General features: G+C 60.8%; 56 protein-coding genes (1 of these 56 cut by a window edge). 29 read left to right on the forward strand and 27 right to left on the reverse strand.

What is annotated here, in order from left to right; all coding sequences use genetic code 11:
* Window positions 1-586: 586 nt before the first annotated feature.
* Both BLP82_RS11550 and BLP82_RS11555 read right to left on the reverse strand, forming a co-directional pair.
* Window positions 587-1,807: a CaiB/BaiF CoA transferase family protein gene (locus BLP82_RS11550; protein ID WP_092167619.1), complete on the reverse strand. Its 1,221-nt coding sequence runs from the start codon at window positions 1,805-1,807 to the stop codon at window positions 587-589.
* A gap of 13 nt (window positions 1,808-1,820) precedes the next feature.
* Window positions 1,821-3,002: an acyl-CoA dehydrogenase gene (locus BLP82_RS11555; protein WP_014335919.1), complete on the reverse strand. Its 1,182-nt coding sequence runs from the start codon at window positions 3,000-3,002 to the stop codon at window positions 1,821-1,823.
* A gap of 155 nt (window positions 3,003-3,157) precedes the next feature.
* Here BLP82_RS11555 and BLP82_RS11560 point away from each other — a divergent pair, with 155 nt between their 5' ends.
* The 10 genes from BLP82_RS11560 to BLP82_RS11605 all read left to right on the forward strand — a co-directional run bounded on the left by BLP82_RS11560 (window position 3,158) and on the right by BLP82_RS11605 (window position 12,974).
* The gene (locus BLP82_RS11560; protein ID WP_092167621.1) at window positions 3,158-4,054 is read left to right on the forward strand and encodes a LysR family transcriptional regulator; all 897 of its coding nucleotides are present in this window, start codon (window positions 3,158-3,160) and stop codon (window positions 4,052-4,054) included.
* A 434-nt stretch (window positions 4,055-4,488) separates the two neighbouring features.
* A complete protein-coding gene (locus BLP82_RS11565; protein ID WP_092167624.1) occupies window positions 4,489-5,610 on the forward strand; it encodes a Re/Si-specific NAD(P)(+) transhydrogenase subunit alpha in 1,122 nt (373 codons plus the stop codon).
* Window positions 5,611-5,625: 15 nt separating this feature from the next.
* Window positions 5,626-5,949: an NAD(P) transhydrogenase subunit alpha part 2 gene (locus BLP82_RS11570; RefSeq protein WP_003187010.1), complete on the forward strand. Its 324-nt coding sequence runs from the start codon at window positions 5,626-5,628 to the stop codon at window positions 5,947-5,949.
* A complete protein-coding gene (locus tag BLP82_RS11575; protein WP_092167627.1) occupies window positions 5,949-7,385 on the forward strand; it encodes an NAD(P)(+) transhydrogenase (Re/Si-specific) subunit beta in 1,437 nt (478 codons plus the stop codon). The genes BLP82_RS11570 and BLP82_RS11575 overlap by 1 nt, the downstream gene beginning before the upstream one ends.
* Window positions 7,386-7,584: 199 nt before the next feature.
* Window positions 7,585-9,078, forward strand: a complete 1,494-nt coding sequence (locus BLP82_RS11580; protein WP_092167630.1) for an acetyl-CoA hydrolase/transferase family protein — start codon at window positions 7,585-7,587, stop codon at window positions 9,076-9,078.
* A 319-nt stretch (window positions 9,079-9,397) separates the two neighbouring features.
* Window positions 9,398-9,613 (forward strand): DUF1127 domain-containing protein, encoded by a 216-nt coding sequence (locus BLP82_RS11585; protein ID WP_072398028.1) that lies wholly within the window; start codon window positions 9,398-9,400, stop codon window positions 9,611-9,613.
* Window positions 9,614-9,935: 322 nt separating this feature from the next.
* Window positions 9,936-10,253 (forward strand): DUF2388 domain-containing protein, encoded by a 318-nt coding sequence (locus BLP82_RS11590; RefSeq protein ID WP_003196441.1) that lies wholly within the window; start codon window positions 9,936-9,938, stop codon window positions 10,251-10,253.
* Between the two features lie 106 nt (window positions 10,254-10,359).
* Window positions 10,360-10,668 (forward strand): DUF2388 domain-containing protein, encoded by a 309-nt coding sequence (locus BLP82_RS11595; protein WP_092167633.1) that lies wholly within the window; start codon window positions 10,360-10,362, stop codon window positions 10,666-10,668.
* Window positions 10,669-10,695: 27 nt separating this feature from the next.
* Window positions 10,696-11,016 carry a DUF2388 domain-containing protein gene (locus tag BLP82_RS11600; protein ID WP_092167636.1) on the forward strand — a complete coding sequence of 107 codons (321 nt, stop codon included), beginning with the start codon at window positions 10,696-10,698 and terminating at the stop codon, window positions 11,014-11,016.
* On the forward strand, window positions 11,013-12,974 hold the full coding sequence (locus tag BLP82_RS11605) for a DUF7844 domain-containing protein (protein ID WP_092167639.1): 1,962 nt from the start codon (window positions 11,013-11,015) through the stop codon (window positions 12,972-12,974). Before BLP82_RS11600 ends, BLP82_RS11605 begins: the two co-directional genes overlap by 4 nt.
* A 100-nt stretch (window positions 12,975-13,074) precedes the next feature.
* Here BLP82_RS11605 and trpA read toward each other — a convergent pair whose 3' ends face one another.
* Together trpA and trpB are read right to left on the reverse strand one after the other, a co-directional pair.
* Window positions 13,075-13,887, reverse strand: coding sequence for a tryptophan synthase subunit alpha (trpA, locus tag BLP82_RS11610; protein WP_092167642.1), 813 nt, complete (start codon window positions 13,885-13,887; stop codon window positions 13,075-13,077).
* Complete coding sequence (gene trpB / locus BLP82_RS11615) at window positions 13,887-15,119, reverse strand: tryptophan synthase subunit beta (protein ID WP_053127073.1); 1,233 nt, start codon at window positions 15,117-15,119, stop codon at window positions 13,887-13,889. The genes trpA and trpB overlap by 1 nt, the downstream gene beginning before the upstream one ends.
* Window positions 15,120-15,231: 112 nt before the next feature.
* Here trpB and BLP82_RS11620 point away from each other — a divergent pair, with 112 nt between their 5' ends.
* Window positions 15,232-16,149 (forward strand): LysR family transcriptional regulator, encoded by a 918-nt coding sequence (locus BLP82_RS11620; protein ID WP_092167645.1) that lies wholly within the window; start codon window positions 15,232-15,234, stop codon window positions 16,147-16,149.
* Here BLP82_RS11620 and BLP82_RS11625 read toward each other — a convergent pair.
* Window positions 16,122-16,448, reverse strand: a complete 327-nt coding sequence (locus tag BLP82_RS11625) for an ElaB/YgaM/YqjD family protein (RefSeq protein ID WP_025211165.1) — start codon at window positions 16,446-16,448, stop codon at window positions 16,122-16,124. The genes BLP82_RS11620 and BLP82_RS11625 overlap by 28 nt on opposite strands.
* Window positions 16,449-16,604: 156 nt before the next feature.
* Here BLP82_RS11625 and BLP82_RS11630 point away from each other — a divergent pair, with 156 nt between their 5' ends.
* Window positions 16,605-16,820: a dodecin gene (locus tag BLP82_RS11630; RefSeq protein ID WP_003177209.1), complete on the forward strand. Its 216-nt coding sequence runs from the start codon at window positions 16,605-16,607 to the stop codon at window positions 16,818-16,820.
* A 117-nt stretch (window positions 16,821-16,937) separates the two neighbouring features.
* On the forward strand, window positions 16,938-17,159 hold the full coding sequence (locus tag BLP82_RS11635) for a DUF1161 domain-containing protein (protein WP_072411220.1): 222 nt from the start codon (window positions 16,938-16,940) through the stop codon (window positions 17,157-17,159).
* A 53-nt stretch (window positions 17,160-17,212) separates the two neighbouring features.
* On the opposite strand, the gene BLP82_RS11640 is transcribed toward BLP82_RS11635, so the two are convergent.
* Window positions 17,213-18,214, reverse strand: a complete 1,002-nt coding sequence (locus BLP82_RS11640) for an LLM class flavin-dependent oxidoreductase (RefSeq protein WP_092167650.1) — start codon at window positions 18,212-18,214, stop codon at window positions 17,213-17,215.
* Window positions 18,215-18,452: 238 nt separating this feature from the next.
* Here BLP82_RS11640 and BLP82_RS11645 point away from each other — a divergent pair, with 238 nt between their 5' ends.
* Complete coding sequence (locus tag BLP82_RS11645; RefSeq protein ID WP_072411216.1) at window positions 18,453-18,884, forward strand: OsmC family protein; 432 nt, start codon at window positions 18,453-18,455, stop codon at window positions 18,882-18,884.
* Window positions 18,885-19,034: 150 nt separating this feature from the next.
* Complete coding sequence (locus BLP82_RS11650; RefSeq protein ID WP_092167653.1) at window positions 19,035-19,268, forward strand: DUF1161 domain-containing protein; 234 nt, start codon at window positions 19,035-19,037, stop codon at window positions 19,266-19,268.
* 6 nt (window positions 19,269-19,274) lie between these two features.
* Here the strand turns inward: BLP82_RS11650 and BLP82_RS11655 are convergent, their stop codons facing one another.
* Window positions 19,275-19,700, reverse strand: coding sequence for a PA0061/PA0062 family lipoprotein (locus BLP82_RS11655; protein WP_060739799.1), 426 nt, complete (start codon window positions 19,698-19,700; stop codon window positions 19,275-19,277).
* Between the two features lie 40 nt (window positions 19,701-19,740).
* The gene (locus tag BLP82_RS11660) at window positions 19,741-20,154 is read right to left on the reverse strand and encodes a PA0061/PA0062 family lipoprotein (RefSeq protein ID WP_060739800.1); all 414 of its coding nucleotides are present in this window, start codon (window positions 20,152-20,154) and stop codon (window positions 19,741-19,743) included.
* A 58-nt stretch (window positions 20,155-20,212) separates the two neighbouring features.
* On the opposite strand from BLP82_RS11660, the gene BLP82_RS11665 reads away from it, so the two are divergent.
* A complete protein-coding gene (locus BLP82_RS11665; RefSeq protein ID WP_256576586.1) occupies window positions 20,213-21,370 on the forward strand; it encodes an aminopeptidase in 1,158 nt (385 codons plus the stop codon).
* A gap of 130 nt (window positions 21,371-21,500) precedes the next feature.
* On the opposite strand, the gene BLP82_RS11670 is transcribed toward BLP82_RS11665, so the two are convergent.
* From BLP82_RS11670 to BLP82_RS11680, 3 genes are all read right to left on the reverse strand, one after another.
* Window positions 21,501-21,776 carry an HU family DNA-binding protein gene (locus BLP82_RS11670; protein ID WP_060739802.1) on the reverse strand — a complete coding sequence of 92 codons (276 nt, stop codon included), beginning with the start codon at window positions 21,774-21,776 and terminating at the stop codon, window positions 21,501-21,503.
* Window positions 21,777-21,967: 191 nt separating this feature from the next.
* On the reverse strand, window positions 21,968-23,116 hold the full coding sequence (locus BLP82_RS11675; protein ID WP_092167655.1) for an NAD(P)/FAD-dependent oxidoreductase: 1,149 nt from the start codon (window positions 23,114-23,116) through the stop codon (window positions 21,968-21,970).
* 24 nt (window positions 23,117-23,140) lie between these two features.
* Window positions 23,141-23,308, reverse strand: a complete 168-nt coding sequence (locus tag BLP82_RS11680; RefSeq protein WP_003177199.1) for a rubredoxin — start codon at window positions 23,306-23,308, stop codon at window positions 23,141-23,143.
* A 176-nt stretch (window positions 23,309-23,484) separates the two neighbouring features.
* Between BLP82_RS11680 and BLP82_RS11685 the strand changes: the two genes are divergently transcribed.
* Both BLP82_RS11685 and ubiA read left to right on the forward strand, forming a co-directional pair.
* Window positions 23,485-24,048, forward strand: a complete 564-nt coding sequence (locus tag BLP82_RS11685; RefSeq protein ID WP_092167989.1) for a chorismate--pyruvate lyase family protein — start codon at window positions 23,485-23,487, stop codon at window positions 24,046-24,048.
* A complete protein-coding gene (gene ubiA, locus BLP82_RS11690) occupies window positions 24,048-24,938 on the forward strand; it encodes a 4-hydroxybenzoate octaprenyltransferase (RefSeq protein WP_014335898.1) in 891 nt (296 codons plus the stop codon). Before BLP82_RS11685 ends, ubiA begins: the two co-directional genes overlap by 1 nt.
* Window positions 24,939-25,114: 176 nt before the next feature.
* On the opposite strand, the gene BLP82_RS11695 is transcribed toward ubiA, so the two are convergent.
* A complete protein-coding gene (locus tag BLP82_RS11695) occupies window positions 25,115-25,501 on the reverse strand; it encodes a COG4315 family predicted lipoprotein (protein WP_092167657.1) in 387 nt (128 codons plus the stop codon).
* Window positions 25,502-25,653: 152 nt separating this feature from the next.
* Here BLP82_RS11695 and phoB point away from each other — a divergent pair, with 152 nt between their 5' ends.
* The 3 genes from phoB to BLP82_RS11710 all read left to right on the forward strand — a co-directional run bounded on the left by phoB (window position 25,654) and on the right by BLP82_RS11710 (window position 29,232).
* Window positions 25,654-26,343 (forward strand): phosphate regulon transcriptional regulator PhoB, encoded by a 690-nt coding sequence (gene phoB, locus BLP82_RS11700; protein WP_092167659.1) that lies wholly within the window; start codon window positions 25,654-25,656, stop codon window positions 26,341-26,343.
* Window positions 26,344-26,491: 148 nt separating this feature from the next.
* Window positions 26,492-27,778: a phosphate regulon sensor histidine kinase PhoR gene (phoR, locus tag BLP82_RS11705; RefSeq protein ID WP_256574209.1), complete on the forward strand. Its 1,287-nt coding sequence runs from the start codon at window positions 26,492-26,494 to the stop codon at window positions 27,776-27,778.
* A gap of 113 nt (window positions 27,779-27,891) precedes the next feature.
* The gene (locus tag BLP82_RS11710; protein ID WP_014335895.1) at window positions 27,892-29,232 is read left to right on the forward strand and encodes a hemolysin family protein; all 1,341 of its coding nucleotides are present in this window, start codon (window positions 27,892-27,894) and stop codon (window positions 29,230-29,232) included.
* Window positions 29,233-29,418: 186 nt separating this feature from the next.
* On the opposite strand, the gene BLP82_RS11715 is transcribed toward BLP82_RS11710, so the two are convergent.
* The 8 genes from BLP82_RS11715 to BLP82_RS11750 form a co-directional block, all read right to left on the reverse strand.
* Window positions 29,419-30,315, reverse strand: coding sequence for a peptidoglycan DD-metalloendopeptidase family protein (locus tag BLP82_RS11715; RefSeq protein WP_092167665.1), 897 nt, complete (start codon window positions 30,313-30,315; stop codon window positions 29,419-29,421).
* A 230-nt stretch (window positions 30,316-30,545) separates the two neighbouring features.
* Window positions 30,546-31,499 (reverse strand): response regulator, encoded by a 954-nt coding sequence (locus BLP82_RS11720; protein ID WP_092167668.1) that lies wholly within the window; start codon window positions 31,497-31,499, stop codon window positions 30,546-30,548.
* A 168-nt stretch (window positions 31,500-31,667) separates the two neighbouring features.
* Window positions 31,668-32,429 (reverse strand): phosphate signaling complex protein PhoU, encoded by a 762-nt coding sequence (phoU, locus tag BLP82_RS11725; RefSeq protein ID WP_092167670.1) that lies wholly within the window; start codon window positions 32,427-32,429, stop codon window positions 31,668-31,670.
* A gap of 97 nt (window positions 32,430-32,526) precedes the next feature.
* Window positions 32,527-33,360 (reverse strand): phosphate ABC transporter ATP-binding protein PstB, encoded by an 834-nt coding sequence (pstB, locus tag BLP82_RS11730; protein ID WP_072411200.1) that lies wholly within the window; start codon window positions 33,358-33,360, stop codon window positions 32,527-32,529.
* A gap of 93 nt (window positions 33,361-33,453) precedes the next feature.
* On the reverse strand, window positions 33,454-35,124 hold the full coding sequence (gene pstA / locus BLP82_RS11735; protein ID WP_060739810.1) for a phosphate ABC transporter permease PstA: 1,671 nt from the start codon (window positions 35,122-35,124) through the stop codon (window positions 33,454-33,456).
* 15 nt (window positions 35,125-35,139) lie between these two features.
* Entirely contained in the window at window positions 35,140-37,173 is a 2,034-nt protein-coding gene (locus BLP82_RS11740) for an ABC transporter permease subunit (RefSeq protein WP_170842300.1), read from the reverse strand.
* 473 nt (window positions 37,174-37,646) lie between these two features.
* A complete protein-coding gene (locus BLP82_RS11745; RefSeq protein WP_053127032.1) occupies window positions 37,647-38,645 on the reverse strand; it encodes a phosphate ABC transporter substrate-binding protein PstS in 999 nt (332 codons plus the stop codon).
* A gap of 269 nt (window positions 38,646-38,914) precedes the next feature.
* Window positions 38,915-40,213: an MFS transporter gene (locus tag BLP82_RS11750; protein ID WP_092167676.1), complete on the reverse strand. Its 1,299-nt coding sequence runs from the start codon at window positions 40,211-40,213 to the stop codon at window positions 38,915-38,917.
* 376 nt (window positions 40,214-40,589) lie between these two features.
* On the opposite strand from BLP82_RS11750, the gene BLP82_RS11755 reads away from it, so the two are divergent.
* Together BLP82_RS11755 and BLP82_RS11760 are read left to right on the forward strand one after the other, a co-directional pair.
* Window positions 40,590-40,994 (forward strand): acyl-CoA thioesterase, encoded by a 405-nt coding sequence (locus BLP82_RS11755; protein WP_003177184.1) that lies wholly within the window; start codon window positions 40,590-40,592, stop codon window positions 40,992-40,994.
* A 57-nt stretch (window positions 40,995-41,051) separates the two neighbouring features.
* Window positions 41,052-41,951: a D-hexose-6-phosphate mutarotase gene (locus tag BLP82_RS11760; protein ID WP_092167994.1), complete on the forward strand. Its 900-nt coding sequence runs from the start codon at window positions 41,052-41,054 to the stop codon at window positions 41,949-41,951.
* A gap of 77 nt (window positions 41,952-42,028) precedes the next feature.
* On the opposite strand, the gene BLP82_RS11765 is transcribed toward BLP82_RS11760, so the two are convergent.
* The 5 genes from BLP82_RS11765 to BLP82_RS11785 all read right to left on the reverse strand — a co-directional run bounded on the left by BLP82_RS11765 (window position 42,029) and on the right by BLP82_RS11785 (window position 45,782).
* Window positions 42,029-42,565 (reverse strand): DUF3299 domain-containing protein, encoded by a 537-nt coding sequence (locus BLP82_RS11765; RefSeq protein WP_013691991.1) that lies wholly within the window; start codon window positions 42,563-42,565, stop codon window positions 42,029-42,031.
* Window positions 42,566-42,654: 89 nt separating this feature from the next.
* Entirely contained in the window at window positions 42,655-42,900 is a 246-nt protein-coding gene (locus BLP82_RS11770; RefSeq protein ID WP_003187057.1) for a GlsB/YeaQ/YmgE family stress response membrane protein, read from the reverse strand.
* A gap of 102 nt (window positions 42,901-43,002) precedes the next feature.
* Complete coding sequence (locus tag BLP82_RS11775; protein WP_092167679.1) at window positions 43,003-44,088, reverse strand: 5-(carboxyamino)imidazole ribonucleotide synthase; 1,086 nt, start codon at window positions 44,086-44,088, stop codon at window positions 43,003-43,005.
* A 12-nt stretch (window positions 44,089-44,100) separates the two neighbouring features.
* A complete protein-coding gene (purE, locus tag BLP82_RS11780) occupies window positions 44,101-44,592 on the reverse strand; it encodes a 5-(carboxyamino)imidazole ribonucleotide mutase (protein ID WP_003196369.1) in 492 nt (163 codons plus the stop codon).
* Between the two features lie 272 nt (window positions 44,593-44,864).
* Window positions 44,865-45,782 carry a LysR substrate-binding domain-containing protein gene (locus BLP82_RS11785; RefSeq protein ID WP_092167681.1) on the reverse strand — a complete coding sequence of 306 codons (918 nt, stop codon included), beginning with the start codon at window positions 45,780-45,782 and terminating at the stop codon, window positions 44,865-44,867.
* Window positions 45,783-45,962: 180 nt separating this feature from the next.
* Here BLP82_RS11785 and aspA point away from each other — a divergent pair, with 180 nt between their 5' ends.
* The 5 genes from aspA to BLP82_RS11810 all read left to right on the forward strand — a co-directional run bounded on the left by aspA (window position 45,963) and on the right by BLP82_RS11810 (window position 53,217).
* Entirely contained in the window at window positions 45,963-47,387 is a 1,425-nt protein-coding gene (aspA, locus tag BLP82_RS11790; protein WP_003196363.1) for an aspartate ammonia-lyase, read from the forward strand.
* Window positions 47,388-47,875: 488 nt separating this feature from the next.
* A complete protein-coding gene (locus tag BLP82_RS11795) occupies window positions 47,876-49,327 on the forward strand; it encodes an alanine/glycine:cation symporter family protein (RefSeq protein ID WP_092167684.1) in 1,452 nt (483 codons plus the stop codon).
* Window positions 49,328-49,459: 132 nt separating this feature from the next.
* Entirely contained in the window at window positions 49,460-50,464 is a 1,005-nt protein-coding gene (locus BLP82_RS11800) for an asparaginase (RefSeq protein WP_092167687.1), read from the forward strand.
* Between the two features lie 527 nt (window positions 50,465-50,991).
* The gene (locus BLP82_RS11805; protein ID WP_256576587.1) at window positions 50,992-52,101 is read left to right on the forward strand and encodes a hypothetical protein; all 1,110 of its coding nucleotides are present in this window, start codon (window positions 50,992-50,994) and stop codon (window positions 52,099-52,101) included.
* A gap of 123 nt (window positions 52,102-52,224) precedes the next feature.
* Window positions 52,225-53,217, forward strand: coding sequence for an AraC family transcriptional regulator (locus BLP82_RS11810; protein ID WP_092167690.1), 993 nt, complete (start codon window positions 52,225-52,227; stop codon window positions 53,215-53,217).
* 75 nt (window positions 53,218-53,292) lie between these two features.
* On the opposite strand, the gene BLP82_RS11815 is transcribed toward BLP82_RS11810, so the two are convergent.
* On the reverse strand, window positions 53,293-53,943 hold the full coding sequence (locus BLP82_RS11815) for an HAD family hydrolase (RefSeq protein WP_092167693.1): 651 nt from the start codon (window positions 53,941-53,943) through the stop codon (window positions 53,293-53,295).
* A 177-nt stretch (window positions 53,944-54,120) separates the two neighbouring features.
* Window positions 54,121-54,672, reverse strand: a complete 552-nt coding sequence (locus BLP82_RS11820; RefSeq protein ID WP_092167695.1) for a gamma carbonic anhydrase family protein — start codon at window positions 54,670-54,672, stop codon at window positions 54,121-54,123.
* Between the two features lie 72 nt (window positions 54,673-54,744).
* Between BLP82_RS11820 and prlC the strand changes: the two genes are divergently transcribed.
* Window positions 54,745-56,185, forward strand: partial view of an oligopeptidase A gene (gene prlC, locus BLP82_RS11825; protein WP_162491244.1) — the 5' portion only. The gene runs 638 nt beyond the window's last position; 1,441 of the gene's 2,079 nt are visible here — the first part of the coding sequence; its start codon is at window positions 54,745-54,747; the stop codon falls past the right edge of the window.

Raw genomic sequence — 56,185 nt, forward strand, 5'->3', positions numbered from 1 at the left:
CATCTTTGATTTCTCGCGGAGCAACTTGTGATGCTGATAATCTGTTGACTAGCAGTCTGACTCCACAAGCACCCACACGAATTGCTTGATTCAGTTGTTAAAGAGCGGTTGGCTGAGCCTTTCATCTCAACCGAGGCGCGCATTCTACAGCGCCCCGTGTATCTGTCAAGCGGTTATTTTAAGAAGTTTTCAAAGTTTCGCTTCGGAAACCTCAACAACTTCAACCACTTGCGCTTCCGATCTCTCGTTAGCGGGAGGCGAATTCTACAGCGTTACTCGCTGCTGTCAACACCTCTTTTTCACCGCTTTCGACCGAGAAGATCGAACCGCACATAGAGCCAAACAACACCACCCTATCTGCTTCTTCCGGACCTCGATGAACTGAAGCCCCGCACCTTCGAAACCTACTTAACTCATTGAATCTCAAGGAGTTTTCCGTTTCGGCTGCGCCGGAAGTGGGGCGAATTATAGACTTCCAGAATCTGCCGTCAACCCTTAATTTCGCATTTCTATCAATAAGTTGCGCAGCACCGGTAAACCTGTCGCTTTTGCCCTTTAACACGCTCCTCTATATAGAAGAGAAGACTCACAGCACCCCAGCCTCTCTAAACGCCATCACCGCAGCCTCGTCCAACCCCAACACTCGCTGCAGCACCTCCAACGTATGCTCTCCTAGTAAAGGAGGCGCATTGCGATACTCCACTGGCGTCTCGGACAGTCGAATCGGACTGGCCACCTGCGGCACTTTACCGGCCAGCAGGTGGGGCAATTCCATCGCCAACCCGCGAGCCTGCACCTGAGGATCGGCAAACACCTGGGCCAGGTCGTTGATAGGCCCACACGGCACACCCGCCTGCTCCAACTGAGTCACCCATTCAGCGGTGGTCTTGAACACCGTCGCCTGGCGAATCAACGGAATCAACACCGCCCGGTTCGCCACCCGCACCTTGTTAGTGGCAAAACGCGGATCATCAGCCCACTGCGGTTGACCGGCAACCTCAGCGAACTTTCGGAACTGGCCGTCATTACCCACCGTCAGGATGAAATCGCCATCCGCCGTCGGAAAATCCTGATAAGGCACGATATTCGGATGAGCATTACCCAAACGCTTCGGCGCATTGCCCGTGGTCAGGTAGTTCATCGCCTGGTTGGCCAGGCAAGCCACTTGAACATCCAGTAGGGCCATATCGATGTGCTGCCCGCCGCCGGCATGATCACGATGAGCCAACGCCGCCAGAATGGCAGCGGTCGAATACAGCCCCGTGAGGATATCCGTCAACGCGACCCCTACCTTCACCGGCCCCGCACCCTCATCGCCTTCGGGGCGACCGGTCAGGCTCATCAAGCCCCCCAGCCCCTGGATCATGAAGTCATACCCGGCGCGCTTGGCGTAAGGGCCGGTCTGGCCAAACCCGGTTATCGAGCAATAGATCAATTGCGGATTGATCGCCTTTAGCGAGTCATAGTCCAAGCCATACGCCGCCAGGCCGCCCACCTTGAAGTTCTCGATCAGGATGTCGGACTTGGCTGCCAGCTCTCGCACCAGCCGCTGCCCCTCTGGCCGCGTGAAGTCGATGGTTACCGACTGTTTGTTGCGATTGGCTGAAAGATAATAAGCGGCTTCGGTCGTGTTCTCGCCTCGGGCATCCTTCAGGAAGGGCGGCCCCCAGGCGCGCGTATCGTCACCATTGCCGGGACGCTCGACCTTGATGACATCAGCCCCCAGGTCCGCCAGGATCTGTCCGGCCCACGGCCCGGCCAATACCCTCGATAAATCCAATACCCGCAGATGCGAAAGCGCGCCCATGACCGTTCTCCTATTAGTAGAACGCCTGGATACCGGTTTGCGCACGCCCCAAAATCAGCGCATGCACATCGTGCGTGCCTTCATAGGTGTTCACGACTTCCAGGTTCACCAGATGACGCGCGATGCCGAACTCATCGGAAATACCGTTGCCGCCCAACATGTCCCGCGCCATGCGGGCAATATCCAGGGACTTGCCGCAGGAGTTGCGCTTCATGATCGAGGTAATCTCGACCGCCGCCGTGCCCTCGTCTTTCATACGCCCCAGACGCAGGCATCCCTGCAGGGCCAGCGTGATTTCAGTCTGCATATCGGCCAGTTTCTTCTGGATCAACTGATTCGCAGCGAGCGGGCGACCAAACTGCTGACGGTCCAGCGTGTACTGGCGAGCAGTGTGCCAGCAGAATTCAGCCGCCCCCAAGGCGCCCCAGGAGATGCCGTAGCGCGCCGAGTTCAGACAAGTAAACGGGCCCTTCAGGCCACGGACATCCGGGAAGATGTTCTCTTCCGGAACGAATACGTTGTCCATGACGATTTCGCCAGTGATGGAGGCGCGCAGCCCGACCTTGCCATGAATGGCCGGCGCACTCAGCCCCTTCCAGCCTTTTTCCAGAACGAAGCCGCGGATATCACCGGCGTCGTCCTTGCCCCAGACGACAAATACATCAGCGATCGGGCTGTTGGTGATCCACATCTTGCTGCCCGTCAGGCTGTAGCCGCCTTCCACTTTACGCGCACGAGTGATCATCGCACCGGGGTCGGAACCGTGGTTCGGCTCAGTCAGACCAAAACAGCCGATCCATTCACCAGACGCCAGCTTCGGCAAGTATTTCTGTTTCTGCGCCTCAGTCCCGAATTCGTTGATCGGCACCATGACCAGCGAGGATTGCACGCTCATCATCGAGCGATAACCGGAATCCACACGCTCTACTTCACGAGCGATCAGGCCATAGCTGACGTAGTTCAACCCGCTGCCGCCGTACTGTTCAGGAATGGTAGCCCCCAGCAGGCCGACTTCACCCATCTCGCGGAAGATCGCCGGGTCGGTTTTCTCATGACGGAACGCTTCCAGCACCCGCGGTGCGAGTTTCTGTTGGGCGAACTGCTCGGCAGTGTCGCGGATCATGCGTTCTTCTTCGGTGAGCTGCTGATCCAGCAACAACGGATCGATCCAGTTGAAGCTCGCTTTACCGGCCATGAAAGAGTCCTCGCCAATTAAATGAAGTCGTGGATTGATCCTAGGCGCGGTTTCCTACAAGGGCAAACGAGGATTACGCACTAACCTGTGCTAATTTCTCACTTCGTAAACACTATAAACCCTGGTTGCACGGCTAATGAGTGAGGCTTAGGTACATGCGCCGTAAAATCCCCAGCACCGCCGCCCTGGTCAGTTTCGAGGCTGCCGCGCGCCATGAAAGCTTCACCAAGGCGGCGCAGGAGCTTTCTCTCACGCAAAGCGCTATCTGCCGACAGATCGCCAGCCTGGAGGACTTCCTCAGCGTGGAGCTTTTCCGACGCTCGCGCCGCGGCGTCAAACTGACCGAAGCAGGTCTTTCCTACAGCCGACGCGTTGCCACCCAACTGGATGCAGTCGAGCGCGACACACTTTCAGTGATGGGGCACACCGGTGCGAACGTGATCGAACTGGCCGTGGTTCCAACCTTCGGCACCCAATGGCTGCTGCCACGCCTCAAGGATTTCCAGCAGCAGCATCCGGAAGTCACCGTCAACCTGACCAACCGCACGCGCCCCTTTCTCTTTGCCGATACGGAGTTTGACGCCGCCATCTATTTTGGCGATGCGGACTGGTCCGGTACCGAATCCCACAAGCTGATGGGCGAAAATCCGATGCCGGTATGCAGCCCCGCCTTGCTAGACGGTCGCAAGGGCCTGACACCAGAGGAGGTCGCCGAACTGCCCTTGCTCCAGCAGACCACTCGTCCGTACGCATGGCGCCAGTGGTTCAACGCCCAGAGCCTGAATATTGCGCGAGACCTGACAGGGCCGCGTTATGAACTATTCTCCATGCTCGCCCAAGCGGCTATGCACGACATGGGTATCGCGCTGATTCCGCCCTTTTTGATTCAACGCGAACTGGCAGAGAAACGACTGGTCGTGGCCAACCGTAACGCGCTGTCGAGCATCAAGGCCTACTACCTGATGATTCCAGAGCGAAAGGCCGAATCCGCCTCCCTTCGAGCCTTTCGTGATTGGCTCGTGAAAAAAGCCAACAACTATCTACTTGATTAATAAGGGAAAAGTATAAACAGACTTAGGTAGTAAACTAACAGAAGTCGCTACAGATATAAGTTTATGTCGCATTCAGTCAATCTGTTATCAATCCCGTGCAGTAGTCTCCAAAGCGTCTAAATACATGGCCTGGAGCCATATCGCGCAACGCATCAGCGCTTATTCATCTGGCCGATGGGAAAAATTGTCAATTTGAACCTGAATCCTTGGAAAGCACGGCCTACACGGGCTGCCGATCGATAATTGCGACATTCGGTCACAGGGTGACTTGTAGTTAATTTTCCGTCACCCGTCATAATCTCTTGAAGGGCTGAATTTTCGCCTGCAAAATGCCGCGCCCCGTCTGGTTTGGCGGGGCCGTGCTGATCGGCCGCCCCAGCCGCACCATCCGAAGTGCCTGGGTTTACTCAATAAGATCACGCAGGAGATTTGACGTGCACATTGGTGTTCCCCTCGAAACCCAAACGGGTGAAACACGGGTTGCTGCTACCCCGGAAACCATCAAGAAGTTGGTCGGCCAAGGCCATAAAGTCACTGTTCAAAGCGGCGCCGGTATCAAGGCCAGCGTTATCGACAGTGCCTATGAGGCAGCGGGCGCAACCATTGGCAGCGCCAGTGATGCATTCGGGGCCGAGCTGATCCTCAAGGTGGTGGCTCCCAGCGACAGCGAACTGACGCTGATCAAGAGCGGCACCGTTCTGGTGGGCATGCTCAATCCGTTCAACAACGAAACCATCGTCAAGCTGGCCGAGCGCGGCATTACCGCTTTCGCCCTTGAGGCCGCGCCACGCACTTCCCGAGCCCAGAGCCTGGATGTGCTGTCGTCTCAAGCGAACATCGCCGGTTACAAAGCCGTATTGCTGGCCGCCCATTACTATCCGCGCTTCATGCCGATGCTGATGACTGCCGCAGGCACCGTGAAAGCGGCGCGCGTGCTGATTCTCGGTGCGGGCGTCGCCGGGTTGCAGGCGATTGCCACGGCCAAGCGCCTGGGCGCGGTGATCGAGGCTTCGGATGTGCGCCCGGCGGTCAAGGAGCAAATCGAGTCCCTCGGCGCGAAGTTCGTCGATGTGCCTTACGAGACCGACGAAGAGCGTGAGTGCGCCGTCGGCGTCGGCGGCTACGCCCGGCCGATGCCGGCCAGCTGGATGCAGCGCCAGGCCCAAGCCGTGCACGAGCGCGCCAAACAGGCTGACATCGTCATTACCACCGCACTGATTCCGGGCCGCAAGGCACCGACGTTGCTGAGCGCCGAAACTGTCGCGCAGATGAAACCCGGCTCGGTGGTCATCGACCTCGCGGCAGCCCAAGGCGGTAACTGCCCGCTGACCGTGGCTGATCAGGTCGTGATCGAGAACGGCGTGACCATTTGCGGCCCGACCAACCTGGCCGGTGAAGTCGCGGCCGACGCTTCGGCGCTGTACGCCCGTAACCTGCTGGACTTCCTGAAGCTGGTCTTCACCAAGGAAGGTCAGTTCGACGTGAACCTGGAAGACGACATCGTCGCCGCGTGCCTGATGTGCCGCGACGGCCAAGTCATCCGTAAAAACGCCTAAGCAGGGATTCAGACAATGGAAGAGCTTATCTCCCCCGGTATCTACAACCTGATCATCTTCGTGCTGGCGATTTATGTCGGTTACCACGTGGTCTGGAACGTAACGCCCGCGCTGCACACGCCGTTGATGGCGGTGACCAACGCCATTTCGGCGATCGTGATCGTCGGCGCCATGCTCGCCGCCGCGCTGACCGTGACCCCTTTGGGCAAGACCATGGGCACCCTCGCCGTGGCCCTGGCCGCGGTGAACGTCTTCGGTGGCTTCCTCGTGACGCGCCGCATGCTTGAGATGTTCAAGAAAAAAGCCCCGAAAGCCGTAAAAGAAGAGGCGCCCAAGTAATGAGCATGAACCTGGTAACGACGCTCTACCTGATTGCGTCGATCTGCTTCATCCAAGCCCTCAAAGGCCTGTCGCACCCCACCACCTCCCGCCGAGGCAACCTGTTCGGCATGCTCGGCATGGCGCTGGCGGTGCTGACCACTGTGGGCCTCATCTACAAACTGGGGGCCGAACTGGCGACCGCCGGCATCGGCTACGTGATCGTCGGCCTGCTGGTCGGCGGTACCGCCGGCTCGATCATGGCCAAGCGCGTCGAAATGACCAAGATGCCGGAACTGGTGGCGTTCATGCACAGCATGATCGGCCTGGCGGCGGTATTCATTGCCATCGCGGCCGTCGTCGAGCCGCAGTCCCTGGGTATCGTCAAGCAATTGGGTGATTCGATTCCAGCCGGTAACCGTCTGGAACTGTTCCTCGGCGCAGCCATTGGTGCAATCACCTTCTCCGGTTCGGTGATCGCATTCGGCAAGCTCTCGGGCAAGTACAAGTTCCGTCTGTTCCAGGGCGCACCAGTACAGTTTGGTGGCCAGCACAAGCTCAACCTGATCCTGGGTCTGGCGACGCTGGGCCTGGGCCTGACCTTCATGTTCACCGGCAACCTCGGCGCGTTCGCCTTGATGCTGGCCCTGGCCTTTGTACTGGGTGTGCTGATCATCATCCCGATCGGCGGCGCGGACATGCCGGTGGTGGTGTCGATGCTCAACAGCTATTCCGGCTGGGCCGCAGCGGGTATCGGCTTCTCGCTGAACAACTCGATGCTGATCATTGCCGGTTCTCTGGTGGGCTCGAGCGGTGCGATCCTCTCGTACATCATGTGCAAGGCGATGAACCGTTCGTTCTTCAACGTGCTGCTCGGCGGCTTCGGCAATACCGCAGATGCTGCTGGCCCGGCAGGCTCCAAAGAAGCCCGTCCGGTGAAATCCGGCTCGGCTGACGACGCGACCTTCCTGCTGACCAACGCCGATACCGTGATCATCGTGCCAGGCTATGGCCTGGCGGTGGCCCGGGCCCAGCACGCGCTTAAAGAGCTGACCGAGAAGTTGACCCACCACGGGGTGACCGTCAAATACGCGATCCACCCGGTGGCCGGTCGCATGCCCGGGCACATGAACGTCCTGCTGGCCGAGGCCGAAGTGCCTTACGATCAGGTGTTCGAGATGGAAGATATCAACTCCGAGTTCGGCCAGGCCGACGTGGTGCTGGTGCTCGGCGCCAACGACGTGGTGAACCCGGCGGCGAAGAACGATCCGAAGTCGCCGATTGCCGGCATGCCGATCCTCGAAGCGTTCAAGGCCAAGACCATCATCGTCAACAAACGCTCGATGGCCAGCGGCTATGCGGGCCTGGACAACGAGCTGTTCTATCTCGACAAGACCATGATGGTGTTCGGTGACGCCAAGAAGGTCATCGAAGACATGGTCAAAGCGGTGGATTAACCCTCGCCGCTTTACCCGAAAACGCCCCGACCTGTCGGGGCGTTTTGATTTGTATCAAGGCAAAATATTACCGATCCGGTAATGATGTTTTGCCTGAGACGCTTGTAATAGACGCCTAAAATGCGACCTTTGTAGCGGGTCGGGCACAGCGCTAATTCACTAGACTGCGCATCTTGCTTCCAGCCCGAGATAACCACCTATGTACCGTGATCGCATTCGCCTGCCTTCGTTATTGAATAAAGTGATGAGCGCTGCCGAAGCAGCCTTGTTGATTCAGGACGGCATGACCGTCGGCATGAGCGGCTTTACCCGCGCCGGAGAAGCGAAAGCAGTGCCCCACGCCCTGGCTGAACGCGCCAAGATCACCCCGTTGAAAATCAGCCTGATGACCGGTGCAAGCCTGGGCAATGACCTCGACAAGGAGCTCACCGAAGCCGGCGTACTGGCACGACGCATGCCGTTCCAGGTCGACAGCACGCTGCGCAAGGCGATCAACGCAGGCGAGGTGATGTTCATCGATCAGCATCTTTCGGAAACTGTCGAGCAACTGCGCAACGGCCAGCTCAAGCTGCCCGATATTGCCGTGATCGAAGCCGTGGCCATTACCGAGCAAGGACATATCGTACCCACTACATCGGTGGGTAACTCAGCCAGCTTCGCCATTTTCGCCCGACAAGTGATCGTCGAGATCAACCTGGCTCACAACCCGAATCTGGAAGGGCTGCACGACATCTATATCCCGACCTATCGCCCCACCCGTACACCCATCCCCCTGGTGAAAGTCGACGACCGTATTGGCAGCCCCGCCATTGCGATCCCGCCGGAAAAAATCGCCGCCATTGTCATTACCAACCAAGGCGACTCGCCTTCGACCGTCGCGCTACCGGACAGCGACACCCAGGCCATTGCCGATCACCTGATCGATTTCTTCAAGCAGGAGGTTTCGGCCGGCCGCATGACCAACAAGCTCGGGCCGTTGCAGGCAGGGATCGGCAACATCGCCAATGCCGTGATGTGCGGGCTGATCGATTCCCCGTTCGAAGACCTGACCATGTATTCCGAGGTTTTGCAGGACTCGACATTTGACCTGATCGACGCAGGCAAGCTGAGTTTCGCCTCCGGCAGCTCGATCACGCTGTCGGGTCGACGCAATGCCGATGTGTTTGGCAACCTGGAAAGGTACAAGGACAAGCTGGTCCTGCGCCCACAAGAGATCTCCAACCATCCCGAGGTCGTGCGTCGCCTGGGCATCATTGCCATCAACACCGCGCTGGAGTTCGACTTGTACGGCAACGTCAATTCCACCCATGTCTGCGGCACGCGGATGATGAATGGCATCGGCGGCTCAGGGGATTTCGCCCGCAATGCCCACCTGGCGATTTTCGTCACCAAGTCGATTGCCAAGGGTGGGGCCATTTCCAGCGTCGTGCCGATGGTCAGCCATGTGGACCATACCGAACATGACGTCGACATCCTGGTGACCGAGATCGGCTTGGCCGACCTGCGGGGCCTGGCACCAAGGGAACGCGCGCGAGTGATCATCGACAATTGCGTGCACCCCACCTACCGCCAGGCCTTGAATGAATATTTCAACGCCGCGTGCGCCCTGGGCGGACATACTCCGCACATCCTGCGCGATGCACTGAGTTGGCACCTGAACCTCGAAGAAACCGGATGCATGTTGGCCGTCTGATACAGCTGGATCACCGTTATCGCAAATACAGTTTTGGTTGAAGGCCGTCACACGCCCCTAACGAAGCAAAAACTGTACTGCTGTACCGGTGTTTTCTTACGGTCTTCTCCCACAAACTCAACGTCAGCTAGCAAAAATGCACCAATATTGCGCAGACAGGTACAGTTGCCTCAATATCGACCAGTACACCGCTCTTTAACAGTTAACTGGTCTCTCACAATACAGGTGAACTGTATCTAGAGAGACTGGCCAAACGAGAGGATCATGGGCACCAGTCAAACCACTACCTAATCCCGCCACAAGCGGAAGGATGTCAACCATGGAACGTACACTCAGTTCCGAGCTGTTTTTCGAAGACAAAGCTGCAAAAAACCAGGCTTCCCTGCCTCTTCGCGTTATCGCCAACCTGATGTTGTGGCAGCGCCGCATCGCCAGCCGTCACCAACTGGCTCGTCTGGATTCGCGCCTGCTGGCTGACGCCGGTATCAGCGAAGCACAACGCTACGAAGAGCTGAGCAAGCCGTTCTGGCGCTAACTCAGCGTCGCTGGCCCTGACCCACCGGGTCCACCGCCAGCACCGAATTGAACACACAAGACCCGTCGCGGGTAACCGCGACGGGTCTTGTCGTTTCCGGGGACCGATTTTGACGAAAGCCTTGGAGACATAACAGTTTAAACAATATATAAAAAACACCAGTACAGTAGCTCGCCCCATGCAGCCAATGGCTGTCGCAAGGGCTGTCAGCCAACGCGTTCCTGTCCTAATATCGAGGCGAACGTGGCGAAGCGAGTCGAGCATGCGTCTCCTCTTCCTGCTACACGCACCGGCATCACCCCATCATTCAAGGAGTTTCATCATGATCCGTCTTCGCCTGCTCAGCGCAGTTGCCCTGCTGGCCGTAGCCGCCCACTCCAACGCCAGCAGCTTCATTGTTACCACCGACTCCATCGTCGGAGCACTCAAGGCCACCTCCGACGTAACCTCCGATGCAACCTCATCCCTGCGTGACAACAAGATCGTTCAAGCCGCCCGTGATGACGCCGCCAGCTTCGTCGCCAGCGAAGGCGCCATCCGTGGCGTGAAACTGGAAAGCGCCCTGGATTACATCCGCCAGCAGGCACCGCAGCTCAACGCCACCGATGCGCAACTGGCCCAAGCCATCCTGGTGATCTGATGCAACATGAAACATCGGGCGCCAAATGGTGTTCCGATGTTTCAGCGCTGGCTCTGGCCCGCCGGTTTGCGCTAGCCTTCAAACTCGCCATCAACCGTCGAGTCCCATGCGTTTCTACTCAGATCTGTTCATCGCGTCTTTCTTCATCGTTTCTTGCTGGTCTGTTCCGGCCCATGCCTTCGATGTGTCCACCCAACAAGTGGTGGTCAGCGGCTATGCCACGAGCATGGTGACCTCCGCGCCCTTCGACCATAAACTGATCGTCGCCGCTCACGATGACGCTGCGGCATTCATCGCCAGCGACGGGCAACTGCGAGGTGCACAACTGGAGTCGGCCCTGGATTACCTGCGCCGGACCCAGCCAAAACTTCACGTCAGCGACCTTGAACTGGCACAAGCAATTCTCGTCCAATAGTTATCCTTATTTTTCCGGAGTCGTTCCATGCGTAGCCCGCTGATTGCTGCCGCCTTAGGCCTGCTGGTGTTGGCCGATGTGGCCCAGGCACATACCCTGGTAGCCACCAGTAACATCATCGTTCGCGCTTCCCAGCGCACGATCGATTTCACTTCCGACACCACCACGTCCATCCGTGATTCGAAAGTCGTCCGCGAAGCCCATGACGATGCGGCCAGTTTTGTCGCCAGCAATGGTGAAATTCGTGGTGCTCATCTCGAGGCCGCCTTCGACACCTTGCGCACCCGCGTGCCGGAAGCCCGCGACGCCAGTGACCAGGTTCTCGCCGAAGCCATTCTCGCATTGTGAGGCGGTTCGCCGCCTGGCTGGCGGCCGGGGTCTTGCTGCTCATGAGCAGCATGGCCCAGGCCGGCCTGCAATTGCACCTCAACGTCGAAGGCCTGAGCCCGGCGCAACAGCAGGCCAGCCAGGCACTGCTCGATGAAGCAATGCGGGCCCTGCCGCCGCACTTCATCGAGCGGCTGGACCGACGCATCGATGTCGGCTGGACCGACCAGATGCCCGCCAATGCCTACGGCCAGGCCTCGCTGGTGTCGCAACTGGACCTCAATAGCAACCTGCTCGACAGCCTTGTGGACGGCAGCGCCGCGACGCAAAAGACCCACCGCCCCCACGGCACCGTGCGCCGGGAAATGCTCGCCACGGTCCTGCACGAACTGACCCACATCTATGATCGCTCGCGTCTATGGCCAGAGGCCGAACGCGCACTGATCCAGCGTTGCACTCGACGCAACAGCAGCGCCGGGTTGATCGGTCTTCCCGATGAATGCCGGGGCCAGAACGACCGCCGTTTCACCCTTAGCGATGATCCTCGCTTGTTGGACCTGGCCGGCTGGCCACAATACGTCGGCCGTCGCGGTGAACGGGAACAGCACAACCGCCAGGTCGCCCGCAGCCCGGATCTCTATGAAACGAGCAGCCCCAAGGAGTTCGTCGCGGTCAACATGGAGTACTTTCTCCTGGACTCCAGCTATGCCTGCCGACGCCCCGCCCTGTATCGCTATTACCAGGAACACTTCGGTTGGGCCCCCGCCGCCAAGGACACCTGCACCCAATCGTTCGCCTTCCTCAACGCCGGGAACGACTTCGCCAAGACACCGCTGGGCAAGGTTGATCCAGAACGGGTCTATGCCATCGATTACCTGCTGGCCGAGGCCAACCAGAACTGGGTGAGCCGCTGGGGCCACAGCATGCTCCGACTGGTGATCTGCGCACCGGGCCGCCCACGTGGCCCGGACTGCCGACTGGATCTGGACCAACACCTGGTGCTGTCATACCGCGCCTTCGTGGGCGATGTGCAGTTGTCGAGCTGGGACGGGCTGGTCGGCAAATACCCGTCGCGCCTGTTCGTATTGCCGTTGGCCCAGGTGATCGATGAATACACCAAGACCGAACTGCGCAGCCTGGCATCGGTGCCGCTGAACCTGTCACGTACCGAGATCGAGGAAACGGTCGAGCACGCCGCCGAAATGCACTGGAGCTACGACGGCAACTATTACTTCCTGTCCAATAACTGCGCCGTGGAGAGCTTGAAACTGTTGCGCAGCGGCAGCAATAACGAGCAACTCAAGGGCCTGGACAGCATCATGCCCAACGGCCTGCTGGAGGTACTCAAGGGCCGGGGCCTGGCGGATACCAGCGTGCTGGATGATCCCAAGGAAGCCTTGCGGCTGGGCTACCGCTTCGACTCATTCCGCGAGCGGTACCAGGCGATGTTCGAGGTGCTGAAGAAGTATCTGCCGATCAAGCAACAAACGGTGGAAGACTGGCTGGCCCTGGACGCCGCCGAACGCCGCGTCTGGTTCGAACAGGCCGACCTGCGCACCAGCGCGGCGTTGTTGCTGCTGGAACAGGCCAGTTATCGCCGGCAATTGTTGTTGGCGCAGGATGAAGTCAAACAGCGCTACCTGGGTGCCCGTGAATTGCAGAACGGCGGGATGGAAAGGGCCAATGCGACGCTGCAGCAGATCCTCGCCAACAGCGGTTTCCTGAGCCGTCCGGCCGAACTGCTGGGCAGCAGCGGCTACGGCTTGCCGCAACCCAGCGAGTGGCAACGCTTGGAATCGGAAAGCAGCTTACGGCAGAAACAACTGCAAACGCTGACAGGCGATCTGGACAAGGAAGTCCGGGCGCTGCTCGAGCCGAGCCGCGCGGCTGAAATTGCGGCGAGCGAAGCCAATGTGAAAGAGATTGGCGAGCATTTGCGCAAGCTGCACAAGGCCGGGGGCGGGCTGGAGTTGCCTTGACCCTACAAAGAGCAGCGCCAAGACTGTTCCTGGTGTAATAAAAAAAGGGTTCAGAACCGAGTTCTGAACCCTTTTTTTCGTGGCTGTCAGCTGAATCAAATCAGCCGAGACGCGCCTTGCGCACACCGTCGGCCAGGGCGGCACACAAGCTCAACACCCCATCAATTGCCTGTTCCGATGTTTCGGCGCTGGCGATATGGTCGATCAGCGCCGAGCCCACCACCACCCCATCAGCCAATCGTGCGATGGCGGCAGCCTGCTCCGGCGTACGAATACCGAAACCAATGCTGATGGGCAGATCGGTATGGCGACGCAGACGCGCCACGGCTTCTTCTACATGCTCCAGGGTCGCGGCACCGGCACCGGTCACGCCCGCCACCGACACGTAGTACACAAAACCCGAACTGCCGTTAAGCACCGTCGGCAAACGCACATCGTCGGTGGTCGGCGTCGTCAGGCGGATGAAGTCCAAGCCAGCCGCCTGGGCCGGTTCGCACAGTTCGCTGTTGTGCTCGGGCGGCATGTCCACAACGATCAGGCCATCCACACCGCAATCCAGCGCTTCGCCAATGAAACGTTGCACGCCATAACGGTGGATCGGGTTGAAGTAGCCCATCAGCACCAGCGGCGTCTCAGTATTGTCCTTACGGAACTCGCGAACCATCTGCAGGGTTTTCGCCAGGTTCTGCTGGGCGCCCAAGGCACGAATATTCGCCAACTGGATCGCCGGGCCGTCGGCCATCGGATCAGTGAACGGCATACCCAGCTCGATCACGTCGGCACCGGCCGCCGGCAGCCCCTTGAGAATCGCCAGCGAGGTGTCGTAGTTCGGGTCGCCGGCCGTGACGAAAGTGACCAGGGCGGCGCGGTTCTGTTCCTTGAGTTCGGCAAAACGGGTTTGCAGGCGGCTCATCAGTGTTTCTCCTGCTGGGACTGTTCCATGTGGTGCATCACGGTTTGCATGTCTTTGTCGCCACGGCCGGACAGGTTGACCACCATCAGGTGATCTTTCGGCAGGTTGGGTGCGCGTTTGAACACTTCCGCCAGGGCATGGGCGCTTTCCAGTGCAGGAATGATCCCTTCCAGGCGACAGCATTTGTGAAAGGCTTCCAGGGCTTCGGCGTCGGTCACCGAGGTGTACTGGACGCGACCAATGTCGTGCAACCAGGCATGTTCCGGGCCGATACCGGGGTAGTCGAGACCTGCGGAAATCGAATGGGCATCGATGATCTGGCCGTCGTCGTCCTGCAACAGGAAGGTGCGGTTGCCGTGCAGTACACCCGGAACGCCACCGTTCAGGCTCGCCGCGTGCTTGCCGGTCTCGATGCCATAACCGGCGGCTTCGACGCCGATGATCTCGACACTCTTGTCGTCCAGGAACGGGTGGAACAGGCCCATGGCGTTGGAGCCACCGCCGATGCACGCCACCAGGCTATCCGGCAGGCGACCTTCCTGGGCTTGCAGTTGATCGCGGGTTTCCTTGCCGATCACGGCCTGGAAGTCGCGCACCATGGCCGGATACGGATGCGGGCCTGCCACAGTGCCGATCAGGTAGAACGTGCTGTCGACATTGGTGACCCAGTCGCGCAGGGCCTCGTTCATTGCGTCCTTCAGGGTACCGGTACCGGCGACCACCGGGATCACTTCGGCCCCCAGCAGCTTCATGCGGAACACGTTGGCCTGCTGGCGTTCGATGTCGGTGGTGCCCATGTAGATCACGCAATCCAGCCCGAAACGCGCGGCCACGGTGGCGGTGGCCACGCCGTGCATGCCGGCGCCGGTCTCGGCGATGATGCGTTTTTTGCCCATGCGCCGTGCCAGCAGGATCTGGCCGATGCAATTGTTGATCTTGTGCGCGCCGGTGTGGTTCAGCTCTTCACGCTTGAGATAGATCTTGGCACCGCCGCAGTACTCGGTCAGGCGCTCGGCGAAGTAGAGCGGGCTTGGGCGACCGACGTAGTCGCGCTGGAAGTAGGCCAATTCTTCTATGAAGGCCGGATCTTCCTTCGCCACTTCGTATTCACGGGCCAGATCAAGGATCAGCGGCATCAGGGTCTCGGCCACATAGCGGCCGCCGAATGCACCGAACAGGCCGTTGGCATCGGGGCCGCTGCGCAGGTTGAAAGGGGTCGTAGGCTGGGTCATCGGGCGCTCCAGGCAAATGCGTTGAAAGACTATGAGGTCCACTCTACCCCTGACATCCCCCAGTGAAAACCGATAAGATCGCCACAACCTGTCAGGAAAACTCACAGATAAAATGAGCCACGATCTTCCTCCGCTCAACGCCTTGCGCGCCTTCGAAGCTACCGCCCGTCTGAACAGCGTAAGCCAGGCGGCCGAACAGCTGCATGTCACCCATGGAGCCGTGAGTCGACAGCTGAAGGTGCTGGAAGAGCATTTGGGCGTCAGCTTGTTCATCAAGGACGGGCGCGGCCTGAAACTCACAGATGCAGGCATGCGCCTGCGGGACGTCAGCGCCGATGCGTTCGAGCGGTTGCGCGGTGTTTGCGCGGAGCTGATGCAAAGTACGGCAAATGCCCCGTTTGTCCTGGGCTGCTCGGGAAGCCTGCTGGCGCGCTGGTTCATTCCCCGCCTGGGCAGGCTCAACGCCGACTTGCCGGATTTGCGCCTGCACCTTTCCGCCGGCGAAGGCGACCTGGACCCCAGGCGACCGGGGCTGGATGCCCTGCTGGTCTTCGCCGAGCCGCCGTGGCCGGCCGATATGCAGGTGTACGAACTGGTGAGCGAGCGGATCGGCCCCGTGGTGAGCCCCCACTACGCCGGATTCGCCCGCTTGCAAGCCGCACCGGCCAGCGCGCTGCTGGACGAGCCGTTGCTGCACACCACATCCCGCCCCCAGGCCTGGCCGACCTGGGCACGACAAAACGCCCTGGAACCCCAGGCACTGAAGTTCGGGCAAGGTTTCGAGCATTTGTATTATTTGCTGGAGGCCGCCGTAGCGGGATTAGGCGTGGCGATCGCGCCCGAGCCGCTGGTGGCCGAGGACGTACGCGCCGGTCGCCTGGTCGCGCCGTGGGGCTTCGATGAAACCGCGGCGCGACTGGCGTTGTGGCTGCCCAAGCGCGCCGCAGATGGGCGCGCTCGGCAATTGGCCCAGTGGCTCAGGCATGAGCTGAGCCAACCGACTCAGTCACCGCGCTTGCACAGCAGGTAAGCGGCCAGCAGACCCAGCGCACCGACTGCGACACCGGCCGTGGTCCACGGGTGTTCCTGCGCATAGTCGCGAGTGGCGATCCCGGTTTCACGGGTTTTCACCTTGACCTCTTCATAGGCATCGCTGAGCAGATGACGAGAATGTTTCAGCGCGCTCTCGGCATTGGCCTTGAGCGACTTGAGGGTCTTGCGCGACTCGTCCGAAGCGTCGTCCTTCAGGCTTTCCAATGACTTGAGCAGACTCTCGATCTCCGCTTCCATGCTTTGCAACGAGGCTTTGCGTAACGAATTGCTGGCCATGGTGGCTCTCTCCTGCAGTGGTTGAGTGGCGTGTGTGAATTGGGACTCCGGTCGTTTCTGAAAGTGCAGTAAATCTGAACTTCAGCGCGCGAACGACGACACACGTAAGGCGAAAAATCGCTGCTAGGCTGTTAAACACAACCAAGGAGAATCCCCATGAGTGATCATCACACTTACAAAAAAGTCGAGCTGGTCGGCTCGTCTCCCACCAGCATTGAAGACGCCATCAACAACGCCTTGGCCGAGGCCAGCAAAAGCCTCAAGCATCTGGAATGGTTCGAAGTCACGGAAACCCGCGGCCACATCGAGAATGGCCGGGCCGCGCACTTTCAGGTGACCATCAAAGTCGGGTTCCGGATAGCCAATAGCTGAGGTTCTTTTGAACTTGCACGCTGGCGGAGTGCCATAGGGAGTGGCGATGCGCTATGGTCTGCGCGTTACGTTTTTTCCAATACCTGCCCTATTTGATCCGACCAAGGAGTGCGAGCGATGAAAAAGTTGATGGTGGCCCTGGGTTTGCTGAGCCTTGCCGGTGGTGCGTTTGCGGCCGGTATGCCCTGCGAAGAGCTGAAAAGCGAAATCGCAGCGAAGCTGGACGCCAAGGGCGTGTCAGGTTATTCGCTGGAAATCGTCGATAAAGGCGCAGCGACTGGCGGAAAAGTCGTCGGCACCTGTGAGGGCGGTACGAAAGAAATCATCTATAAAAAGTGATTCTTTCGAACATCAAAGCCGACGCATTGCGTCGGCTTTTTCATGGGCGTCATTCAGCCTTTCATGACCTGCGCCAGCAACTCGTAGGAGTGTAAACGATCGGCGTGTTCGTACAGGTCACTGGTGAAAATCAGCTCATCGGCCTGGGTTTGCTCGATCAATACTTGCAGCTTGGCGCGAATCTTCTGCGGGCCGCCGACCATGGCCAGGCCCAGGAAATCGCCAACCGCCTCTTTCTCATGGGGCAACCACAGACCGTTCATGGTTTCCACCGGCGGACGCTGCACCAGGCTCTGGCCCCGCATCAGCGCCAGGATTCGCTGGTACACCGATGTCGCCAGGTAATCGGCCTGTTCATCGGTATCCGCCGCGACCAGCGGCACACCGAGCATCACATAAGGCTTGTCGAGCACCGCCGACGGTTTGAAGTGGTTACGGTAGATGCGAATCGCCTCGTGCATGAAGCGTGGTGCGAAATGGGAGGCGAATGCGTAGGGCAAACCGCGCTCACCGGCCAATTGCGCACTGAACAGGCTCGAACCCAGCAGCCATACCGGCACGTTGGTCCCGGTGCCTGGCATGGCGATGATGCGTTGATCCGGGGTACGCGGGCCGAGATAGCGCATCAGTTCGGCCACGTCCTCGGGGAAATCGTCCGCACTGCCGGAACGCTCGCGACGCAACGCCCGCGCGGTCATCTGGTCGGAGCCTGGCGCACGTCCCAGGCCCAAATCGATTCGACCCGGGTAGAGGCTTTCCAGCGTGCCGAACTGTTCGGCAATGATCAACGGCGCATGATTGGGCAGCATGACGCCGCCGGAGCCGACGCGGATGGTCGAAGTGCCCCCCGCCAGATAACCCAGCAGCACCGCCGTCGCCGAACTGGCGATACCGTCCATGTTGTGGTGCTCGGCTACCCAGAAGCGGGTGTAGCCGTATTTTTCCACGTGCTGCGCCAGGTCCAGCGAGTTGCGCAAGGACTGGGCGGCATTGCCATCGGCACGCACGGGCACCAAGTCGAGGGTTGAGAATTTCACGTCGGACAGCTGTTTCATGGGCCGGGATCTCCAACGGCGTTCCGGGCTTTTCCTACGGGCAAAAGCCTGCCGTTTCTATAGGTGTGTTCCATGCAATGTGGGCATATACCCGAGTTTCAATAGCAGCGACGAAATTTCCTACTAAATTCGTCGGCTAATCGACAGGGTGAACTTTTACAGGCGGTCTATCCTCACAACCCAGACAGCTAAAAAACACACAGGCGCGGCTTTCGCGCCGAATCTTCAGGAGGCAGACATGGCTATCATCAAGAAAGCATCGGCTCATTGGGAAGGTGACCTGAAAACCGGTATCGGCTCCATCTCCACGGAAACCGGTGTGTTGCGCGAAGCGCCCTATGGCTTCAAGGCACGATTCGAAGGCGGCAAGGGTACCAACCCCGAGGAGTTGATCGGCGCGGCCCATGCCGGCTGCTTTTCCATGGCCTTTTCGATGATCCTTGGAGATGCCGGGCTCAAGGCCGACAGCATCGACACCAACGCCGAAGTGACCCTGGACCAGGTCGAGGGCGGTTTTGCGATCACGGCGGTCAAGCTGGTGCTCAAGGCGAAAATCCCCGGTGCCAGCCAGGCGCAATTCGATGAGCTGAGCAAGAAGGCCAAGGAAGGGTGTCCGGTTTCCAAGGTGCTGAACGCTCAGATCACCCTGGATGCAACGCTGGTGAGCTGACGCATGAAAGGATCGCAGCCTTTACCAACGCTGGCGAAGGCTGCGATTTTATTGAATGCGGTCGAGCTGTTTACCCCGGCGCAATTATGGTCGAATGAAGCCCGCAGTTTCAGCGCACAGGCAGTGCGCGCTGCCATGAGGAATTCGAACATGAAACGATCAGCCCTGGTGGTCATCGGCTGCGCATTCGCTGCATCAGCCCTTGCCGCACCCAAATCCTGTGAAGAGCTGAAAGCGGAAATCGAAGCGAAGATCCAGGCCAATAGCGTGTCGTCCTACACGCTGGAAATCGTCACGAATGATGAAGTCCACGACCAGAACATGGTGGTGGGCACTTGCGAAAACGGCACGAAGAAAATCATTTACCAGAAGAACGACCGCTAGGGCGTCCTATGGAACGCAGTTGACTTGTCGCTCTTCGGCCACGATTTGACGCTTGGCGTCATAGAGCCGGGCGCTGGGTGTGAATGCCAGGTTGCGAGCCTCCAGCCGATAGCGTTGGCCGGCCTCGAAATGGTCGTAACGCACGAGCATGTAGCACAGCCGTTCTTGCGGTTCGGCTTGCATGCCCAGGCCACCGCCACTGAACACTTCGAAGTCGAAGCGCACTTTCAATTCGTGGCTGCCCGGCGAAACCTGAAAGATCCGTCCGTCTCGCAATCGCTGGCCGTCCAGGCTTTCAGCCATCAGCATTTTGCCGCCCGGCATAGGGGTCGCGAAATCAACCCACGCCATGTTCGGGTCGACCTGGGGCAGCGGGCTCGTTGCACAACCGCTCATGGAGACCAGGGCCAGTAACAGCAGGGATAAGCGCATCGTGAGTTTCCTTAAAACCGGACACTGAGCATAGCGCCAATCACGTTTGTTGGCAGCCCGCCGGCGTACCTTGCCCCACCACTTTGCGCTGCTGATCGTACAGCTTGGCCCAAGGTCGGAAACCTATGCTACCGGCCTGTAGCTGGTAACGCTGGCCGGCGTTGAAGTCCTTGAATTTCAGGTTCAACCGGCAATCGCGCCACAGCGGCTCGGCATCCGGGCCGATGTTGCCGGGCTCGACGGCAAATTGATAACGCACCGTCAGCTCATGGCTGCCGGGTTGCACTTCGAAATAACGCCGGTCAATGGACATCTTGTCATCGACTTCCAGCGCTTGTAGCGCGGTGTCCTGCTGGTTTCCCAGGTCGATCCACGCTTGGGATGGATCCGGGTCAGGCAAGCCGGCACAACCGGTCAGCAGCAACAGGCCACTCGTCAGCATCAACACGCGCATAGCGAAGCTCCAGGCAAGCGAGATAGTCTTGTGGGCAGACTTCCCAGGGTGATTCCAATTGATCAGGCCGCGTTCAAGCCGTCGGTTACTCGACCGTGTTTTCCAGATTTTGTTTCCAGGCCTCCTGCTTTTGTTACTGAACGGTTGCAGTAGCGTCGGTTACTACAGCCAGCTAGTCGGAGGGCAGCTGCGGTTGTTGCAGGCCCGAGAGCCTATCGACCAAGTCATCGCCGACCCTGCTCGCGATCCCCAGCTCAAGGCACACCTGGCCCAAGCGCGCGAGGCACGGGCGTTTGCCAGCGATCACCTGCATTTACCGGACAATCGAAGCTATCGCCTGTATGCGGATATAGGCCGGCCATTCGTCGTCTGGAATGTCTTTGCCACGCCAGAATTTTCCCTGGCGCCGCAGAATCATTGTTTCCCCATTGCCGGTTGCGTGGCTTATCGCGGTTATTACAGCCAGGGCGCCGCCCGTGGCGAGGCCGCGTTGCAGCGCTTGCAGGGCATGGACGTGGCGATTGGCGGTGTAGAGGCCTATTCGACGCTGGGCTGGTTCAACGATCCGATCCTGAGCTCGATGATGCACTGGGGCGACGAACGCCTGGCGACGCTGATCTTTCATGAACTGGCGCACCAGCGGTTTTATGTAAAGGACGACACCGAATTCAATGAGTCCTTCGCCACCTTCGTTGAACAGGAAGGCACCCGGCAATGGCGTGCCAGTCGTGGGTTGGCGCCGGATAACGGCAAGCAGGTGCGCCAGCGCGACCAGTTCATCCAACTGATCCTCGACACCCGCCAGCGCCTGGAAACCCTCTACGCCCAGCCCCTGACAGCCGAACAGATGCGCCACCGCAAAGCGGCGGAATTCGAGCGCCTGCGTGCCGACTATGTGCAAATGCGCGACACCCAGTGGGCAGGCGACAAACGCTACGACGCCTGGGTCTACGCGCCACTGAACAATGCGCGACTATTGCCGTTCGGGCTGTACGACCAGTGGGTGCCGGCATTTGCGGCGCTGTTCAGGCGCGAGGGCGGTGATTGGGTTGCATTTTATGCGGCGGTGGAGAAGCTGGGCGAATTGCCGATCGAAGCGCGCAAGGCGGCTTTGAAGGCCTTGGCGCAGCCGAAAACTTCCGCTGACCAGGCGGACGTCATCGCGTGTAGGAGCTGCCGAGCGAAGCGAGGCTGCGATCTTTTTCCTGATACTTGAGTCTCAAGCGAAAGATCGCAGCCTTCGGCAGCTCCTACACAACGCACCAACACAAAAAAGGGCATACCAACTCATCGATATGCCCTTTTGATTGCCGCTTTCTTTCCCCCGGCCGAGGTACTCGTAGCAATTATGGGTTGACGCTTTCTTTCAAGGACTTGCCTGGTTTGAAGGCAACAGTGTTGCTGGCCTTGATCTTCACCGGCTCACCGGTCTGTGGGTTCTTGCCAGTGCGGGCGCCACGGTGGCGTTGCAGGAAAGTGCCGAAGCCCACCAGGGTAACGCTGTCCTTGCGGTGCAGGGCGCCGGTGATTTCTTCCAGGACGGCGTTGAGGACGCGGTTGGCTTGTTCTTTGGTGAGGTCTGCTTTTTCCGCGATAGCGGCGGCGAGTTCTGGTTTACGCATGAATGAAGCCCCTTTGACGGTTTTTTTGTTGTTATGTCCGTGCTGCTCTCTTTGGAACAGCCCCTAAGGCGCCGCAGGCTCTACTCTGCGGCAGACGGAAGTGAGGATGGCACGGTGCCGAAAACGGCGCCAGTGTCCGGGCGACCTTTGTGGGACCAAAAGTAGGGTTTTTGCGACAGAACGACCAGTATTTACGCCAGCAGGGCTGGAAGCTCCTTGTTCAGCGCCAGCTTCTCCATCACCGCCGTGCCTGTCAGGGCATAACCCAACAGGTTGCCTTGAGCGTCGCGGCAAAGCGCCTTGATGTCCGCCCCCTGCCCTTCGACGCTCCACACGCCCTCGCTGCCTCGCGGTGGCGGCGACACCACCAAGGGGCACACCGGGGTTTTTACGGTAATCGGCATGGGGCCGTAGCTGACGGCAGTCGGGTTGCCGGCCAGGGTCTGGGCCAGGGCCCGGGCGCAGCTCATCAGCGGCATGACATACAGCAGGTTCAAGCCGTCGACCTCGGCGCAGTCGCCCAGGGCGTAGATATTGGCGTGAGAGGTTTTCAGGTGACGGTCGACCACAACGCCGCGGTTGACCACCAGGCCGGCCGCGGCTGCCTGGTCGATACGGGGGCGCAGGCCGATGGCCGAGACCACCAGGTCGCAGGCGATCACCTGGCCGTCGGACAGGTGTGCCTCCAGCCCGTCGGCGACCTTCTGCAAGCGGTTGAGCACAGGGCCCAAGTGGAAGCGCGCACCGAGGCTTTCCAGCCCGGCCTGGACCGCTGCCGCGGCGGCCGGGTGCAGCAGCGTCGGCATGACTTGCTCGCACGGCGCCACCAGTTGTACTTCGTAGCCACCCAGGCTCAGGTCGTTGGCGAACTCGCAGCCAATCAGGCCGGCACCGAGCAACAACACCCGACGCTTGCCGGTCGCCGCGGCCCTGAAACGTGCGTAGTCTTCCAGGTCGTTGATGGGAAAGATCAAGTCCGCCCCATCGCCCTGTACCGGCACGCGCACGGTTTCGGCGCCCCAGGCCAGGACCAGGTCGCGGTAGTTCACCGCCTCTTCGCCGATCCACAACCGTTTGTGGCCCGGATCGATGCCGCTGATGCGGGTATGGGTGCGCACTTCGGCCTTGAGTTGCTCGGCCATGGCCCCCGGCTCGGCCATGCTCAGGCCGTCGGCGTCTTTGTTCTTGCCAAAGCCGGTGGAGAGCATCGGCTTGGAATACGAGCGACCGTCGTCCGCAGTGATCAGCAGCAACGGGGTTTCACTGTCGAGCTTGCGAAACTCCCGGGCCAGGTTATAACCGGCCAGGCCTGTACCGACGATGACGACAGGTGCGCTCATATTGCTCTCCATTTGATGAAACGATCAGTTGATTTCGATCATTTCGAAATCCATTTTGCCGACGCCGCAGTCCGGGCACAGCCAGTCTGCCGGTACATCCTCCCAGCGGGTGCCGGGGGCGATGCCATCGTCAGGCCAGCCGTCAGCTTCGTTGTAGATCAGGCCGCAGACAATACATTGCCACTTCTTCATTCCAATACTTCCTCAAGATGTCAGGCCTTGGCCGGTATTTTCCGGCTCAGGGCCGTTTTGTACTGATCGGTTGCGACAGATGCAAGCATGATCAGCTGTGCAGCCGGCCGGGCCCGTCAAAACCCGCGACCGACATGGTAAGCTCGCGGCCTCATTTGCTGCCATTCAAGACCTCTGTGCCGCATACAAATTCGATATTTCCTACACTCCAATGGCTGCCCCAGCACCTGCTGTCGCCCCGCCCCGATGCGGGTGTACTCGATTGGCTGTTCGACGAAGGCTCCCTGACCCGGCGCCTCACGCGCCTGTCGGACGGCCATTTCAGCGTGACGCCATTGTTCGAAGGCTGGCAGCCGTTGCGCGCCGACGAATGTGCCGCCCTGGACCTGGCCGAGGGTAGCGAGGGCTGGGTACGCGAAGTGTATCTGCGCGGCCGCGACCAGCCTTGGGTGTTCGCCCGCAGTGTGGCGGCGCGCAGTGCCTTGCAGGGTGACGGGTTGCAGATGGACGAACTGGGCAGCCGCTCCCTGGGCGAATTGCTGTTTTGCGACCAGGCGTTCCAGCGCCGGGCCATCGAGGTTTGCCATTACCCCGAGGCCGGGTTGCCACAAGACGTCCGCGCCAGCGGGTTGTGGGGTCGCCGTTCACGTTTCGATCGCGGTGCGTTGAGCGTGCTGGTGGCGGAAATCTTCCTGCCACGCTTGTGGACTGTCGCCCGCGCCTATTCGGAGAATTTCTGATGTACGTGCAACTGCTCAAATCCTTGAATCGCCTGAATCCACGGGCGTGGGACTTCGTGCAACTGACCCGTATGGACAAGCCCATCGGCATCTACCTGCTGCTGTGGCCGACACTGTGGGCGTTGTGGATTGCCGGTGAAGGCTCGCCGTCCATCGCCAACGTGGTGATTTTCGTCCTCGGCGTGGTGCTGACCCGCGCCGGCGGCTGTGTGATCAATGACTGGGCCGACCGCAAGGTCGACGGCCACGTCAAACGCACCGAGCAGCGCCCGCTGGTGAGCGGCAAGATCAGTTCGAAAGAAGCGCTGGTGTTCTTCGCCGTGCTGATGAGCGTGAGCTTCCTGCTGGTGCTGTGCACCAATGCACCGACCATCCTGTTGTCCCTCGGGGGTCTGGCGCTGGCGTTCAGCTACCCGTTCATGAAGCGCTATACCTACTACCCGCAAGTGGTGCTGGGCGCGGCGTTCTCATGGGGCATGCCGATGGCGTTCACTGCCGAAACCGGGCATCTGCCGGCGGCCGCGTGGTTGCTGTACATCGCCAACCTGCTGTGGACGGTGGGCTACGACACCTATTACGCGATGACCGACCGGGACGATGACTTGCGCATCGGCGTGAAATCCACGGCGATCCTGTTTGGCGACGCCGACCGGGTGATCATCCTGACGCTGCAAGGCCTGGCCTTGGGCTGCCTGCTGCTGGCCGGGTCGAAATTCCAGCTGGGTGGCTGGTTCCACCTGGGGCTGGTGGCCGCTGCCGCGTGCTTTGCCTGGGAATTCTGGTACACCCGTGGCCGGGACCGGATGCGTTGCTTCCAGGCGTTCCTGCACAACCATTGGGCCGGGTTGGCGATTTTCGTGGGGATCGTGCTGGATTACGCGCTGCGCTGAAGCCCACCGTTACCTTGTGGCGAGGGGATTTATCCCCGCTGGGTTGCGCAGCAACCCCCATACAGCCAATGAGTTTGGCCTGATACACCAAGGCGACAGATCTGGGGCCGCTTCGCGCCCCAACGGGGATAAATCCCCTCGCCACAATGATCTGCCGCTACTTTGGCGAAAAACTATCAGTCGGGCTTGGCGACCTTCCAGGCGCCGTCCATTTTGCCGTCACCGGTCATGTCCCCGGCCTTTTTGTCCATGACAAAGGTGTACAGCGGCTTGCCATTGTAGGCCCACTGCTTCTTGCCGTCGTCGCGGGTAATCACGGTCCATTTACCCATGGGCTTGTCGCTTTCTTCGGCCATGAGCGGTGGCCAGTTGGCGGCGCATTTGTCGTTGCACATCGACTTGCCGCCCGAGTCTTTGGCAAACGTATACAGCGTCATCTCCTTGTGGTCAGTCAGCACCCCCTTGTCTGAGACCATCGCCGGCTCAGCCGCGAACGCCCAGGTCGGCAGCGCCAGTGCAGCTGTGACCGCCAGTGCCTTGATGGATTGGGTGAAGTAAGTCATGGAAACCTTCTTTTGTGGTTGTCAGGATTCGGACTGAAAAGCGTAGCCCAGGATCCCCCTCGCTGCCGGGTCATGAAATAACTGTCACACGACTGCAATAATTCCGTTATCTAATGCGGCGCAAGACAGTTAAATGACAAGAGGATTACCCCATGGTTGGCAGGAACATTCTGATCGTCGACGACGAGGCACCCATCCGCGAGATGATCGCCGTTGCGTTGGAGATGGCCGGCTATGACTGCATGGAAGCAGAAAACTCTCAACAGGCCCATGCCATCATCGTCGACCGCAAGCCCGACCTGATCCTGCTGGACTGGATGCTTCCCGGCACGTCAGGTATCGAACTGGCGCGACGCCTCAAGCGCGACGAGCTGACCGGTGATATCCCGATCATCATGCTCACCGCCAAGGGCGAAGAGGACAACAAGATCCAGGGCCTGGAAGTCGGTGCCGACGACTACATCACCAAGCCGTTCTCCCCACGGGAACTGGTGGCGCGCCTGAAAGCCGTGCTGCGCCGCGCCGGGCCGACCGATGGCGAAGCGCCGATTGAAGTCGGTGGCCTGCTGCTCGACCCGATCAGCCACCGCGTGACCATCGACGGCAAACCCGCCGAGATGGGCCCGACCGAATACCGCCTGCTGCAATTCTTCATGACTCACCAGGAACGTGCCTACACCCGCGGCCAATTGTTGGACCAGGTCTGGGGCGGCAACGTCTACGTCGAGGAACGCACCGTGGACGTGCACATCCGGCGCCTGCGCAAGGCCCTCGGCGATGCTTATGAAAATCTGGTACAAACCGTGCGCGGCACCGGTTATCGTTTTTCGACCAAGGCATGAGAAAAGCAGCTGCGAGTTTCAAGCTACAAGCTGCAAGCAAAAGCCACTACCGACCCGCTTCAAACTTGCAGCTTGAAGCTTGCAGCTTTTAGCTGCTTCCAAAGGAAGCCCCGTGAATCAAAACTGGCATGGCACCCTGATTCGCCACATGTTGTTGCTGGTGACCGGTTGTTTGCTGATCGGCCTGATCAGCGGTTTTTACGGCTGGAGCCTGGCCGCCGGGCTGGGGCTTTACCTGGCCTGGACCCTCAAGCAATTGCTGCGGCTGCATGAATGGCTGCGCCTGCACCAACCCGACGAAGCCCCGCCCGACGGCTATGGCCTGTGGGGTGAGGTGTTCGACAGCATCTACCACCTGCAACGGCGCGACCAGCGCGTTCGCGGACGCCTGCAGGCGGTGATCGACCGGGTCCAGGAGTCCACCGCCGCGCTGAAAGACGCGGTGATCATGCTCGACAGCGACGGCAACCTGGAGTGGTGGAACCGCGCTGCCGAGACCCTGTTGGGCCTCAAGACACCCCAGGACAGCGGCCAGCCGGTGACCAACCTGGTGCGTCATCCGCGCTTCAAGGAATATTTCGAGCAAGCCAACTACGCCGAGCCGCTGGAAATCCCTTCGCCCACCAACGATCGGTTGCGCATCCAGTTGTACATCACCCGCTACGGCAACAACGAGCACCTGATGCTGGTGCGCGATGTCACGCGGATCCATCAGCTGGAACAGATGCGCAAGGATTTCATCGCCAACGTTTCCCATGAACTGCGCACGCCATTGACGGTGATCTGCGGTTACCTGGAAACCCTGCTCGACAACGTCGAGGAGGTGAACCCGCGCTGGACCCGGGCCTTGCAGCAGATGCACCAACAAAGCGGGCGCATGCAGACCCTGCTCAACGACTTGTTGCTGCTGGCGAAGCTGGAAGCCACCGATTACCCGTCGGACAACCAGCCAGTGCCCATCGACGACCTGCTGCAAACCATTGCCGAAGATGCGCAGGAACTGTCCGGCTCCAAGCAGCAGACCATTACCCTGGAAGCCGACCCGGCCGTTCAGCTCAAAGGCAGCGAGGCGGAACTGCGCAGTGCGTTTTCCAACCTGGTGTTCAACGCGGTCAAGTACACACCGGAGCAAGGTCGGATCCATGTGCGCTGGTGGGGCGATGAGCAAGGCGCGCACCTGAGCGTGCGCGATTCGGGCATCGGTATCGACAGCAAGCACTTGCCGCGCCTGACCGAACGCTTCTACCGCGTCGACTCCAGCCGCAACTCCAACACGGGGGGCACCGGGCTGGGCCTGGCCATCGTCAAACACGTCCTGCTGCGCCATCGCGCCCGCATGGAAATCAGCAGCGTACCCGGCCATGGCAGCACCTTTACCTGCCATTTCGCCCCGGCCCAGGTGGTTCGCGCACGCCTCGCCCGCCCCGCTGATTGAGCACGCCCCCTAGGCAATCGCCGAGTCAGCCGCTACATTGACTGGCTTGCGCCTGCCTTTTCAGGCGCCCATTTCCAATTCCTACGACTATTCGGAACCCGCAAAACCCCATCATGGACCCTTCCCCTGGCTTGTCCCTCGTCACACTCTTCGCCGAATTCGGCATGATTCTTTTCGCTCTGATCCTGGTTTTGCTCAACGGCTTTTTCGTTGCGGCCGAATTCGCCATGGTCAAGCTGCGCTCGACCCGGGTCGAAGCCATTGCCGAGCAGAACGGCTGGCGCGGGCACATCCTGCGCACCGTCCACAGCCAGCTCGACGCTTACCTGTCGGCATGCCAACTGGGTATCACCCTGGCGTCCCTGGGACTGGGCTGGGTCGGCGAGCCGGCGTTCGCCCATATCCTCGAGCCGTTGCTGGGCGCGGTCGGCGTACAGTCGCCAGAAGTGATCAAGGGCGTGTCGTTCTTCACCGCATTCTTCATCATTTCGTACCTGCACATCGTGGTCGGTGAACTGGCGCCCAAATCCTGGGCCATCCGCAAACCCGAGCTGCTGTCGCTGTGGACCGCCGTGCCGCTGTACCTGTTCTACTGGGCCATGTACCCGGCAATCTACCTGCTCAACGCCAGCGCCAACGCCATCTTGCGCATCGCCGGCCAGGGTGAGCCCGGCCCGCACCATGAACACCATTACAGCCGCGAAGAACTGAAACTGATCCTGCACTCCAGCCGCGGCCAGGACCCGAGCGACCAGGGCATGCGCGTGCTGGCCTCGGCCGTGGAGATGGGCGAGCTGGAAGTGGTGGACTGGGCCAACTCCCGGGAAGACCTGGTGACGCTGGAGTTCAACGCGCCGCTCAAGGAAATCCTGGCGATGTTCCGTCGCCACAAGTTCAGCCGTTATCCTGTGTACGACAGCGAGCGCCAGGAGTTCGTCGGCCTGCTGCACATCAAGGACCTGCTGCTGGAACTGGCGGCCCTGGATCACATTCCCGAGTCGTTCAACCTGGCCGAACTGACCCGGCCGCTGGAGCGGGTGTCGCGGCACATGCCGCTGTCGCAGTTACTGGAGCAGTTCCGCAAGGGCGGCTCGCACTTCGCCCTGGTCGAGGAAGCCGACGGCAACATCATCGGCTACCTGACCATGGAAGACGTGTTGGAAGTGCTGGTGGGCGACATCCAGGACGAACACCGCAAGGCCGAACGCGGCATCCTGGCCTACCAGCCGGGCAAGCTGCTGGTACGGGGTGATACGCCGCTGTTCAAGGTCGAGCGCCTGCTGGGGATCGACCTGGACCACATCGAAGCGGAAACCCTGGCCGGCCTGGTCTATGAAACCCTCAAGCGCGTGCCGGAAGAGGAAGAAGTGCTGGAAGTCGAAGGCCTGCGGATCATCATCAAGAAAATGAAAGGGCCGAAGATCATCCTGGCGAAGGTGTTGATGCTCGATTGAGTGTCGACCGCTTTCCGGCGACTACCCTCCTGTGGCGAGGGGATTTATCCCCGCTGGGCTGCGAAGCAGCCCTAAAACCTGAAATTCCAGTTTGCCTGGTGAATTGAGCCGGCAGTGTTGGGGTCGCTTCGCGACCCAGCGGGGATAAATCCCCTCGCCACAAAAGCGCCTTGGCTTGTGCAGAGGCTACTGCTTGCCCAACGCAAAGTTGGGCAGGTCGCCCACCGGCTGATTGAACTGGTAGGGAATCGACACCAGTCCCAACCCGGTATTGCGCTGCACCACGAAATGCAGGTGCGGGCCTGAGCTGTTGCCGGTATTGCCCGACAACGCCAGCGGCGTGCCCACCCCGACCCGCTGCCCTTCCCGTACGCTCACCGAGCCCTTCTGCAGGTGCAGGTAGACACCCATGGTGCCGTCATCGTGCAGCACCCGCACGAAGTTGCCCGCGGGGTCGTCCCCGCGGCCGGTCTGCTCGTTTTCGGTCTTGATGACCACGCCACCCCGCGCGGCGATGATCGGCGTGCCAACGGGCATGGCGATGTCCATGGCGTAGCGATTCTTCGGGCCGTAATGGCTGTATTGGCCGTTGGCCCCTTGGCTCAGCCGGAACGGCCCTCCGCGCCAAGGCAGCGGGTACCGATAGGCCTCGGCGGCGCCTGCTGGGTCGCCCAGGGAATATTCGAACCTTGGGGTGTACACCAGCGGCCTGCCGGGCCGGGTGGCCGTGAGCAGCGCCAGGCGCAGGTTGCTGCGCGCCGGCAGCACCCGCCGAATCGGCCGGCTCGGCGCCCCGCTGACGTTACGCAGCCCGGCGAAACTCAATTCGATCTCCACCGGCGCGTACAGATCGTTGCGCACGAATACCGCGTCCGCGCCGTTCTGTTTCTTGATATCCAGAAACACCTGCCGCTCCAGGCGCTCGACCATGCGGTCGCGGAACACGAACACCTGGGCGCCCTTGCTGGGGCGGTCGCTATAGGACACCACACCATTGGCATCAGTGGATTTGTAGATCGTCATGGCCACGGCCGAGGTGGAGGCCAGGACAAGACCACAGGCAAACAGCAGGGGCACGAACATGGGCAAAGGTTCTGTCGAAAATGAAGGCCTGCACAGCAGCCTAGCAGCTGGGATGGACCAGCGTAGTCGACGGATGTTTCAAAATTGGATCAGCGATCGGTGTTGGTGATCGTTCCTACGCTCTGCGTGGGAATGCAGCCAGGGACGCTCCGCGTCCCCTCAAGCGCCGAACGCAGAGCGTCCGTAGAGGCATTCCCACGCAGAGCATGGGAACGATCTGCATGGCCGGATCAGGCGCCCGGCACGAAGTGTTTCTGCGCCGTACCGCGGGCGATCAGGCGGGAGATGTAGTCGAGTTTCTGCGGGTCTTTGTCGACGAAGCGGAACGTCAGCTGCAGCCATTCGCTGTCGGGGGTCTGCTCATGGGCGACGATGGCGTGCAGGTAGCCGTTGAGACGGGCCGTTTCGGCGTTGTCGCCCTGCTCCATGTCCAGCACTGCGCTTTCGAGCACTTGTGGCAGGGTGTCGGTACGCTTGACCACCAGCAGCGCTTCCTTGAGGCTCAAGGCCTTGATCACGCATTGCTGGGTGCCGCTGGACAAGCGCAACTGGCCTTGGCCACGGTTGGTTGTCGAAGCGGCGGCTACCGGCGCCTTGACCGGCGGGCTATTGAGCAGTCCACGGGCCGGGGCAGCAGCGACTGCGGGAGCGGGAGCGGCCGCCGGCTTGGCAAACGGATTCGCCGCCGGTGCCGAAGCAACAGCCGCAACCGGCGCCTTATTGCCCGTCAGGGCGCTGAGGGAATCATTACCGAACGCCGAGTTCATCTTGGTCGGAGCACTGTTCATCAGCGTGTCGAGCTTGCCGACCTTGTGCAGGGCCTGCTTGACCTTGGTCAGCAACTGTTCGTTGGTGAACGGCTTGCTGACGTAGCCGGAAACGCCGGCCTGGATCGCCTGGACCACGTTTTCCTTGTCGCCGCGGCTGGTGACCATCACGAAGGGCATGCCCTTGAGGGTGTCCTGCTGGCGGCACCAGGTCAGCAGTTCGAGACCGGACATCTCCGGCATTTCCCAATCGCACAGCACCAGGTCGAATGCCTCGCGCGCCAGCAGGGCCTGGGCTTTCTTGCCGTTCACCGCGTCTTCGATACGCACGCCCGGGAAGTAGTTGCGCAGGCACTTCTTCACCAGGTCACGAATGAACGAAGCATCGTCCACGACCAACACACTGACCTTACTCATCCAGATACACCTCTAAAAAATCCCGGCAAGCATACCGCTTTACTGATGGCATATTGCCAAAAAAACCGTCAGTCACGCCGGGACTTTTCGTTCGCGGGGTGCTGCTTTGGATTAAAAAAAGCCAAAAAAAAAGCCCGACCAGAAGGCCGGGCGCTTTTCTTGGCAATCTTACTTATCGTCAGTTTTGCCTGGAACATTAGCGGTTTCGGACGGGGTGCCCTCAACTTCTTCCTTCATCCGCTTGAGCCCCATGTGGCGCACATCGGTACCGCGCACCAGGTAGATGACAAGTTCCGAGATGTTGCGCGCATGATCGCCGATACGCTCGAGAGAACGCAGCACCCAGATAATGCTCAACACCCGGGAAATGGAGCGCGGGTCTTCCATCATGTAGGTGGCCAGCTCGCGCAGGGCGGTCTTGTATTCGCGGTCGATGATCTTGTCGTACTGGGCCACCGATAACGCGAGGTCGGCGTCGAAACGGGCGAAGGCATCCAGTGCGTCACGGACCATGTTGCGCACCTGGTCGCCGATGTGGCGAACCTCGACGTAGCCGCGCGGCGCCTCGCCTTCTTCGCACAACTGAATGGCACGACGGGCGATCTTGGTGGCTTCGTCGCCGATCCGCTCAAGGTCGATCACCGACTTGGAGATGCTGATGATCAGGCGCAGGTCGGAGGCAGCCGGCTGACGACGGGCCAGGATACGCAGGCACTCCTCGTCGATGTTGCGCTCCATCTGGTTGATCTGGTCATCGATTTCACGCACCTGCTGGGCCAGGCCGGAGTCGGCCTCGATCAGTGCGGTCACCGCGTCGTTGACCTGCTTTTCCACCAGCCCGCCCATGGCCAGCAAGTGACTGCGCACTTCCTCCAGCTCGGCGTTGAACTGGGCGGAAATGTGGTGAGTAAGGCCTTCCTTCGAAATCATCTTGTTCGCTCCGCGAAAGTTGCAAGCTTCAAGCTGCAAGCTTCAAGCAGTTAAATGTTGATCCTGATAGCGCAGTGCGGCTATGCAGCTGCCTCGACTAGCCGTAGCGACCGGTGATGTAGTCTTCGGTCTGTTTCTTCGCCGGATTGGTGAACAACGTATCGGTATCGCCGAATTCCACCAGTTTGCCCATGTACATGAACGCGGTGTAGTCGGAAACCCGCGCCGCCTGTTGCATGTTGTGGGTCACGATGACGATGGTGAACTTGGACTTGAGCTCGTAGATCAGCTCTTCGACTTTCAGCGTCGAGATCGGGTCGAGGGCCGAGCAGGGTTCGTCGAGCAGCAGCACTTCCGGTTCCACGGCGATGGTGCGGGCGATCACCAGACGTTGCTGCTGGCCGCCGGACAGACCGAGGGCCGATTCATGCAGACGGTCCTTGACCTCGTCCCACAGCGCGGCGCCCTTGAGGGCCCATTCCACGGCTTCGTCGAGGATGCGCTTCTTGTTGATGCCCTGGATGCGCAAGCCGTAGACCACGTTCTCGTAGATGGTTTTCGGGAACGGGTTCGGCTTCTGGAACACCATGCCGACGCGACGACGCAGCTCGGCCACATCTTCGCCCTTGCGGTAGATGTTGTTGCCGTAGAGATTGATTTCACCTTCGACGCGGCAGCCGTCCACCAGGTCGTTCATGCGGTTGAAGGTGCGCAGCAAGGTTGACTTGCCGCAGCCCGACGGACCGATGAACGCGGTGACGCGCTGTTTCGGGATGTTCAGGCTGACGTCATAGAGCGCCTGCTTCTCGCCGTAGAACAGGTTCAGGCCAGGTACTTCGATGGCGACGGTTTCTTGCGCCAGATCCAGGCTCTGCTTGTCGCGGCCCAGGGCCGACATGTTGATGCCGTGTGTGTGTGCTTCGTGTTGCATGGTCTCACTCCGTTCGTAGCTGCAAGCTTCTAGCTGCAAGCTGCAAGTTTGAGCAAAAGCGGCGGGTCGCTTGCCGCTTGTGGCTAATGACTTTTAGCTATCCAACGCTTTGTACTTCTCGCGCAGGTGGTTACGGATCCACACCGCCGACAGGTTGAGCGTGGCGATCACCAGCACCAGCAACAGCGCCGTGGCATAGACCAGCGGTCGCGCCGCTTCGACGTTCGGGCTCTGGAAACCGACGTCATAGATATGGAAGCCCAGGTGCATGATCTTCTGGTCCAGGTGCAGGTACGGGTAGTTGCCGTCCAGCGGCAGCGACGGGGCCAGTTTCACCACGCCCACCAGCATCAACGGCGCCACTTCACCCGCGGCACGGGCCACGGCGAGGATCATCCCGGTCATCATCGCCGGGCTGGCCATGGGCAGGACGATTTTCCACAGGGTCTCGGCCTTGGTCGCGCCGAGGGCCAGGGAGCCTTCGCGCACGGTACGCGGGATCCGCGCCAGGCCTTCTTCGGTGGCCACGATCACCACCGGCACCGCCAGCAGCGCCAGGGTCAGCGACGCCCAGAGCAGGCCCGGGGTGCCGAAGGTCGGCGCCGGCAAGGCCTCGGGGAAGAACAAGCGGTCGACCGAACCACCCAGCACGTAGACGAAGAAGCCCAGGCCGAACACGCCGTAAACAATGGCTGGAACGCCCGCGAGGTTGTTCACCGCGATGCGAATCAGACGGGTCATCGGGCCCTGGCGGGCGTATTCACGCAGGTAGACCGCCGCCAGCACGCCGAACGGCGTCACGATCATTGCCATGATCAGGGTCATCATCACGGTGCCGAAAATCGCCGGGAAGATGCCGCCTTCGGTGTTGGCTTCACGGGGGTCGTCGCTGAGGAACTCCCAGACCTTGCTGAAGTAGAAACCCAGCTTGGTGAACGTGCCCATGCCGTTTGGCTGGTAGGCGTGCACCACTTTGCCGATTTCGATCTCCACTTCCTTGCCGTTGGCATCGCGGGCCGTCAGGCTGTCGCGGTTGAACTGCGCATGCAGGTCGGCCAGGCGCGCTTCGATGTCCTTGTAGCGGGCGTTGAGTTCGGCGCGTTCGCTTTCCAGATCGGCCTGGGCCGAAGCATCGAGCTTGCCGTCCAGCTCCAGCTTGCGACCGTGCAGGCGGATACGCTCCAGACCGGCGTTGATAGCGCCGATGTCGACTTTTTCCAGGGTCTTGAGTTCTGCGGCCAACTGATTGACCCGCTGTACGCGAGCCTGCAGTTGCGGCCAGGCCGCTTCGCCCTCGGCGATGACCTTGCCGCCTTCCTTGACGTTGACCAGGTAACCGTAGAAGTTGCCCCACTCACGACGCTCGATGGCCATCAGTTCCGGCGGCGTGGTCTGGTTGGTCAGCCAATCGCCGACGATCCAGGTGAAGTCAGTACCGTTCAGGTCTCGGTTGCCGACCTTGATCAGTTCGCGGGTCATGAACTCGGGGCCTTCGTCCGGCACCGGCAAGCCGGCGCTTTTCAGGCGCTCGCGAGGCACTTCTTCTTTCTGTACGACTTCGCCGACCACCAGGTGCGCAGGCATGCCCGGCACGTTGTAGTTGGCGTGGATCAGGTCCGCCGGCCAGAAGTGGCCCAGGCCGCGCACAGCGATCACCGCCAGCAGGCCAATGGTCATGATGACCGCGATGGACACCGCGCCACCGCTGATCCAGACGCCGGGGGCGCCGCTCTTGAACCATCCTTTCAGGGAGTTCTGTTTCACAGACTTCTACCTTTCTTAAAGCGACGAATATTTCTTGCGCAGACGCTGACGGATCAGCTCGGCGAGGGTGTTCATGACGAAGGTGAACAACAGCAACACCAGGGCCGAGAGGAACAGCACGCGGTAGTGGCTGCCGCCGACTTCCGACTCGGGCATCTCCACCGCCACGTTGGCCGCCAGGGTGCGCAGGCCTTCGAACAGGTTCATTTCCATGACCGGCGTGTTACCGGTGGCCATCAGCACGATCATGGTCTCGCCCACCGCACGGCCCATGCCGATCATCAGCGCCGAGAAGATGCCCGGGCTGGCGGTGAGGATCACCACGCGGGTCATGGTCTGCCACGGCGTAGCGCCGAGGGCCAGGGAGCCCAGGGTCAGGCCGCGCGGCACGCTGAACACCGCGTCTTCGGCAATGGAATAGATGTTCGGGATCACCGCGAAGCCCATCGCCAGGCCCACCACCAGGGCGTTGCGCTGGTCGTAGGTGATGCCCAGGTCATGGGAGATCCACATGCGCATGTCGCCGCCGAAGAACCAGGCTTCCATGTACGGGCTCATGTACAGCGAGAGCCAGCCCACGAACAGGATCACCGGGATCAACAGGGCGCTTTCCCAGCCCTCGGGGACTCTCAAGCGAATGGATTCCGGCAGGCGGCTGAAGGCGAAACCGGTGACCAGAATGCCGATCGGCAGCAACATCAACAGGCTGAAGATACCCGGCAGGTGCCCTTCGACGTACGGCGCCAGGAACAGGCCGGCGAAGAAACCGAGGATCACCGTCGGCATCGCCTCCATCAACTCGATCACCGGCTTGACCTTGCGGCGCATGCCCGGGGCCATGAAGTAGGCGGTGTAGATCGCTGCGGCAACCGCCAGCGGCGCGGCCAGCAGCATCGCGTAGAACGCCGCCTTCAGGGTACCGAAGGTCAGCGGCGAAAGGCTCAGCTTGGGTTCGAAGTCGGTGTTGGCGGCGGTCGATTGCCAGACATATTTAGGTTCGTCGTAGTTTTCGTACCAGACCTTGCTCCACAACGCGCTCCAGGACACTTCCGGGTGTGGGTTATCCAGCGTCAGCGGTTGCAGCTTGCCGCCCTGTTCGACGATCAGGCGGTTGGCCCGTGGCGACATGCCGAACAGGCCCTGGCCGTCGACCACCTGGTCCACCAGCAGGGTGCGGTGGGCGGTGCTGTGGAACACGCCCAGCTTGCCGGCGGCGTCGAGCGCCACGAAACCTTTGCGACGTTCTTCGGCGCTGATCTCGACGATGGGCGCGCTGCCCATCTGGAAGGTTCGAATCTGCTTGAAGCGCAGTTCGCCGTCCGGATCCCGGGCCATGAACCATTGGGCCAGGCCGCCCTTGGAGTCGCCGATGATCAGCGAGATCCCGCCCACCAGCTGGGTGGCGGCGGTGACTTGGGCTTCGCCGTCTTCCAGCAATTTGTAACGGCCGTTGAGACTCTTGTCCCGCAGGCTGAACACATCGGCCTGGGCACGCCCGTTGACCACATACAGCCATTGCTGGCGCGGGTCGACGAAGATGTTCTTCACCGGCTCGGTCATCTGCGGCAGGTCGATACGCGTCTGCTCGCTGGTGACTTCACCGGTCATCATGTTTTCTTCGCTGGTGAGCGACAGCACTTGCAGCTGGGCGCCGCTGGAACCGGCCAACAGCAGGGTCGAATCCGTGGCGTTGAGGCTGACATGCTCCAGGGCCGCGCCCTGTTCGTTCAAGGCGATCGGCGTTTCGCCGTAAGGGTATTCGACGGCAGGCGAGATGGTTTTCTTGCCGTCCGGGTAGGTGACCTTATAAGTGTGACGGAACACCAAGGCCTGGCCGTTGGACAGACCGATCGCCACCAATGGGCTGCCGGGCTGGTCCTCGCCAATGGCGGTCACGCTGGCGCCGGCCGGGATCGGCAGGTCGACACGGCGCAGTTCGGCGCCACTGCCGACGTCGAAAAACAGCGCCTGGCCCTTGTCGGAAACCCGCATGGCGACCTGGTTCTGTTCTTCGATAGAGATCATCAGCGGTTTGCCGGCGTCTTGCATCCAGGCCGGAGTAATCGAGTCCTTGGCGGTCAGGTCCGCGCCCTGGAACAGGGGCAGCACCACATAGGCCAGGAAGAAGAAAATCAGCGTAATGGCCGCCAGGACGGCGAGGCCGCCGACCAGCACATACCAGCGGGTCAGGCGATCCTTGAGCGCGCGGATGCGACGCTTGCGTTGCAACTCAGGCGTATTGAAATCAATGCGCTTGGGAGGGGAAGTCGTAGTCATTGTGGAGTTGGCCAGATCATTCATGCGCACACCCTAGCGATCCTGTATGACAGAAAGATGACAGTGAAGTGACGCAACAAATCCGCCGCCAGCTAGAAGCGGCAGCGGACGGAAAATTCGTGTCCGTGGGAGCGGGCTTGCTCATGAAGGGGCCAGTACATTCGACATGGATGCCGACTGATCCACCGCATTCGCGAGCAAGCCCGCTCCCACAGAGAGCCCGGGCGTTGGCCCTGGCTCAGGTATTACTGCTTGGCGACGTTGCCGCCTTCCTGCAGCCCCAGGTCAGCCAGTGCCTTGGCGGCGACTTTGGCAGGTACCGGGATGTAGCCGTCCTTGACCACGACTTCCTGGCCTTGCTTGGACAGGATCAGCTTCACAAACTCGGCTTCCAGCGGGGCCAGAGGCTTGTTCGGGGCCTTGTTGACGTAGACGTAGAGGAAACGCGACAGCGGGTACTTGCCGTTCAGGGCGTTTTCTTCGGTGTCTTCAATGAACTCGCCGCCTTCTTTCTTGGCCAGGGCAACGGTTTTCACGCTGGCGGTCTTGTAGCCGATACCCGAGTAGCCGATGCCGTTAAGCGAGCTGCTGATCGACTGCACAACCGAAGCCGAACCCGGCTGTTCGTTGACGTTTGGCTTGTAGTCGCCTTTGCACAAGGCTTCTTCCTTGAAGTAGCCGTAGGTGCCGGACACCGAGTTACGACCGAACAGTTGGACCGGCTTGTTGGCCAGGTCGCCGGTCACGCCCAGGTCGCCCCAGGTCTTGACGTCAGCCTTGGCGCCGCAGAGGCGAGTCGAGGAAAAAATGGCGTCGACCTGAGCCATGGTCAGGTGCTTGATCGGGTTGTCCTTGTGCACGAATACGGCCAGGGCATCCACGGCAACCGGAATAGCGGTTGGCTTGTAGCCGTACTTCTGTTCGAAGGCCTGCAGTTCGTTGTCCTTCATCTTGCGGCTCATCGGGCCCAGGTTGGCGGTGCCTTCGGTGAGCGCGGGCGGCGCGGTGGAGGAACCGGCGGCCTGAATCTGGATGTTTACGTTCGGGTATTCTTTCTTGTAGTTCTCGGCCCACAAGGTCATCAGGTTGGCCAGGGTATCGGAGCCGACGCTGGAGAGGTTACCCGACACACCGGTGGTCTTGGTGTAGCTCGGGATCGCAGGGTCAACAGCGGCAACCGCGTTGGCAGTCGCAACGCCAGCAGCGACAAAAGTCATTGCCGCCATCAAACGCTTCAGTTTCATGCCTTACTCCTAGCAGATAGGTGTGTTAAGTCGGCCAAGTATTGGTAAGCCGTGTGAACACTCTATGGCTGAAATATGACAATTGGATGAAAGGCCAGCATTGAGTTTTACAGGATGTTGTGGCGAGGGGATTTATCCCCGTTGGGCTGCAAGGCAGCCCCAATGGCTGGATGCAATCAGTCTGAAACACCGAGGAGCGCTGGCTTGAGGGCCGCTTCGCAGCCCAACGGGGATAGATCCCCTCGCCACAGAAGCCTGTTCAGCGCCACCTAGCGCCCCTTCTTCCAGAGATAACCGCCCACCACAATCCCTATTCCGCAAATGATCGCCACGTAATACGCCGGCCCCATCGGGCTCTCTTTCAACAACAAGGTCACGATCATCGGGGTAAGGCCGCCGAAGATGGCGTAGGCCAGGTTGTAGGAGAACGACAGGCCGCTGAAGCGCACCACGGCCGGGAACGCCTTGACCATGACGTAAGGCACCGCGCCGATGGTGCCCACCAGCAGGCCGCTCAGCGCATAGAGGGGGAATAGCCAGTCGGGGTGGTCGAACAGGCTGTGATAAAAGGTCCAAGAGGTGATCAGCAGCAACGCGCTACCGAAGACAAATACCCGCCCGGCGCCGAAGCGGTCGGCCAGCACGCCGGAGCCGATGCAACCAAAGCTCAGGAACACGATCGCCAGGCTGTTGGCCTGCAACGCGGTGGTCGGGCTGAAGTGGTAAACGGTCTGCAACACCGTCGGGGTCATCAGGATGATCACGATGATGCCGGCCGACAGCAGCCAGGTCAGCAGCATCGAAATCGCGATGGCGCCGCGATGATCGCGCAGCACGGCCCGCAGCGGTATTTCCTCGGCCAGGGCCTTGCGCAGTTGCAGCTCGGCGAACACTGGGGTTTCGTGGAGCCAGCGGCGCAGGTACACCGAAAACAGACCGAACACACCGCCCAGCAGGAACGGGATCCGCCAGGCGTAATCCGCCACTTCCACCGGCGTATAAATGCTGTTGATGGCCGTGGCGACCAGCGAACCCAACAGAATCCCCGCGGTCAGGCCACACGTCAGCGTGCCGCAGGCGTAGCCGATGTGGCGCGCCGGAACGTGTTCAGAAACGAATACCCAGGCCCCCGGCACTTCCCCGCCGATGGCCGCGCCCTGGATCACCCGCATCAGCAACAGCAGGATGGGCGCCCACATGCCGATCTGCGCATAGGTGGGCAACAGGCCCATGATCAGGGTCGGCACAGCCATCATGAAAATGCTCAGGGTGAACATTTTCTTGCGCCCCAGCAGGTCGCCGAAGTGGGCCATGATGATCCCGCCCAGCGGCCGGGCCAGGTAACCGGCGGCAAAAATGCCGAAGGTCTGCATCAGGCGCAGCCACTCAGGCATTTCGGCAGGGAAGAACAATTTGCCGACCACGGTGGCAAAGAACACGAAGATGATGAAATCGTAGAACTCCAGCGCACCGCCCAAAGCTGAAAGCGACAGAGTCTTGTAATCGTTGCGGGTCAGTGGACGTGCTGGTTGTGCGGGCGTCGCCGTGCTCGAAGGCGCAGTGGTCATGGCAAGGGCTTCTCTTATAGTCGGTTCTGCAACCCTGGTAACACGGGTTGGGGCCTGGGCAGGTCCGGCACGATAGCAAATTGTTCGAAAAAGCACATAGAGGTGCGTATTTGATAGTCGAAATCAGAACCGGGTGGTCGTCTCGACGTCTATCGCCCGATATACTCGCAACCTTGCAGTACCCTGTAAGGGGTTGCTGTGCGAAAACGTCGTTGGTGGCGTAGTACCAGAACCAGCCGGTTTCGCAGAGTTTCCCTTTGGCACGCCTTTACGAAAAACGTGACGAACGCAGTATGTTCGGGCTGAATCGTTTTTTTCAAAGACGGCTATTCACCTGAAGTACCAGACAGCGTTACGGGTCAGAGGCCCCCCCGGCATGATAGAGCTCGAACAAGAAGATCCAATCCCGCAAGGCGACCTGGCCCTGCAAATCACCGCGCTCCCTCGCGAGACCAACGGCTTCGGCGATATTTTCGGTGGCTGGCTGGTGTCCCAGATGGACCTGGCCGGCACCGCCATGGCCAGCAAGGTGGCCGGCGGACGCGTGGCCACCGTGGCGATCGATCGCATGGCGTTCCTGGTGCCGGTGGCGGTGGGTGCACAGCTTTCCTTTTATACCCAGGCCCTGGAAATCGGCCGCAGCTCGATCCAGATGATGGTCGAGGTCTGGAGCGACGACCCGCTGTCCAGTGAATGGCGCAAGGTGACCGAGGCGGTCTTTGTCTTTGTCGCCATCGACGGCAGCGGTCGTACCCGCTCGGTTCCGCCGCGCGCCCGTTAAACATGGCGGCCGTTTTGCGGTCCATTGCAGTCCCTGTTCCCGAGCGAGATTTGCAACATGCCTACGCCCAACGTCGAAGCGGTCAAACTGGATGAACTGAACGCCTGGCGCATCCGTCACGGTCAGGCCGAGTTGCTGGTGGCCCAGCAAGGCGCGCACATCCTCAGTTATCAAGTGGACGGCCAGCCGCCACTGATCTGGCTCAACGACCAGGCCACGTTCAAGACTGGCAAGAGCATCCGCGCGGGCGTGCCGGTGTGCTGGCCGTGGTTCGGCAACCTGACCCGCAACCCCGACAGCGTACAGGCCATGCGCGTGACCAATGACCCGGCCACGGCCCACGGCCTGGTACGGGCGATGGATTGGGAATTGAAGGGCATCGAAACCGAAGGCGAAAGCCTCAAGGTGGAATTCGTGCTGCCCTACCCTGAAAACGGCCTCTCGGGCTGGCCTCACCAGGTGGACCTGACGCTGACCATCGTGATGGACGAGCAACTGCACATCCGCCTCACCAGCCATAACCGTGGCAGCGACACCGTCAGCCTCAGCCAGGCGCTGCACAGCTACTTCGCCGTGAGCGACGTGCGCAACGTGCGGGTCGAGGGGGTGGATGGCTTGAGCTACATCGAGACCCTGGACGACTGGAACACCCACACCCAGGCCGGCGACCTGACATTTGCCAGCGAGACCGACCGCATCTACCTCGATACCCCGCCGACGCTGAGCATCATCGACCCGCACTGGGAACGACGGATCGAACTGACCAGCAGCGGTTCGCGCTCGGCGGTGATCTGGAACCCCTGGACCGAACGCGCCAAGGCCTTCAGCGACATGGCCGACGATGGCTGGCAGCGCATGTTGTGCATCGAGACGGCGAATGTGATGGACGACGTGGTGACGTTGTTACCGCAGGGCAGCCATACCCTCGGGGTGAGCATCTGCAGCAAACCGCTCTAAACCCCACCACAAAAACCACTGTGGGAGCGAGCTTGCTCGCTCCCACATTGGGTTTTGGGTCAAGCCAAGCTGCCGCCCTACAAATCCGCCTCCTGCACCACTCTCACCTTCTCCGCCTCCAGCGCATACGCCGCACTCGCCAGGTCGTTGTCGACTTTTTCGATCTTCAGCGTGCCCGTCACCCAGAGCGGCGTGTAGATGTCGTCCAGCTTCAGACCCTTGGGATAGCGCACCAGCACCAGTTGGTTAGGCGGCGGTGGCGGGACGTGGATGCAGGCGCCAGGGTAGGGCACCAGGAAAAACAGCGTGCTGCGGCCCTTGGCGTCGGTTTCCAGCGGCACCGGGTAACCGCCGATGCGGATGTGCTTGTCGTTCATCGCCGCCACGGTCTTGGTCGAATACATCACCGCCGGCAAGCCCTTGCTTTGCTTCAGGCCGCCCTTTTCGGTGAAGGTGCCGTTGGCTTCCGGGGAGTTGTGGTCGATCTCGGGCATAGCCTCGAGGGCTTTCTGGTCCGACTTGGGCATCAGTTCGAGCCAGTCGGTTTCCGGCAGCTCGGCGGCATGGGCCAGGCCACTGCCCAGCAGAAGAAGGGTCAATACTAGACGGCGCATGAAAGGGCTCGGCAATGAATGAAAAATGAAACGCCGAGCATTCTAGCCCCCTCTGCTCGCCACGCAGAGAGGGCCTTGCTGCATTTGGATCAGTTTCTTTTGATCAGGCCGTAGATCACCAGCAACACGATCGCGCCCACCAGGGCACCGATGAAACCGGCGCCTTGGCCGGCCTGGTAGATGCCCAGGGCCTGGCCCCCGTAAGTGGCTGCCAACGAACCGCCGATACCGAGCAGGATGGTCATGATCCAGCCCATGCTGTCATCGCCCGGTTTCAGGAAGCGCGCCAACAGGCCAACGATCAAGCCGATAAAGATGGTTCCGATGATTCCCATGGCATTTCCCTCTCATTGAGTCGCGAAGCCAAAGCCCGGTCAGGCTTTGGCACTTAGCCATGAGAAAGATCAGCCGACGAATGGTTCCACCGCCGTTCCAGATTATTGTTCGGCGATCAGCGCCTCGACCTTGATGATCTGCTGGGCCAGCGTGGCCCGGTCAGCGCAGCGCAGGTTGGCGTGACCGACCTTGCGCCCGACCTTGAACGCCTTGCCATAGTGATGCAAATGGCAGTCGGCAATCGCCAGGACCTTGTCGCTGTCAGGGACCTTGCCGATGAAATTGAGCATCGCGCTTTCACCGACCTTGGCGGTCGACCCCAGCGGCAGCCCGGCCACCGCCCGCAGGTGGTTTTCGAACTGGCTGCACTCGGCGCCTTCGGTGGTCCAGTGCCCGGAGTTGTGTACCCGCGGTGCGATTTCGTTGGCCTTGAGGCCACCGTCCACTTCGAAGAACTCGAACGCCATCACGCCGACATAGTCCAGTTGCTTGAGCACCCGGCTGGAGTAGTCCTCGGCCAGGGCCTGCAACGGATGATCGGTGCTGGCGACGGACAGCTTGAGGATGCCGTCCTTGTGGGTGTTGTGCACCAGCGGATAGAAGCGGATCTCACCGTCGCGGGCACGCACGGCGATCAGCGAGACTTCCCCGGTGAACGGCACGAAACCTTCCAGCAGGCAGGCCACGCTGCCAAGCTCGGCAAACGTACCGACCACGTCTTCAGGCTTGCGCAGGACTTTCTGGCCCTTGCCGTCGTAACCCAGGGTACGGGTCTTGAGCACGGCGGGCAGGCCGATGGCGGCGACAGCGGCGTCCAGGTCGGCCTGGGATTGAATGTCAGCGAAGGCCGGCGTGGGGATGCCCAGGTCCTTGAACATGTTCTTTTCGAACCAACGGTCACGGGCGATCCGCAAGGCTTCGGCGCTCGGGTAGACCGGGACGAACTGGGACAGGAAGGCCACGGTTTCGGCCGGGACGCTTTCGAATTCGAAGGTCACCAGATCGACTTCATCGGCCAATTGGCGCAGGTGATCCTGGTCGCCGTAGTCGGCCCGCAGGTGTTCACCCAGCGCCGCGGCACAGGCGTCAGGCGCCGGGTCCAGGAAAGCGAAGTTCATCCCCAGCGGCGTACCTGCCAGGGCCAACATGCGACCCAACTGGCCGCCACCGATTACACCGATCTTCATTCGTCAACAACCTCAGGCAATGCGTGGGTCTGGATTGTCCAGGACGCTGTCTGTCTGCTCAGCGCGGAATTTTTTCAGCACGGTATGAAACTGTGGATGCTTGGCGCCCAGGATGCTCGCCGACAGCAGGGCCGCGTTGATCGCGCCGGCCTTGCCGATGGCCAGGGTCGCGACCGGGATACCGGCCGGCATCTGCACGATCGACAGCAACGAGTCGACGCCCGAGAGCATCGACGACTGGACCGGCACGCCCAGCACCGGCAGGTGGGTCTTGGCCGCGCACATGCCCGGCAGGTGGGCCGCGCCACCGGCACCGGCGATGATCACCTCGATGCCACGTGCCTCGGCCTCTTCGGCGTACTGGAACAGCAGGTCCGGGGTACGGTGGGCGGAGACCACTTTCACCTCGTAAGGGATGCCGAGCTTTTCCAGCATATCGGCGGTGTGGCTAAGGGTGGACCAATCGGACTTGGAGCCCATGATCACGCCAACCAGTGCACTCATCGTCGTGCCTCTTCTCTCTGGGCGCCCGCAGGCGCGTCAAAAAACAACAAGCCACGCAGGAAACCGGCGTGGCTTGTTGTACGAATGATGGCCGGGCGAACCGACCGAAGGCCGGGCAGTATACCGAAAATGGTGCGTTAAACGCACTTTCGCCGACCATCTGTCATTTGGGCTGAAGTGGCGGTTTTATTGACTCGCAGGTCAGCGAGGGAACAGCATAAATCCCTGTGGGAGCGGGCTTGCTCGCTCCCACAAGGGGTTCTGCATTGTTTTCAGGATCCGATGGCGCCCTGCGCCGCGCCGCCTTCGAGCTTGCGCCACAGCAACCGCACATTGGCCTTGCGCACCAGGGCGCAGCGGTACAGGCGGATCTCCAGGGGCACGTGCCATTGCGTGCCACCGCAGATCACCAGTTCACCCCGGGCCAGTTCGGCGCGTACGCTCAGGTGCGGCACCCAGGCGATGCCCAGGCCTTCCAGGGCCATGCTTTTCAGGCTGTCGGCCATGGCCGTCTCGTAGATCGTGGTGAATCGCAGCGCCCGCTGGCGCAACAACTGGTTGACCGAACGCCCCAGGAACGCCCCGGCGCTGTAGGCCAGCAGCGGCACGCTGGACTCCCCTTCAAGGTCGAACAGCGGGTTGCCGCTGGCATCGGCGGCGCACACCGGAAGCATTTCGGTCTGGCCCAGGTGCAGTGACGGGAAGATCTCCGGGTCCATCTGCATGGCCGAATCCGGGTCGTAGAAGGCCAGCATCAAATCGCAGCCACCTTCACGCAGGGCGTGGACGGCGTCGCCGACGTTGGTCGCCACCAGCCGCGTGGCGATGTTCATCCCTTCGTTGCGCAGTTGCGCGATCCAGCGGGGGAAGAAGCCCAGGGCCAGGGAGTGGGCGGCCGCCACTTGGATGACTTCGCCCTGCCCGCCTTCCAGGTGATGCAAATGGCGCAGCACTTCGCCCAATTGCTCCACCACCGTACGCGCCGTCACCAGGAACAACTGCCCCGCCGCCGTCAGCTCGACGGGCGTACGGGAACGGTTGACCAGGGTCAGCCCCAGCGCAGCCTCAAGGCTGCGAATCCGCCGGCTGAATGCCGGTTGCGTCACGAAACGCCGCTCGGCCGCTTGGGAGAAACTGCGGGTCGCGGCCAGGGCACTGAAGTCCTCGAGCCACTTGCTTTCAAGATTCATCACGCCCTCCCTTACACGCACCAAAACAGGTCACACGTTCGCCGCACCGTCGACGTCACACCGGCATTATGCCGAATATGCATAGGCCAGTGTTTAACAGCATTGGCCCTATTTTTTCCCAGAGCCTAGGATCCACAGCGTTCCGGCTCAGACCGGGTCCTTATCGAGATGATTTCCGTCATGTCCTCCGCTGCATCATTCCGCACAGAAAAAGACCTGCTTGGCGTACTTGAAGTACCAGCGCAAGCGTATTACGGCATCCAGACCCTACGAGCGGTAAACAACTTCCGTCTCTCCGGCGTCCCGATCTCGCATTACCCCAAGCTGGTGGTCGGTCTGGCAATGGTCAAACAGGCCGCCGCTGACGCCAACCGCGAACTGGGGCAGCTCAGCGAAGCCAAGCATGCCGCCATCAGCGAAGCCTGTGCACGATTGATCCGCGGCGACTTCCACGAAGAATTCGTGGTGGACATGATCCAGGGCGGCGCCGGCACGTCGACCAACATGAATGCCAACGAAGTCATCGCCAACATCGCGCTGGAAGCCATGGGCCACCAGAAAGGCGAGTACCAGTACCTGCACCCCAACAACGACGTGAACATGGCGCAGTCCACCAACGACGCCTACCCGACCGCGATCCGCCTGGGTCTGCTGCTGGGTCACGACGCGTTGCTGGCCAGCCTCGACAGCCTGATCCAGGCGTTCGCCGCCAAGGGTGAAGAATTCAGCCACGTCCTGAAAATGGGCCGCACCCAGTTGCAGGATGCCGTGCCGATGACCCTCGGCCAGGAATTCCGCGCCTTCGCCACCACCCTGAGCGAAGACCTGGCACGCCTGAAAACCCTGGCGCCTGAACTGCTCACCGAAGTGAACCTGGGCGGTACCGCCATCGGCACCGGCATCAACGCCGATCCGCGCTACCAGGCCTTGGCCGTACAACGCCTGGCGACCATCAGCGGCCAGCCGCTGGTACCGGCCGCCGACCTGATCGAAGCCACCTCCGACATGGGCGCCTTCGTGCTGTTCTCCGGCATGCTCAAGCGCACCGCGGTCAAGCTGTCGAAGATCTGCAACGACCTGCGCCTGCTGTCCAGCGGCCCACGCACCGGCATCAACGAAATCAACCTGCCGGCCCGCCAGCCAGGCAGCTCGATCATGCCCGGCAAGGTCAACCCGGTGATCCCGGAAGCGGTCAACCAGGTGGCGTTCCAAATCATCGGCAACGACCTGGCCCTGACCATCGCGGCCGAAGGCGGCCAACTGCAACTGAACGTGATGGAGCCGCTGATCGCTTTCAAGATCTTCGACTCGATCCGCCTGCTGCAACGGGCCATGGACATGCTGCGCGAGCACTGCATCGTCGGCATCACCGCCAACGAAGCGCGCTGCCGCGAACTGGTCGAGCACTCGATCGGTCTGGTCACTGCCCTGAACCCGTACATCGGCTATGAAAACGCCACCCGCATCGCCCGTGTTGCCCTGGAAAGTGGCCGCGGCGTGCTGGAACTGGTGCGCGAAGAAGGCTTGCTCGACGACGCCATGCTCGACGACATCCTGCGCCCGGAAAACATGATTGCTCCGCGTCTGGTCCCGCTCAAAGCGTGATCGACACGGCCACCGCTCACCAGGTCGAGGGACTAGACACCTCTCACCTTTTGAGGGCTTGGGGATCTTCCCCAAGCCCTTTTTTTAATGGATAGCAGCCAAGGATGACCGAACCTGTGGGAAGGAACCTGCTCGCGATAAACGACGACGCGCTGCCCGTTGTAAACCGTGTCGCCAGCCAACGCGAGCAGGCTCATCCCCACAAGAACCTGACCGTAAGGCCAGGTGTTTCAACGGGTCCGCTTCGTCGGACGCACCACAACTGTGCAGACGGGCACCGCACTGATAGGTATAGTGCCGCCCCTCTTCGCATGAGCGGTCGTCCGCAACGAGACCCTTAAACATGCGAAAACCGAACTAATAACAAACCCGCGAAAATGGACCGGGACGAAACTTCGCCTCACCTGTCGGGCCGCGCGCCGACCGATGTAACGCGATGTTTCCAAATGGCCAGCATTTGCTTAAACAAAAAACAGCGAGGAATACTCATGCTCGAAGTCATCAACGACTTCCTATCAGGGAAAGTGCTGATCGTGCTCATTGTCGGGCTCGGTGGCTACTTCACGATCCGCTCGCGTTTCGTCCAGTTCCGTCACTTCTTCCACATGTTCACGGTGTTCCGTGACAGCCTGAAAAGCAGCACTGACCAGCTCAGTTCCTTCCAGGCCCTGATGCTCAGCCTGGCCGGCCGTGTCGGCGCGGGCAACATCGCCGGTGTCGGCATCGCCGTGACCCTCGGCGGCCCTGGTGCGGTGTTCTGGATGTGGGTAACCGCCCTGGTCGGTATGTCCAGCAGCTTCTTCGAGTGCTCCCTCGGCCAGCTCTACAAGCGCTGCGACTCCGAAGGCCAGTACCGTGGCGGCCCGTCCTATTACATCCAGCACGGCCTGCAGAAGCGCTGGTTGGGCATGATCATGGCGTTCCTGCTGCTGGTCACCTTCGGCTTCGCCTTCAACGGCCTGCAAGCCCACGCGGTGACCCACTCCCTGAACAACGCTTTCGGCTTCGACACCACCTACACCGGCCTCGGCCTGGCGGTACTGCTGGGCCTGGTGTTCATCGGCGGAATCAAGCGCATCGCCAAGGTTGCCGACCTGCTGGTACCGGTCAAGACCCTGGCGTATATCGCCGTGACCCTCTACGTGATCGTGCTGCAGTTCGAACATGTACCGGGCATGCTGGCGACCATCGTCAAGAGCGCCTTCGGTCTGGACCAGGCCTTCGGCGGCCTGATCGGCAGCGCCATCGTCATGGGCGTCAAGCGTGGCGTGTTCGCCAACGAAGCCGGCCTGGGCAGTGCGCCTAACGTCGCCGCCGTCGCGTCGGTCGAGCACCCGGTCGCCCAGGGCGTGGTCCAGGCGTTCAGCGTGTTCCTGGACACCTTCGTGATCTGCACCTGCACCGCGTTGCTGATCCTGCTGTCGGGTTTCTACACCCCGGGCTTCGAAGGCGACGGCATTGCCCTGACCCAGAACTCCCTGGCAGCCGTCGTGGGTGACTGGGGCCGGATATTCATCTCCGTGGCCCTGTCGTTGTTCGTGTTCACCTCGATCCTCTACAACTACTATCTGGGCGAGAACAACCTGCGCTTCATGATCGGTGACAATCGCAAGGTCCTGATGGGCTACCGCGCGCTGGTCCTGGTCCTGATTTTCTGGGGCGCCATCGAAAACCTCGGCACCGTGTTCGCGTTCGCCGACATCACCATGACCCTGCTGGCGTTCGTGAACCTGATCGCGCTGTTCCTGCTGTTCAAGGTCGGCATGCGCATCCTGCGTGACTACGATGACCAGCGTTCGGCCGGCATCAAGGTGCCCGTGTTCGACTCCAGCAAGTTCCCGGACCTGGACCTGGACCGCAAGGCGTGGCCAGCCACCCCGTCGGCACCGGTTGCCAAGCCCGACGCCGCGACTGCTGGCGTGGCCGCAGCGCAACGCTGATCGGCAGGCCGATTGTAAAAAACCGGGCGCATCCCCTGCGCCCGGCGTGACACAGCGTAGGGTCGGCGTCATGCTCGGCCTTATGTTGTGGCGGCTGACCCAAGCTGCCGTTTTCGTCCTCGGAGAACAACCATGAATTCCTCGACCTACCCTGCCGCCCAGCACGTCATGGTGCTCTACACCGGCGGCACCATCGGCATGCAGGCCAGCGCCCACGGCCTGGCCCCGGCATCCGGTTTCGAAGCGCGGATGCGCGATTACCTGCACAGCCAACCCGAACTCGTCGTGCCGCAATGGCGCTTCCGGGAAATGTCGCCGTTGATCGACAGCGCCAACATGACCCCGGCCTATTGGCAGCAACTGCGCGAAGCGGTAGTCGATGCCGTGGACGTGCAGGGCTGCGACAGCGTACTGATCCTGCACGGCACCGACACCCTGGCCTACAGCGCGGCGGCGATGAGCTTCCAACTGCTGGGCCTGCATGCGCGGGTCTGCTTCACCGGCTCGATGCTGCCCGCCGGCGTGACCGACAGCGACGCCTGGGAAAACCTCAGCGGCGCCCTGGTCGCCCTCGGCCAGGGCCTGGCGCCGGGCGTGCACCTGTACTTCCACGGTGAGCTGCTGGCGCCGACCCGTTGCGCGAAGGTGCGCAGCTTCGGTCGCCACCCGTTCAAGCGCCTGGAACGCCAGGGCGGCGGCACCCCGGCGCCGACCCTGCCAGCGCAGTTGAACTACAACCAGCCCAAGCAACTGGCGAACATCGCGGCGCTGCCGCTGTTTCCCGGCATCAGTGCGCAGATCCTCGATGGCCTGCTGGGCAGCGGTATCCAGGGCCTGGTGCTGGAATGCTACGGCAGTGGCACCGGGCCGAGCGACAACCCGGCCTTCCTCGCCAGCCTCGAGCGGGCGCGGGACAGCGGCGTGGTGGTCGTGGCGGTGACCCAATGCCACGAAGGTGGCGTCGAGCTGGACGTGTATGAAGCCGGTAGCCGCTTGCGCGGTGTCGGCGTGCTGTCCGGCGGCGGCATGACCCGCGAGGCAGCGTTCGGCAAGTTGCAGGCATTGATCGGCGCAGGGTTGCCGGTGGAAGAGGTGCGGCGGCTGGTTGAGCTGGACCTGTGTGGCGAATTGTCCTGACACTGGCCCAGCATTAACCTGGGCGGCCTTCGAGTTGGAAGGCCCATGCCGCTGAATCACCCTCAGCGCTGAGCAATTGGCTGAACCGGGTGCTGCTTATCGGCTTAAAGCAGTGCCCGTCCGATCTAAAAACTGCGGCGATAAATGGGCATAATTACGCCGATCCTCATGGCGGCGCTGCTGATACACATCGGCAGCAGGCAAGGCAATAGCCCAGACACACTATTGCTTTATTTTTTTGGCCCTTGCCTTATAGATGCCAACTAAAAAACGTGAAGTGCCTCTCGGGCTGATCATGACTCGTAGCGAATCACGAAAATAAACCTGGGCACTTGGTCACCTTGGAAGAATTTCAACTATTCAAATGGAATTGTTTTTATGGAAATCATTAATGCCTACCCGGCTTTAGCCTTCGACTTTTCTGGCGTCGGCGCCGGATGGATACGCCACGCTCGCGCCTTCAATAGCCCAAAACTATCCTCCACTCAGTGCACCGCATTGACTAAAGCCGAAGGACGCTGCTGAACATGATCTCCCTATTGCGCTCCCTAAGCCCCGTTGCTGTCATGGCGGCCGGCATTTCGTTGTTGGCGGGGTGTGCCCCCATCGCCCCCATTCAACCTATTGACCAAACCGATATAATGCAAGACTCGGGGCCGGACGTCGAAGCTATTGAGCTCCAGAAGCGCGAAGACCAACTTTTCGCTGACGCCAAGTCGACGGGCAAGGTGGTATTAGTGGTACCCACCGCAAGCCTGGATAGCTTGAACACAGATTTCCAAAACAATGATTCAACAATGGAGTTTCTAAAATTGCGTTCGGCCGTCACCGAATGGACGAACACACAGGATTCCACTGCCCAGTTTAAAGTCGGCTACGATACTCAGAAAACCGCCATCGGCTCTCCGCAAGGCTCTTATTTTCAGGTTGTATTTGGCCGTACACTGTACAAGATTTATTTGATAGATCCTGGCCACTATACAATCAGCGGCGTCAGCTATGACGTACCGAGGACAAGCGCCTATGAGCCCCCAGGTGACCATGGTATTCGGGCTTCAAGCTTGGGCTATATCACCCTCTCGCCCAAGAGCTTCGCTGAGTATGACCGTGGCGAGCGATGGGAGGATGCCAGTTACACGACCGACACGGTCCAAGAGGAGCGTTGTACTGCAGTTCGTGTTGTCAATGGCGAGTGCGTGAGCACTGGCAAATACTCTTACGAGGTACAGCGCCAAACGTCTCCCGCAGGCTGGCGAAAAACTATCCAACAGCGCGATGTTGAAGGCAGGACGGTATCTGCTCATTTGTCCAAGGACTTTGCCTCATTTGATGTAGCGGCAGGCGAGGTGGTACTGATCGATGGCTTCTTTGCTGATCCACCGAGTTTTGAGTATAAGGAGGGAAGCTGCCGGCAAACTCAGCAGAGCCAAATGCGCTGTGAGCTTCAGCAAGTCAGGCTGGTAAAACTGATCGCCGAGGTTGATCAGGTTTTGCAGGTATTAAATGCTGCAGATTACGGTTTTCCTAAGATGGCCGAGGTGCTCAAACAACTGACCTACCGCCCTTTAAAAGTACCGGCTAAAAAATCCACTGGCCATTCAACTTGGGGACCGGTTTACTCGGTGCAGGCCGATTGATGGATTGCTGCTCTAACGTTGATTCCCACTCGCCACCGATAGATGCCCTCGCCACAATCGCTGTACCACACCCGCGGCATGCAATTTGCTCGACCTCCAGCCTCCCCAAGGCTGGAAACGAACATGCTGCATTCCCACCTCACCACCCTCAACGCCGTCTCGCTGGTACTGAGCACCTTTAAAAGCGAAGGCTTGCCCAGCGATGCCTTGCTGGCCGGCAGCGGTATCAGCGCGGCGGACCTGAGCCGGGCCGATACGCGCATCACCACCAACCAGGAGATGCAGGTCTGCGCCAACGCCGTGGCCCTCAAGCGCGATATCGGCCTGGAATTGGGCCTGCGCATGCACGTTTCGTCCTACGGCATGCTCGGCTATGCCCTGCTCACCAGTGCCACCTTAGGTGACGCTTTGCGCCTGGCACTGCGCTATCCGGCGCTGTTGGGAACACTCTTCGAGCTGAATCTGGACGACGATGGCGAGCACATCTGGTTCAGCGCCAACGATTATCGGGAGAGCCCGGCCCTGGCGGTGTTCAATGCCGAGTTCTGCATGGTTTCGCTAAAGGTGATCTGCAATGACCTCCTCGGCCATGCACTGCCGTTGCACGCCGCGCGCTTCGAACACCCGGCGCCCGACTACCAGGCGCGCTACACCACGCTCTTCGACTGCCCGGTGCGCTTCGACAGCATCGATAACGCTTTCGCCTTCGACCGTCACTGGCTCGACCAACCCTTGCCCCTGGCCGACCCCATCACCCATCACGCCATGGCCGAACGCTGTCGCCGGCAGAACACCGAATTCACCGGACGCCAAGCCTGGCTGGGACGGATCCGCCAGTTGCTCGACACCCAACTGGACGCCGCCCCCGGGCTGGAGGGCCTGGCCGAACAGATGAACTGCTCGGCGCGCACCTTGCGCCGCCACCTCAAGGACCTGGGCTGCAGCTACCAGGAGCTGCTGGACGAACTGCGCTTCGAGCGGGCCAAGCAGATGCTCTGTGAGGATCAATTGCCGATCTATCGAATCGCCGAACGACTGGGCTTCAGCGAAACCGCCAGCTTCCGCCATGCCTTCGTGCGCTGGAGCGGCGTGGCGCCCAGCCAGTTCAGGGCCTGAGTCACCGCTATACCTTGAGGCCGGGGGGGTGTCTGGGCTGCCGCCATCGCGAGCTTGCTCGCGATGACGACCCAGTCAGCGCCGCAAAAACGCCTGATGCAACGCCTCCACCGTCTGGAAGTGATACGCCGGGCGTTCGGTGGTGAGTTCTTCGTGGCTGCCAAACCCATACCCGACCGCTGCCGCATCCAGGCCATTGCTGTGGGCGCCGATCAGGTCGTGTTTGCGGTCGCCGATCATCAGGGTGCTGGTCGGGTCGAGGCCTTCTTCGGCCAGCAGGTGGGCGATCAGCTCGACCTTGTTGGTACGGGTGCCGTCCAGTTCGCTGCCGTAGATCACCTTGAAATGCCGGGCGAAGTCGAAGTGGCGGGCGATTTCCCGGGCGAAGACCCAGGGTTTGGACGTGGCGATGTACAACTGGCGCCCTTGGCCGCCCAAGGTTTCCAGCAGCGGCATCACGCCGTCGAAGACCCGGTTCTCATAAAGGCCGGTGACCTTGAACCGCTCACGGTAGAAATTCACCGCTTCCCAGGCCTTGGCTTCGTCGAAGTCATAGAACTGCATGAAGGCCTGCAACAGCGGTGGGCCAATGAAATGCTCGAGGCGGGTGAGGTCGGGCTCGTCGATGCCCAATTTGCTCAAGGCGAACTGGATCGAACGGGTGATGCCCTCGCGCGGGTCGGTGAGGGTGCCGTCGAGGTCGAAGAGTACGGTTTGGTAATGCATGTCAGTTCCAGAGTAATGGACGGGCTCGAATGCTTTTGTGGCGAGGGGATTTATCCCCGCTGGGGTGCGAAGCAGCCCCGATCAGGCTGAAAACTATCCAACCTGACACACCTCAGAGGGCTGCTGCGCAGCCCAGCGGGGATAAATCCCCTCGCCACAGGGTCCCGGGCAGGTCGGTCAGGATTGTGGCTGGTCGTAGCCTTCGGCCAGATGCAGGTCCTTGAGCTTCACGTAGTTCGCCGCGCTGTAGGTAAAAAACGCGCGTTCCTTGTCGGTCAGCGGCCGGGCCTGTTTCACCGGGCTGCCCACGTACAAAAAGCCGCTTTCCAGGCGCTTGCCCGGCGGTACCAGGCTGCCGGCACCGATGATCACGTCATCTTCCACCACCGCGCCGTCCATGACGATGCTGCCCATGCCGATCAGGATCCGGCTGCCCACCGAACAACCATGGAGCATGACCTTGTGGGCGATGGTCACGTCGTCGCCGATCAGCAACGGGAAGCCATCCGGATTGAAGGGCCCGGCGTGGGTGATGTGCAGCACACAACCATCCTGGACACTGGTCCGCGCACCGATACGGATGCGGTGCATGTCGCCGCGAATGACCGTCAGCGGCCAGACAGAGCTGTCTTCGCCGATTTCGACGTCGCCGATCACCACCGCGGTGCTGTCGACAAAAGCGCCACGGGCGAGCCGCGGGCTGTGGTTCTGGTACGTGCGAAGGGTCACGATAGGCTCTCTCTTATCCGGTGATAGGCGCTGCTAGCTGCGGTGAACGCCGATTGTAATTAAGATGGGCCAATGTTTCTTCCAGCCAAGGTGTCGACCGTGAGCGTGAACAACCCTCTTTTGCAGCCCTATGACCTGCCGCCGTTCTCGGCGATCCGTGCCGAGCACGTGCAACCGGCCATCGAGCAGATCCTGGCTGATAACCGTGCGGCCATTGCCGAAATCCTCAAGACCCAAGTCCAGCAGCCTACCTGGGCCGGCCTGGTTTTGGCGATGGACGAGCTCAATGATCGCCTGGGCGCCGCCTGGAGCCCGGTCAGTCATTTGAACGCCGTGCGCAACAGCCCGGAACTGCGCGAAGCCTACGAGGCCTGCCTGCCGGCGCTGAGCGCCTACTCCACCGAACTGGGCCAGAACCGCGAACTGTTCCAGGCCTTCGAAGCCTTGGCGAACAGCCCGGAAGCCGCCGGCTTCGACGTGGCGCAAAAAACCATCCTCGAACATTCCCTGCGCGACTTCCGCCTGTCGGGCATCGACCTGCCGCCCGAGCAGCAGAAGCGCTATGCCGAGGTGCAGAGCAAACTGTCCGAGCTGGGCAGCCGCTTCTCCAATCAACTGCTGGACGCGACCCAGGCCTGGACCAAGCACGTTACTGACGAAGCCGCCCTCGCCGGCCTGACCGATTCGGCCAAGGCACAAATGGCCGCGGCCGCCCAGGCCAAGGAGCTGGACGGCTGGCTGATCAACCTGGAATTCCCCAGCTACTACGCCGTGATGACCTACGCCGAAGACCGCGCCCTGCGCGAAGAGGTCTACGCCGCCTACTGCACCCGCGCCTCCGACCAAGGCCCGAACGCCGGCCAGAACGACAACGGCCCGGTGATGGAACAGATCCTCGACCTGCGCCAGGAATTGGCCCAATTGCTCGGTTTCGCCAACTTCGCCGAGTTGAGCCTGGCGACCAAGATGGCCGAGTCCAGCGACCAGGTCCTCAGTTTCCTGCGTGACCTGGCCAAGCGCAGCAAGCCATTCGCCGCCCAGGACCTGGAACAGCTCAAAGCCTATGCCGCCGAACAGGGCTGCCCCGACCTGCAAAGCTGGGACAGCGGTTTCTACGGTGAAAAACTGCGCCAGCAACGTTACAGCGTGGCCCAGGAAGCCCTGCGCGCCTACTTCCCGATCGACAAGGTTCTCAGCGGCCTGTTCGCCATTGTCCAGCGTCTCTACGGCATCGAAATCGCCGAACTGAAAGGCTTCGACAGCTGGCACCCGGACGTGCGCCTGTTCGAAATCAAGGAGAACGGCCAGCACGTCGGCCGCTTCTTCTTCGACCTCTATGCTCGCGCCAACAAGCGTGGCGGTGCCTGGATGGACGGCGCCCGCGACCGTCGTCGCACCTTCGAAGGCGTCCTGCAAAGCCCCGTCGCGAACCTGGTGTGCAACTTCACCCCGGCCGACAGCGGCAAACCGGCGCTGCTGACCCACGATGAAGTCACCACCCTGTTCCACGAGT

Origin of the sequence: Pseudomonas sp. NFACC37-1, assembly GCF_900101575.1 — a bacterium.
Classification (GTDB): domain Bacteria; phylum Pseudomonadota; class Gammaproteobacteria; order Pseudomonadales; family Pseudomonadaceae; genus Aquipseudomonas; species Aquipseudomonas fluorescens_AA.

Bases quoted from the DNA above. Each gene is read 5' to 3' on its own strand.
- aspA (WP_003196363.1), top strand. From the start codon at position 45,963: ATGTCCTCCGCTGCATCATTCCGCACAGAAAAAGACCTGCTTGGCGTA.
- BLP82_RS11590 (WP_003196441.1), top strand. From the start codon at position 9,936: ATGATCCGTCTTCGCCTGCTCAGCGCAGTTGCCCTGCTGGCCGTAGCC.
- BLP82_RS11640 (WP_092167650.1), bottom strand. From the start codon at position 18,214: ATGAAACAGCTGTCCGACGTGAAATTCTCAACCCTCGACTTGGTGCCC.
- trpB (WP_053127073.1), bottom strand. From the start codon at position 15,119: ATGACCCAGCCTACGACCCCTTTCAACCTGCGCAGCGGCCCCGATGCC.
- BLP82_RS11785 (WP_092167681.1), bottom strand. From the start codon at position 45,782: ATGAATCTTGAAAGCAAGTGGCTCGAGGACTTCAGTGCCCTGGCCGCG.
- BLP82_RS11580 (WP_092167630.1), top strand. From the start codon at position 7,585: ATGTACCGTGATCGCATTCGCCTGCCTTCGTTATTGAATAAAGTGATG.
- BLP82_RS11560 (WP_092167621.1), top strand. From the start codon at position 3,158: ATGCGCCGTAAAATCCCCAGCACCGCCGCCCTGGTCAGTTTCGAGGCT.
- BLP82_RS11765 (WP_013691991.1), bottom strand. From the start codon at position 42,565: ATGCGCCGTCTAGTATTGACCCTTCTTCTGCTGGGCAGTGGCCTGGCC.
- BLP82_RS11755 (WP_003177184.1), top strand. From the start codon at position 40,590: ATGATAGAGCTCGAACAAGAAGATCCAATCCCGCAAGGCGACCTGGCC.
- BLP82_RS11695 (WP_092167657.1), bottom strand. From the start codon at position 25,501: ATGACTTACTTCACCCAATCCATCAAGGCACTGGCGGTCACAGCTGCA.
- phoR (WP_256574209.1), top strand. From the start codon at position 26,492: ATGTTGTTGCTGGTGACCGGTTGTTTGCTGATCGGCCTGATCAGCGGT.
- BLP82_RS11795 (WP_092167684.1), top strand. From the start codon at position 47,876: ATGCTCGAAGTCATCAACGACTTCCTATCAGGGAAAGTGCTGATCGTG.
- BLP82_RS11595 (WP_092167633.1), top strand. From the start codon at position 10,360: ATGCGTTTCTACTCAGATCTGTTCATCGCGTCTTTCTTCATCGTTTCT.
- BLP82_RS11670 (WP_060739802.1), bottom strand. From the start codon at position 21,776: ATGCGTAAACCAGAACTCGCCGCCGCTATCGCGGAAAAAGCAGACCTC.
- BLP82_RS11770 (WP_003187057.1), bottom strand. From the start codon at position 42,900: ATGGGAATCATCGGAACCATCTTTATCGGCTTGATCGTTGGCCTGTTG.
- trpA (WP_092167642.1), bottom strand. From the start codon at position 13,887: ATGAGCCGCCTGCAAACCCGTTTTGCCGAACTCAAGGAACAGAACCGC.
- phoU (WP_092167670.1), bottom strand. From the start codon at position 32,429: ATGATTTCGAAGGAAGGCCTTACTCACCACATTTCCGCCCAGTTCAAC.
- BLP82_RS11710 (WP_014335895.1), top strand. From the start codon at position 27,892: ATGGACCCTTCCCCTGGCTTGTCCCTCGTCACACTCTTCGCCGAATTC.
- purE (WP_003196369.1), bottom strand. From the start codon at position 44,592: ATGAGTGCACTGGTTGGCGTGATCATGGGCTCCAAGTCCGATTGGTCC.
- BLP82_RS11555 (WP_014335919.1), bottom strand. From the start codon at position 3,002: ATGGCCGGTAAAGCGAGCTTCAACTGGATCGATCCGTTGTTGCTGGAT.
- BLP82_RS11745 (WP_053127032.1), bottom strand. From the start codon at position 38,645: ATGAAACTGAAGCGTTTGATGGCGGCAATGACTTTTGTCGCTGCTGGC.
- BLP82_RS11760 (WP_092167994.1), top strand. From the start codon at position 41,052: ATGCCTACGCCCAACGTCGAAGCGGTCAAACTGGATGAACTGAACGCC.
- BLP82_RS11575 (WP_092167627.1), top strand. From the start codon at position 5,949: ATGAGCATGAACCTGGTAACGACGCTCTACCTGATTGCGTCGATCTGC.
- BLP82_RS11675 (WP_092167655.1), bottom strand. From the start codon at position 23,116: ATGAGCGCACCTGTCGTCATCGTCGGTACAGGCCTGGCCGGTTATAAC.
- pstB (WP_072411200.1), bottom strand. From the start codon at position 33,360: ATGCAACACGAAGCACACACACACGGCATCAACATGTCGGCCCTGGGC.
- BLP82_RS11650 (WP_092167653.1), top strand. From the start codon at position 19,035: ATGAAACGATCAGCCCTGGTGGTCATCGGCTGCGCATTCGCTGCATCA.
- BLP82_RS11550 (WP_092167619.1), bottom strand. From the start codon at position 1,807: ATGGGCGCGCTTTCGCATCTGCGGGTATTGGATTTATCGAGGGTATTG.
- BLP82_RS11625 (WP_025211165.1), bottom strand. From the start codon at position 16,448: ATGGCCAGCAATTCGTTACGCAAAGCCTCGTTGCAAAGCATGGAAGCG.
- BLP82_RS11645 (WP_072411216.1), top strand. From the start codon at position 18,453: ATGGCTATCATCAAGAAAGCATCGGCTCATTGGGAAGGTGACCTGAAA.
- BLP82_RS11585 (WP_072398028.1), top strand. From the start codon at position 9,398: ATGGAACGTACACTCAGTTCCGAGCTGTTTTTCGAAGACAAAGCTGCA.
- BLP82_RS11680 (WP_003177199.1), bottom strand. From the start codon at position 23,308: ATGAAGAAGTGGCAATGTATTGTCTGCGGCCTGATCTACAACGAAGCT.
- BLP82_RS11815 (WP_092167693.1), bottom strand. From the start codon at position 53,943: ATGCATTACCAAACCGTACTCTTCGACCTCGACGGCACCCTCACCGAC.
- BLP82_RS11570 (WP_003187010.1), top strand. From the start codon at position 5,626: ATGGAAGAGCTTATCTCCCCCGGTATCTACAACCTGATCATCTTCGTG.
- phoB (WP_092167659.1), top strand. From the start codon at position 25,654: ATGGTTGGCAGGAACATTCTGATCGTCGACGACGAGGCACCCATCCGC.
- BLP82_RS11750 (WP_092167676.1), bottom strand. From the start codon at position 40,213: ATGACCACTGCGCCTTCGAGCACGGCGACGCCCGCACAACCAGCACGT.
- BLP82_RS11715 (WP_092167665.1), bottom strand. From the start codon at position 30,315: ATGTTCGTGCCCCTGCTGTTTGCCTGTGGTCTTGTCCTGGCCTCCACC.
- BLP82_RS11655 (WP_060739799.1), bottom strand. From the start codon at position 19,700: ATGCGCTTATCCCTGCTGTTACTGGCCCTGGTCTCCATGAGCGGTTGT.
- BLP82_RS11810 (WP_092167690.1), top strand. From the start codon at position 52,225: ATGCTGCATTCCCACCTCACCACCCTCAACGCCGTCTCGCTGGTACTG.
- BLP82_RS11805 (WP_256576587.1), top strand. From the start codon at position 50,992: ATGATCTCCCTATTGCGCTCCCTAAGCCCCGTTGCTGTCATGGCGGCC.
- BLP82_RS11635 (WP_072411220.1), top strand. From the start codon at position 16,938: ATGAAAAAGTTGATGGTGGCCCTGGGTTTGCTGAGCCTTGCCGGTGGT.
- BLP82_RS11775 (WP_092167679.1), bottom strand. From the start codon at position 44,088: ATGAAGATCGGTGTAATCGGTGGCGGCCAGTTGGGTCGCATGTTGGCC.
- BLP82_RS11630 (WP_003177209.1), top strand. From the start codon at position 16,605: ATGAGTGATCATCACACTTACAAAAAAGTCGAGCTGGTCGGCTCGTCT.
- BLP82_RS11620 (WP_092167645.1), top strand. From the start codon at position 15,232: ATGAGCCACGATCTTCCTCCGCTCAACGCCTTGCGCGCCTTCGAAGCT.
- BLP82_RS11660 (WP_060739800.1), bottom strand. From the start codon at position 20,154: ATGCGCGTGTTGATGCTGACGAGTGGCCTGTTGCTGCTGACCGGTTGT.
- BLP82_RS11740 (WP_170842300.1), bottom strand. From the start codon at position 37,173: ATGCAAGACGCCGGCAAACCGCTGATGATCTCTATCGAAGAACAGAAC.
- BLP82_RS11720 (WP_092167668.1), bottom strand. From the start codon at position 31,499: ATGAGTAAGGTCAGTGTGTTGGTCGTGGACGATGCTTCGTTCATTCGT.
- BLP82_RS11800 (WP_092167687.1), top strand. From the start codon at position 49,460: ATGAATTCCTCGACCTACCCTGCCGCCCAGCACGTCATGGTGCTCTAC.
- ubiA (WP_014335898.1), top strand. From the start codon at position 24,048: ATGTACGTGCAACTGCTCAAATCCTTGAATCGCCTGAATCCACGGGCG.
- BLP82_RS11600 (WP_092167636.1), top strand. From the start codon at position 10,696: ATGCGTAGCCCGCTGATTGCTGCCGCCTTAGGCCTGCTGGTGTTGGCC.